Source organism: Erwinia sp. 1181_3, assembly GCF_052824965.1.
The window spans coordinates 173,015-224,072 of record NZ_VTDE01000006.1; the positions used below are offsets into that span (position 1 = coordinate 173,015).

A 51,058-nucleotide genomic window follows, 5' to 3' on the forward strand; every position below is an offset into this window, starting at 1 on the left:
GTACCCGGCAATCAGCACGACACTACCAGCGGGCTTCAATACCCTGACTGTTCCAACGACCTCACTGCAATACAGCCCACAGGACGTGGCAACACAGCGCAGCAACTGGATTAGTGCATGGCAACGCGCCGTCAGCCGCTAATTCCCGGCTGGTTAGTGCCCGGCGTGCTGGCTGCGATGCTGCTGGTCAGCGTGGCCTCGTTGGCGTTTTTTGCCCTTTGGCAGAATGCGCCCACCACCGACTGGCGCGGCCTCTGGCAGGATAGCTATCTGTGGCACGTGCTGCGCTTCTCCTTCTGGCAGGCACTGCTGTCCGCGCTGCTCTCGGTGTTGCCCGCCATTCCTCTGGCCCGGGCCCTTTACCGCCGCCGCTTCCCTGGCCGCAACACGCTGCTGCGGCTGTGTGCCATGACGCTGGTGTTACCGGTACTGGTGGCGGTATTTGGTATTCTCAGCGTATATGGTCGCAGCGGCTGGCTGGCGCAGCTGTGCGCCCTGCTTGGCGTTGACTACACCTTCTCGCCTTACGGCCTGCAAGGTATCCTGCTGGCCCACGTCTTTTTCAACCTGCCACTGGCCACCCGCCTGCTGCTGCAGGCACTGCAGCAGATCCCCGGCGAACAGCGGCAGATCGCTGCACAGCTAGGCCTGAGTGGCTGGGCACATTTTCGTATTGTCGAATGGCCATGGCTACGGCGCCAGATCCTGCCCGCCGCAGCGCTGATCTTTATGCTGTGCTTTGCCAGCTTTGCCACCGTACTGTCGCTGGGCGGCGGTCCGCAGGCGACCACCATTGAGCTGGCGATCTTCCAGGCATTGAGTTTCGACTACGATCCCGGGCGCGCAGCCCTGCTGGCGCTGTTACAGATGCTGTGCTGCCTGGGGCTGGTTATGCTCAGCCAGCGTCTGAGTAAAGCGATCCCAGCGGGCAGCGACAGCCTGGGCGGCTGGCGCAATCCGCAGGATAGCTGCCGTGCTCGCATACTGGATTTGTTGCTGATTGCCGCCGTATTACTGCTGATCCTGCCACCGCTGCTGGCCGTGGTGATCGACGGGTTGAATCAGGGGTTCAGCACGGTACTGCATCAGTCTGCGCTGTGGCAGGCAATGTTAACCTCTGTGCGCATTGCACTGGGAGCGGGAATACTCAGCGTGGTTCTGACGATGATGCTGCTTTGGAGCAGTCGTGAGCTGCGCCTGCGTCAGCGCCCGTTATGGGGACAAACGCTGGAAATGAGCGGTATGCTGATCCTCGCGATGCCTGGGATTGTGCTGGCAACCGGCTTTTTCCTGTTGCTCAACCAGACCATCGGGCTGCCCGAGTCAGCGGAAGGGATGGTGATCGCCACCAACGCACTGATGGCCGTTCCCTATGCGATGAAAGTGCTGGAAAACCCGCTGCGCGATATTGCCGGGCGCTATAGCCTGCTGTGTCTGTCGCTGGATATTCGCGGTTGGAACCGCCTGAGGCTGATTGAACTGCGCGCGCTGAAACGCCCACTGGCACAGGCGCTGGCCTTTGCCTGCGTGTTGTCGATTGGTGATTTTGGCGTGGTGGCGCTGTTCGGTAATGAAAACTTTCGCACACTGCCCTTTTACCTTTATCAGCAGATAGGCTCGTATCGCAGCAGCGACGGTGCGGTCACCGCCCTGTTACTGCTGTTGCTCTGCTTCCTGCTGTTTACCCTGATTGAAAAACTGCCGGGGCGCCATGTTAAACCTGACTAATCTGACTTATCTGTATCACCACCTGCCAATGCGCTTTACCTTCAGCGTGCAGGCGGGTGAACGCCTGGCGATCCTCGGCCCCAGCGGGGCGGGAAAAAGCACCTTACTGGGCCTGGTCGCCGGATTTTTACCGGTGAAAAGTGGTGAATTACAGCTGAACGGCAGCGAACATCGCGACAGCGCGCCAGCCCAACGCCCGGTATCGATGCTGTTTCAGGAGAATAACCTGTTCCCACACCTGACCGTGGCGCAAAACATTGGGCTGGGGCTGCACCCTGGCCTGAAGCTTAACCACCAGCAGAAGCATGAGTTACAGAATATCGCCCAGCGCGTCGGTCTGACGGACCACTTACAGCGTCTGCCCCATCAGCTTTCAGGCGGTCAGCGCCAGCGTGCGGCACTCGCCCGTTGTCTGGTGCGTCAGCAGCCGATCCTGCTGCTGGACGAACCCTTCTCAGCGCTGGATCCGGCGCTGCGTAAAGAGATGTTAGGCCTGGTGGATGACGTCTGTACCGAACGCAATATCACCCTGCTGATGGTGTCGCACAGTATTGAAGACGCCGCGCACATTGCGCCGCGTAGCCTGCTGATTGTTGATGGGCGGGTTTACTGGGATGGCAGCACCGCGCAGTTACAGCGCGGTGCAGTGCCAGAAGCGGCGATATTGGGCATCGCCTTAGAAGAACACATCCCACAATAAGTGACGGAAAATCGGCATCATTGGATGGAACTGGATCGCCGTAAAGCTCACCACCGCCAGCACTATCATCAGCGGCGCCAGCCAGCGCAGACGCGTCAGAGGCAGATACGACGTAGCCCAGTCGTTCTGCTTCCTGGAACGCAGCCAGCGCCAACCCAGCCAGCAGCCCAGCCATACCAGTATCGCAACGCCTAACAGCAGCCACTTAAAGAGGCCGCTGCTGGCATCCTTTGGCACATCAATCGCCACCCCGGCGAGGATCCCCGGCAATAAGTAAAGCGGCGGCCACAGAATGCAGCCGATGATATTCGGGGGAATAAACTTGCGGACTGGCAGTTCAAGCATTCCGGCGACCAGCGGGATGAGCGGGCGTGTTGGCCCCACAAAGCGGCCAACGATGATGGTAAACATGCTGTGCTCATGCAGCGCGTGCTCCGTTTTATCCATCAGCTTCTGGTGTTTTTTAATAAACGACCAGCGGTGCAGCGGCCCTTTGAACTGCCAGCCAATAAAATAGGAAATCCAGTCGCCCAGCAGACAACCCAATGTGCCAACGGCCCAGGCAGGATACAGCCCAATCTGCCCGCTGCCGATCAGTGCGCCAAATGACGCCATCAATACCGTACCCGGTAACAGCAACCCGACCAGCGCCAGCGATTCAAAAAAAGTCACCAGCCCAACGGCCAGCAGTGACCAGGCCAAAGATTGGGTGATTAAATGTTGCAGCCAGGCTTCCATAACATTCCAAAAAAATGAGCAGAACCCCGGATTGTCCAGAGGCGGCAGGAAAGCGTCAAGGTCTGTTTTGTATGGGAACGTAGCAACGGAGTAAAGGTCTGGATTCAGGAGATGAACACTGTATAAATAAACATGCTAATATTAACACTTCATCACCCCCGGGAGACAGTGTGAACGACGCACAGGCAGGCTTTCTACTCACACGCCACTGGCGGGATACACCCGCTGGCAGTGAAATCACACTCTGGCTGGCGACGGATGCTGGCCCGCAGATGGTGGTGCTGCCGCCGCAGGAGTCCGTGGCGTTTATTCCAGCTGAACAGCAGGCAGCAGCCACGCGGCTGTTAGCGGGTGAGCGCGACTGGCGTTTTGCCCCGCTTGAGTTGAAAGATTTTCGCCAGCGTCTGGTGGTTGGCCTGTATTGCCGACAGCAACGCCAGCTACAAAAGCTGGATAAGCTGCTGCGTGAGAATGGCATCACGCTGTATGAAACAGATGTACGCCCGCCAGAGCGCTTCCTGATGGAGCGGTTTATCACTGCCCCGGTCTGGTTCAGCGGTCAGCCCTCCGGGGACCGACTGATACAAACCCGTCTGAAACCACACCCGGATTATCGCCCGCCGCTGAAATGGGTATCGCTGGACATCGAAACAACGCGTCACGGCGAGCTGTACTGCATAGGCCTGGAAGGGTGCGGCCAGCGGGATGTCTACATGCTTGGCCCGGAGAACGGCGATGCCAGCCACCTCGATTTTAATCTGGAATATGTCGCCAGCCGCCCGCTGCTGCTGGAAAAACTCAACGCCTGGTTTGCCCGTCATGACCCCGATGTGCTGATCGGCTGGAACGTAGTGCAGTTCGACCTGCGTGTGCTGCAAAAACATGCCGAACGCTACGGCATTCCACTGAATCTGGGGCGGGGTTACAGCCCGGCGCTGGAGTGGCGCGAGCACGGGTTTAAGCCGGGTGTTTTCTTCGCCCAGGCCAGCGGACGGCTGATTATTGACGGCATTGAAGCCCTGAAATCTGCCTTCTGGAACTTTGAATCCTTCAGCCTTGAAGCGGTTTCACGCGAACTGCTGGGGGAAGGGAAAGCCATCAATAATCCCTGGCAGCGTATGGAAGAGATTGATCAACGCTTTGCGGAAGATAAGCCCGCCCTGGCCCACTACAACCTGAAAGACTGCGAACTGGTGACGCGTATTTTCCAGCACACTGAACTGATGCCGTTCCTGCTGGAACGCGCATCGGTAAATGGCCTGGCCGTCGATCGCCACGGCGGTTCGGTGGCCGCATTTGGTCACCTCTACCTGCCGCGTATGCATCGTGCCGGTTTTGTGGCCCCAAATCTGGGGGATGTCGCGCCAGAGGCCAGCCCTGGTGGCTATGTGATGGACTCACAGCCCGGCCTGTATGACTCAGTGCTGGTGCTTGATTACAAAAGCCTGTATCCGTCGATTATCCGCACCTTTTTAATTGACCCGGTCGGGTTGGTTGAAGGCATGGCACAGCCGGATGAGGCCCATTCTGTCGCAGGCTATCGCGGTGCACGTTTTTCCCGCACCAACCACTGCCTGCCCGCCATTGTGAATCAGATCTGGCAGGGACGGGAAGAAGCCAAAAAGCAGGGCAATAAGCCGCTGTCGCAGGCGCTGAAAATCATTATGAATGCCTTTTATGGCGTACTGGGCACCAGCGCCTGTCGTTTCTTCGATCCGCGTCTTGCCTCCTCCATCACCATGCGCGGTCACGATATTATGCGTCAGACCCGGGAACTGATTGAAGCCGAGGGTTTTGATGTGATTTACGGCGATACCGACTCCACCTTCGTCTGGCTAAAATCGGCTCACGACGAAGCGCGCGCAGGGGAGATTGGCCGCCGTCTGGTGGACACCGTCAATCAATGGTGGCAACAGCATCTGCGCGCAGAATTCAACGTAGAAAGCGCACTGGAGTTGGAGTATGAAACCCACTTCAGCCGTTTTCTGATGCCAACCATCCGGGGTGCCGAACAAGGCAGCAAGAAGCGCTATGCGGGGCTGATACGCAGCGGTGAGAAGCCGCGTATGGTCTTTAAAGGATTAGAAACGGTGCGTACCGACTGGACGCCGCTGGCACAAAAATTTCAACAGGAGCTCTATCTGCGCATTTTTACCGGGCAACCCTATCAGGACTATATCCGGGAAACCGTGCGCCAGCTGCTGGAGGGGGAACTGGACGATCAGCTCACTTACAGTAAAAGGCTGCGTCGCCCGCTGGGTGAATACCAACGAAATGTGCCCCCGCACGTGCGTGCCGCACGTATCGCTGATGAACAAAACCAGAAGCTTGGCCGGCCACTGCTCTACCAGAAAGGCGGGAAAATCCGCTATGTGATGGCCACCTCTGGCCCGGAACCGCTGGAAGCGAGGATCACGCCACTGGACTACGATCACTATCTGACGCGCCAGTTACAACCGGTGGCCGAGGGTATCCTGCCGTTTATGCAGGATGACTTTGCTACACTGGTAACAGGACAGCTGGGGCTTTTTTGACAGGTGACGAATGGGCGACCTTCCAGTACCATAGCGCTCCTCCTAAGTATCAATCGTTCTGAATTCACCGCCAGGTACTTTTTTACCGGGCAGCAGTGCTATTGCCTGAAACAAACTAGACGAGAATCGAGCCGAATATTTATGCCTTTTACACTTGGTCAACGCTGGATAAGCGATACGGAAAGCGAACTGGGATTGGGAACTGTGGTTGCCGTAGATACACGTATGGTCACCCTGCTCTTTCCTGCCACGGGCGAAAACCGTCTCTACGCCAGAAATGATTCTCCCATCACTCGTGTGGTGTTCAATCCTGGCGACACCATTACCAGCCATGAAGGTTGGCAAATGGTCGTTGACGAGGTAAAAACCGACAATGCCGTTGTCAGCTATGTCGGAACCCGGCTTGATACCGAAGAAGCAAACGTCGTCCTGCGTGAGGTGATGCTCGACAGCAAACTGGTGTTTGGTAAACCACAGGATCGCCTGTTTGCCGGACAACTGGATCGTATGGACCGTTTCGCGCTGCGTTTTCGCGCGCGTAAATATCAGAGTGAGCAGTACCGCCTGGCCACCAGCGGCCTGCGCGGTATGCGTACCAGCCTGATCCCCCACCAGTTGCATATCGCTCACGATGTCGGCCGCCGTCATGCGCCGCGCGTGCTGCTGGCCGATGAAGTGGGCTTAGGGAAAACCATCGAAGCAGGGATGATCATCCACCAGCAACTGCTGGCGGGCCGCGCCGAACGTATTCTGATTGTTGTGCCAGAAACGTTGCAGCATCAGTGGCTGGTTGAGATGCTGCGTCGCTTCAACCTGCGCTTTGCCCTGTTTGATGATGACCGCTACGCCGAAGCCCAGCACGACAGCGACAACCCGTTTGAAACCGAGCAGATGATTATCTGTTCGCTCGACTTTGTCCGCCGCAATAAGCAGCGTCTGGAAAAACTGGCCGATGCCGAGTGGGACCTGATGGTTGTGGATGAAGCCCATCACCTCGTCTGGTCTGAAGAAGCACCAAGCCGTGAGTATCAGGTGATTGAGCAACTGGCCGAGCAGATCCCGGGCATCCTGCTGCTGACCGCTACCCCGGAACAGCTGGGGATGGAAAGCCACTTTGCGCGTCTGCGTCTGCTGGATCCCAATCGTTTCCACGACTTCGCACAGTTTGTTGAAGAGCAGAAGCACTTCCGTCCGATTGCTGATGCCGTCGCGATGCTGCTGGCCGACAAAACCATCGGTAACGATGAGCTGAATCTGCTCAATGATCTGATGGGTGAACAGGATATTGAGCCGCTGCTGCAAACCGCCAACAGCGACCGTGAAGGCAAGCTGGAAGCTCGTCAGGAGCTGATCAGCATGTTGATGGACCGCCACGGCACCAGCCGCGTGCTGTTCCGTAACACCCGTAACGGTGTGAAAGGCTTCCCGAAACGCGAACTGCATCAGATCCGTCTGCCACTGCCGACGCAGTATCAGACGGCAATCAAAGTCTCCGGCATTATGAGCGCCCGTAAATCAGCGGATGAGCGCGCACGCGATATGCTCTACCCGGAGCAGATTTATCAGGAATTTGAAGGCGACAGCGGCACCTGGTGGAACTTCGACCCGCGTGTAGAGTGGCTGATGGGCTTCCTGACCAGCAACCGCGACAAAAAAGTGCTGGTGATTTGCGCCAAGGCAGCCACAGCCCTGCAACTGGAGCAGGTACTGCGTGAGCGCGAAGGTATTCGTGCCGCCGTGTTCCACGAAGGTTTGTCGATCATCGAACGTGACCGCGCAGCGGCATGGTTTGCCTCGGAAGAAGATGGCGCTCAGGTGCTGCTGTGTTCGGAAATCGGTTCAGAAGGCCGTAACTTCCAGTTCGCCAGCCAGATGGTGATGTTCGACCTGCCCTTTAACCCGGACCTGCTGGAGCAGCGTATCGGCCGTCTTGACCGTATTGGTCAGGCACACGATATCCAGATCCACGTCCCTTATCTGGAAAAAACCGCGCAGTCGGTGCTGGTACAGTGGTATCACGAAGGGCTGGATGCGTTTGAGCATACCTGCCCGACCGGCCGTACCGTTTACGACAGCGTTTATGCGCCCCTGATTGAGTTCCTGGCCGCGCCGGAAAATACCGAAGGGCTGGATGACTTTATCCATCAGTGCCGTAAACAGCATGATGCCCTGAAAATACAGCTGGAGCATGGCCGCGATCGCCTGCTGGAACTGAACTCCAACGGCGGCGAAAAAGCTCAGGCGCTGGCGAACCTGATCGCCGAGCAGGATAACGATATTGAGCTGGTGAACTTCGCACTCAACCTGTTCGATATCGTGGGCATTAATCAGGAAGATCGCAGCGATAACCTGATTATCCTGACCCCAGGCGATCATATGCTGGTGCCAGACTTCCCTGGCCTGCCAGAAGATGGCTGTACTATCACCTTCGACCGTAATCAGGCGCTGTCACGTGAAGATGCCCAGTATGTCAGTTGGGAGCACCCGATCATCCGTAACGGTCTGGATCTGATCCTCTCCGGTGATACCGGCAGCTGCGCGATTTCACTGCTGAAAAACAAAGCGCTGCCGGTTGGTACCCTGCTGCTGGAGCTGATCTACGTGGTGGAAGCTCAGGCGCCGAAGCATCTGCAACTGACGCGCTTCCTGCCGCCTACGCCGGTGCGCATGCTGGTTGACCGCAAGGGCACCAATCTGGCCGCGAAGGTGGAATTCGAAAGCTTCAACCGTCAGCTTAACGCGGTCAACCGCCACACCGGCAGCAAGCTGGTCAATGCCGTACAGCAGGATGTCCATGAGATCATCAAACTGTCGGAAGATGAGGCGGCCGTCGAAGCCCGCAAGCTGATCGATGCAGCACGCGCAGAAGCGAATGAGAAACTGAGTGCCGAACTGTCACGTCTGCAAGCATTAAGCGCCGTCAACCCAAACATCCGCCAGGATGAAATGGATGCGCTGGAAAACAACCGTGAGCAGGTGCTGGCGAATCTGGACGAAGCGGGCTGGCGCCTGGACGCGCTGCGCCTGATCGTTGTCACACATCAGTAACGAGACAGGGCCGGCGCACGCCGGCCCTTACGAGAGAGTTATGGAACCCTACAACCCACCACAAGAACCCTGGCTGCATATTCTCTATCAGGATGACCACATCATGGTGGTGAATAAGCCCAGTGGACTCCTTTCCGTTCCCGGTCGTCTGGAAGAGCACAAAGACAGCGTAATGACGCGCGTACAGCGTGATTATCCAGCTGCGGAATCGGTCCATCGCCTGGATATGGCCACCAGCGGTGTGATTGTGGTGGCACTGACAAAAGCCGCCGAGCGTGAGCTGAAGCGGCAGTTCCGCGAACGTGAACCGCAGAAAACCTATGTGGCGCGCGTCTGGGGACATCCGCAGCCAGAAAAAGGGTTGGTCGATCTACCGTTAATTTGTGACTGGCCGAACCGGCCGAAGCAGAAAGTTTGTTTTGAAACCGGTAAGTCTGCACAAACGGAATATCAGGTGCTGGATTACGCCAGTGATAACAGTTCCCGCGTACAGTTAAAACCGATTACCGGGCGCTCGCACCAGCTACGCGTGCATATGCTGGCGCTTGGCCATCCGATCCTCGGTGATAACTTCTATGCGCACGACGAGGCAAAAGCGATGGCTCCTCGCCTGCAGCTGCACGCCGAGAGCCTGAGCATTACCCATCCACAGTTCGGTACGCCGATGACGTTCAGGCAACCGGCGGATTTCTGATTTATTGCCATTCATCTGCACGGGGCGGGCATGCCCGCCCCCTACAATGTGTGTTTCGTAGTGGCCGGGCATGCCCGGCCAGCCAGCCTGATAACTATTTAAACCCTTTCTCGCGTTTGATGAGATCGTACGCGCCCTGAATCTCCTGCGCTTTCTGCTTCGCCATCTCCATCATCTCTGGCGGTAAGCCTTTCGCCACCAGCTTATCCGGGTGATGCTCCCCCATCAGCTTGCGATAAGCGCGTTTGATGGTGGTGCCATCGTCAGTGCTTTTCACCCCCAGCACGCTACAGGCATCTTCCAGCGTGGGTCCACGCTGCGCCCCCGTAAATCCGCCCTGAGACGATCCACTATAGTGCGAACCACCGCCAAACTGCTGACCGCTCTCCATCATCCGTAAGAACTGATCGAACTGCGCGCGCGAAATGCCCAGCTCCTCGGCAATCACATACAGCACCTGGCGCTCATTGGGATGCAGTGAACCGTCGGCAAACGCAGCCTGAATCTGAATTTCCAGGAACATACGGATCAGATCGAAACGGCCAAAACAGGCGCTACGCAACTCACGCAGCTTGTCCCGCAGAGGATAATCGCCCTCCTTGCCTTCGCGGAAAGCCTGCTGCGCGGCAATACGGCCGTTACTGTCCAACTGCATACGATCCATCAGCAGCGATGCCATCTGAATGTCGGCATCCGTCACCCGGCCTTTTGACTTTGTCAGATGCCCCATCACTTGGAAGGTGGTGCGGAAAAACAGCGCCTGACGCGTCTGTTGATTCGCAAAATAGCCCTGCCGTGCCGGCGAACGTGCTTTATCTATCAGATGCCCGGCCACAAGGCCAAAAAGCACACCCCAGAAGCCCGCACCCGATAAGAAACCCAGCACAAGACCCAATACTTTTCCCCAATAGCGCATATACTCCTCAATTCGCCATGCTGAAGGCTAAAAATTGCATTATCATACCTGTCATTTCTCTCACAGCCTATTGGTACGCGGCCAGACAACCAGAAGTATACCTGTCATAAAAGATGCAGGGTATGACTAGCGCAATGCAGTTGAGTACGTTAGTCTCTGACCGTTTGTCGGCATGATGCCAGTGATTACGGAATTCTCGATACCGCGTATGAATAAAAGACTACCTACGTTGCTGGCCACCTTGATTGGTTCAGCACTCTACAGCCATCAAGGGCTGGCTGATGACCTCGCATCCCAATGTATGCTCGGGGTGCCCAGTTACGACCGTCCGCTGGTACAGGGAAAGGCAACCAACCAATTACCCGTAACGATTGATGCCGATAGTGCCAAAGGCAATTATCCCGATGATGCAGTTTTTACCGGTAATGTGGATATTCGTCAGGGCAATAGCCGTCTGCAATCCGACGAAGTTCAGTTGCATCAAAAAATGCTCAGTGGGCAGACAACGCCAACGCGTACCGTCGATGCACTGGGTAATGTGCACTACGATGACAACCAGGTCATCCTGAAAGGTCCGAAAGCCTGGTCAAACCTGAATACCAAAGACACCAACGTGTGGAATGGTAACTACCAGATGGTAGGCCGCCAGGGGCGCGGTGATGCTGACCAGATGAAACTGCGTGATGATAACCGCTACACCATTCTGGAAAACGGCACGTTTACCTCCTGTCTGCCGGGTCAGAATAGCTGGAGCGTGGTCGGCTCTGAAATTATTCATGACCGCGATGAACAGCTGGCTGAAATCTGGAACGCCCGCTTCAAACTGGGCTCGGTGCCGATATTCTACAGCCCTTATTTACAGCTCCCGGTGGGCGATAAGCGCCGTTCCGGCTTCCTGATCCCGAATGCAAAATACGGCAGTAACAGCGGCTTCGAGTTTATGCTGCCGTACTACTGGAACATTGCACCGCAGGCCGATGCCACGCTGACACCGCACTATATCAGCCGCCGTGGCATGCAGTGGCAGAATGAATTCCGTTATCTGACTGGCGCAGGTACAGGTCTGGTGGAGTTCGACTATCTGAATTCAGACCGCGTCTATAACAGCGATCATCCGGATGATAAAGACGCCAATCGCTGGCTGTTCTACTGGCGTCATTCTGGCGTTTACGATCAGCACTGGCGGTTCAACGCCGATTACACCAAAGTCAGCGATCCTTACTATTTCACCGATCTCGACTCGGTGTATGGTTCAACCACTGATGGCTACGTTACGCAGAAGTTCAGCATTGGGTATGCGGAACAAAACTGGGATGCCACGCTGTCGACCAAACAGTTCCAAATTTTCTCCACCAACGCCAATAACGATGTGTATCGCGCCGAACCGCAGTTCGACTTCAATTATTACAGTAACGATATCGGACCGTTCGATACGCACGTCTATGCACAGGCAGTAAAATTCACTAACGTGAATGAGCGCTTGCCAGACGCCACGCGTCTGCATCTTGAACCGACCATTGACCTGCCGCTCTCCAACGGCTGGGGCAGCATCAATACCGAAGCCAAACTGCTGGCCACGCATTACGAGCAGAACGACGTTGATTATTACAACTCGCTCAGCACCAATAGCAATAATCAGCTGAAAGACTCGGTGAATCGCGTCATGCCGCAGTTTAAAGTCGACGGCAAGATGGTATTTGACCGGGATATGAACTGGTCACCGGGTTACACGCAGACGCTGGAACCGCGCGTGCAGTACCTCTACACGCCTTATCGTGATCAGAGCGATATCCGCGCTTACGACTCCACCCTGCTGCAAAGTGACTACACTGGCCTGTTCCGTGACCGTACCTACAGCGGCCTGGATCGCATCGCTTCAGCCAACCAGGTCACTACCGGTGTAACCTCGCGAATTTTTGATAACGATCTGGTTGAACGTTTTAATGCTTCCATTGGTCAAATCTACTCGTTCACCCCTGCTCGTACCGGGTTGAACAACACGGATGACGACGACCGCGGCAGCCTGGTGTGGGCTGGCGACACTTACTGGAAGGTGAGTGACAACTGGTCAGCGCGCGGTGGACTGCAATACGACACCCGCCTGAATAACGTTTCTCAGGGTAACGCCGTGCTGGAATGGCGTCGTGATGCTGACCGTATGGTGCAGTTGAACTACCGCTATACCAGCGAGGAGTATGTTCAGCAAACGCTGACCCAGTACAACAATGCGTTGTACCAGAAAGGGATTTCACAAGTGGGTGCAACAGCAAGCTGGCCTATCGCTGATGCATGGTCAGTGGTCGGTGCATGGTATTACGATACCAATGCAAACCAGGCGGCCGATCAACTGCTCGGTGTACAGTACAGCTCCTGTTGTTATGCACTCCGCCTGGGCTATGAACGTAAAATCACCAGTTGGGAAAACGACAGCAGTAAATATGACAATAAAATCTCGTTCAACATTGAACTGCGTGGCCTCAGCCCAAGCTATGGCTTAGGCACCGGTCAAATGCTGCGTCAGGGCATCCTGCCTTATCAACGCGCTTTCTGATGTTGTAATGTTTGGTATGCAAACCCGCAGTGCGGATAGAAGAATGGAAAAAGTATGAAGAACTGGAGAATGCTGATCCTCGGTGCAGCCCTGACAGCCAACACTGCGTTCGCAGCCCCGCAAGTTGTTGATAAAGTTGCCGCCATCGTGAATAACGGCGTAGTGTTAGAAAGTGACGTGGACGGCATGATGCAGTCCGTGAAAGGCCAGTCGCAGCAAGCCGGCCAGCAGTTACCGGATGATAAAACCCTGCGTCACCAGATCGTTGAACGTCTGGTGATGGATAATATCCTGCTACAGATGGCCAAACAGGCCGGAATTCAGGTGAGTGATGCGCAGCTGGATCAGGCGATTGGTAACATCGCCGCGCAGAACAAAATGAGTGTTGATCAGTTGCGTAGCCGTCTGGCGTACGATGGCATGAACTATGCCACCTACCGCGAGCAGATCCGCAAAGAGATGATCACCTCAGAAGTCCGTAACAACGAAGTGCGTCGTCGTGTCACGATCCTGCCTCAGGAAGTGGATCAGCTGGCAACGCAGATGGCATCGCAGAATGATGCTGGCACTGAGTTGAACCTCAGCCACATCCTGTTGCCACTGCCGGAAAACCCGACCCAGCAGCAGGTTGACGATCAGGAAAGCCTGGCAAAACAGCTGGCAGGTGAAGCCAAATCCGGTTCGGATTTCGGTAAACTGGCTATCACCTACTCTGCTGACCCACAGGCGCTGAAGGGCGGCAACATGGGGTGGGGCCGTATTCAGGAGCTGCCATCCCTGTTTGCTCAGGCGCTGGTGACAGCGAAAAAAGGCGATATCATTGGTCCGATCCGCTCCGGTGTGGGTTTCCATATTCTGAAAGTGAACGATATGCGCGGTGATAACCAGAGCATTTCAGTCACTGAAGTACATGCACGCCATATCTTGCTCAAACCATCCCCGATCATGACTGACGATCAGGCCCGTCAGAAGTTGCAAGAAGTGGCCGCTGAGATCAAAAGTGGCAAGCTGACCTTTGCCGACGCTGCTAAACAACTGTCGCAGGATCCGGGTTCAGCGAACCAGGGCGGCGATCTGGGTTGGAGCTCACCGGAAGTGTACGATCCTGCTTTCCGTGATGCCCTGCTGCGTCTGCAAAAAGGCCAGGTGAGCGGCCCGGTTCACTCTTCCTTCGGCTGGCATCTGATCCAGTTGCTGGATACCCGCAAGGTGGATAAAACTGATGCGGCGAAAAAAGAGCGTGCTTACCGCCTGCTGTTCAACCGTAAATTCTCGGAAGAAGCACAAACCTGGATGCAGGAACAACGTGCTGCTGCCTACGTGAAAATTCTGGATGCGAATGCTCAGTAATCAACGTGTGGTGATCACCCCCGGCGAACCCGCCGGGATTGGTCCCGATTTAATCGTTCAACTGGCACAGCTTGCCTGGCCGGTTGAACTGGTTGTCTGTGCTGACCCCGAGCTGCTGCGCACCCGCGCGGCAGCTTTGCATTTACCCCTGACCCTGCGCGAGTATCTACCGGGAAGCCCGGTGCAATCCCAGCAGGCAGGAACGCTCACCGTTCTGCCCGTGCCGCTGGCCCAGCCAGCGGTTGCAGGCGAGCTTTGCGTGGATAATGGTCACTATGTACTGGCAACCCTTGCACGCGCCTGTGACGGCTGTCTGAGCGGCGAATTCGCCGCCCTGATCACCGGACCGGTGCACAAGGGTGTCATCAACGATGCCGGCATCCCGTTTAGCGGGCATACCGAGTTCTTCGCCGAGCGCGCTGACTGTGAGCGCGTGGTGATGATGCTGGCAACGGAGGAGCTGCGTGTTGCGCTGGCGACCACCCATTTACCGCTGAAAGATGTGGCGGCCGCCATTACCCGCAACAGCCTGCATGAAGTGATCACCATCCTCCACGCCGACCTGCAAAGCAAGTTTGGTCTGGCTTCACCGCATATCTTTGTTTGCGGTCTGAACCCCCACGCAGGCGAAGGCGGCCATATGGGCCGTGAAGAGATCGATGTGATTATCCCGGCGCTGGATGAACTCCGCCAGCGCGGTATACAACTGACTGGACCTCTGCCAGCGGATACCCTGTTCCAGCCCAAATATCTGCAACATGCTGATGCGGTGCTGGCGATGTATCACGATCAGGGGCTTCCAGTGCTAAAATATCAGGGGTTTGGTCGGGCGGTGAATATCACCCTCGGTCTGCCATTTATCCGTACGTCTGTTGACCACGGCACAGCTCTCGAGCTGGCTGGAAGCGGCCAGGCTGATGCGGGCAGCTTTAAGACGGCGCTTAACCTCGCCATTACCATGATTAAGAGCAGTAATGAATAGTCGCGTTCACCAGGGCCACTTCGCCCGCAAACGTTTTGGACAGAACTTCCTTAACGATCCGTACATTATCGAAAGCATCGTCAATGCCATCCACCCACAAAAGGGCGAGGCGGTTGTCGAAATCGGCCCAGGCCTTGCTGCACTTACCGAGCCGGTAGGCGAGCGTCTGGACGCCATGACAGTGATTGAGATTGACCGCGATCTTGCCGCGCGTCTGCAAACTCATCCGTTCCTTGGCCCAAAACTGACCATTTTCCAGCAGGATGCGATGGCCTTTGACTTCGCCGCCTATGCGCAGGAAAAAGGTCAAAAGCTGCGTGTGTTCGGTAATCTGCCGTATAACATCTCCACTCCCCTGATGTTCCATCTGTTTAGCTATACCGGTGCCATTCAGGACATGCACTTTATGTTGCAAAAAGAAGTGGTTAACCGCCTGGTTGCCGGGCCTGGCAGCAAAGCCTACGGTCGTCTGACCGTCATGGCACAGTATTACTGCCAGGTGATCCCGGTGCTGGAAGTGCCACCCGAATCCTTTACCCCGGCACCGAAAGTCGACTCTGCCGTGGTGCGTCTGATGCCTTATGCACAGATCCCACACCCGGTTGACGACATTCGTGCCCTGAGCCGCATCACCACGGAAGCCTTCGGTAAACGCCGTAAAACCCTGCGCAACAGCCTCGGCCATCTTTTCTCTGCGGAAGCACTGGCAGAAATGGAGATTGACCCGACGTTGCGTGCAGAGAATATCAGCGTTGCACAATATTGCCGTATGGCGAACTGGTTGACTGCGCATCCTCAGCCGCAGGAGAACTGAGTATGAACGATACGCCCAAAGTCTGTGTTCAGGTACAAAGTGCCTATATTGCGTCACAGTCTGCACCTGAAGAAGAACGTTATGTGTTTGCTTACACCATCACGATACGTAATCTGGGGCGTATCCCGGCTCAGCTTATTGGCCGTTACTGGCTCATCACTAACGGTAACGGCCGTGAAACCGAAGTTCAGGGCGAAGGTGTGGTTGGCGAACAGCCGCACATCGAGCCTGGCGGCGAGTTTCAGTACACCAGCGGGGCCGTTCTCGAAACCCCGATGGGCACCATGCAGGGTCACTATCAGATGATCGATGCCAACGGCGAACCGTTCACCGTTGATATCCCGGTCTTCCGCCTGGCGATTGCCACCCATATTCACTAATCCGGCCTTTTTGCATGAGCACTTATTTAATCGGTGATGTCCACGGTTGCTACGAAGAATTGCGATCGCTTCTTAACCAGGTCGCCTTCGATCCTCAGGTTGATCAGCTCTGGCTGACCGGCGATCTGGTCGCGCGTGGGCCAGCTTCGCTTGAAGTTCTGCGTTATGTTCGTTACCTCGGGGACTGCGTAAAAATGGTGCTGGGCAATCATGACCTGCATCTGCTGGCGGTCTACGCCGGTATCAGTCGCAATAAACCTAAAGATCGCATTACACCGCTGCTGGAAGCCCCTGATGCTGACCTGCTGATCAACTGGCTACGCCGCCAGCCGCTGTTACAGGTTGATGAAGAAAAAAAGCTGGTGATGGCCCACGCCGGGATCACTCCGCAGTGGGATATCGAGACAGCGAAAAGCTGCGCGCGTGAAGTGGAATCGGTCCTCAGCAGCGATACGTATCCGCTGTTTCTGGATGCGATGTATGGCGATATGCCCAATAACTGGACACCGGAGCTCAGCGGTCTGGCGCGTTTACGCTTCAGTACCAATGCCCTGACGCGAATGCGTTACTGCTTTCCAAATGGTCAGCTGGATATGATCGCGAAAGAAGCCCCGGACAGCGCTCCCCCACCGCTAAAACCCTGGTTCACCATTCCCGGACCGGTATCGAATGATTACACCATTGCGTTTGGTCACTGGGCATCGCTGGAAGGAAAAGGAACGCCGGAAGGGATTCTCGCCCTGGATACCGGTTGTTGCTGGGGAGGAACATTGACAATGCTACGCTGGGAAGACAAGCGGGTGTTTGTGCAGGTATCGAACCGGAAAAGCGAAATATTGTAAAAGACACCGTTGTTCGGGTCGGGCATGCCCGACCCGTATTATTTTAACGACGGTCTAAAATCTCAAAGCAGAAACTGTGCGAGTTTTTCTCATCAGCATCATGGAACTCGCTGAAGGTTGACTGCCACTCATCCGGCTCGTAGTCCGGGAAATGCGTATCCCCTTCCACTTCGGCATCAATATGCGTCAGATACAAACGGTCAGCACGTGCCAGCATCTGCTCATAAATGCGCCCGCCGCCAATCACCATCAGCTCTTCCACATCACCTGCGGTTTTTAACGCCTCATCAATAGAAGTCACCCAGGTCACACCGTCGGCATCCCCTTTACGGCTGCTGATCACAATATTCAGGCGACCTGGCAACGGGCGTCCAATGGACTCCCAGGTACGGCGGCCCATGATCACGGGTTTATTCAGAGTATGCTTCTTAAACCATGCAAGGTCGGCCGGCAGATGCCATGGCATGGCATTTTCCATCCCAATCACACGGTCGGCCGCAAGGGCCGCAATCAGGCTAATCATCATATAAAACTCAGCAGGGGGTAAAATTGGCGCCATCATACGGAAAGGCGAAACTTTCGTCGATAGCTAACCGGAGGATATTCAGTAAAGGTTTACAGGGTATCGGTTGCGTCACCTTCTGCCTGTTTTTCCCCCACATTAACCCCAGAGGCATGATAGAATTCTCGGCTCGTTCAGCTACAGACCTTCGTTATGTTAGAAACCAGTTTATTTGTCGCCACCATTGCGGCGCTCGGGATGCTTTCTCCCGGCCCTGATTTTTTCCTGATTATCAAAAATGCTGCCCGCTACCGCCGCAGCGCGGCCATGATGACCGCGATGGGCGTGAACTGCGCCGTTGCCACGCATATGGCTTACTGCGTTGCCGGGCTGGCCGTGGTGATCACCACCACGCCGTGGCTGTTTATGCTGCTGAAATATGCCGGTGCCGGTTACCTGATTTATATCGGTATCCAGGCACTGCGTTCCCGTGGCAGCAGTAAAATGGATCTCAGTAACGTGGCCCCTGAGCACACCTCGCTGAAGAAAGCCTTTATGCAGGGTTATCTGTGCAACCTGCTGAACCCCAAAGCCACGCTGTTTTTCCTGTCGATCTTTACCCAGGTATTGAGCGTTGGCTCCAGTGTGCATGAAAAGCTGCTGTATGCGGGTATTATCCTCGGCCTGTCGACGCTGTGGTGGCCGCTATTAGTGGTACTGATCCAGAGCGCCCCGGTACGTCGTGGCCTGGCCAAAGCCCAACGCATCGTTGACAAACTACTGGGTGGCGTACTGATTGCGCTGGGAATTAAAGTCGCACTGTCGTAGGGGTCAGGGACGCCTGACCCGGTGCGGGCTATATATAGCCATAGCCCGCCCCTACAGCCGCACCTGACTGTCCGCATCAAACAGCAGCACGCGATCCACATCGATCTTCATGCCCACCGTCTCCCCCGCCCGGCAATCCGAACGCAACGTGCTGTAGATCATCACCGGCTCACCGTACAGGGTTCCGTGGATCAGCTCGGATAGCCCTGTCGGTTCGATCAGCGACACCTGCAACGGCAACGCCCCTTCATCCGCCAGATCGCATAACGTGATATTTTCCGGGCGGATGCCGTACGTCACCGCCTTCCCCTGTGGCAGCAAGCCGCGATCGCTCAAGGGCAGCACCAGCGGTGCGCTAACCTCGACGCAAGGACCGCGATCCCCGGCACGCACGGTACCGCTGATAAAGTTCATCGGCGGTGAACCGATAAAGCTGGCGACGAATTTATTCGCCGGTGTGTCATACAGCTCCAGCGGACTGCCTACCTGCTGGATCACACCGTGATTGAGCACCACAATGCGATCCGCCAGCGTCATGGCCTCGACCTGATCGTGGGTCACATAAACAATGGTATTATTCATCTGCTGATGCAGCTTTTTGATCTCTACGCGCATCTGACCGCGCAGCTGGGCATCAAGGTTCGACAGCGGCTCATCGAACAAAAAGACCTGCGGCTGCCGCACAATCGCCCGCCCCATCGCCACGCGCTGGCGCTGGCCACCGGATAACTCTTTTGGCCGCCGGTCGAGTAAATGCGTCAGGCTGAGGATCTCCGCCGCACGCTGCACCGCGGCCTCAATTTCTGCTTTGGGCCGCTTTTGCACTTCCAGGCTGAAGCCCATATTGCGCGCCACGGTCAGGTGCGGATAGAGCGCATAGCTCTGAAACACCATGGAAATATCACGATCTTTCGGTGCCACCTCATTCATCAGCCGCGTGCCAATACGGATGTCACCGCTGCTCGCCAGTTCCAGTCCGGCGATGGTACGCAGCAGCGTCGACTTCCCGCAGCCCGAAGGCCCCACCAGCACCACAAACTCACCATCGGCGATGGTCAGGTTAATATCACGCAGCACTTCAACATTGCCGTACTGCTTCTGGATTTGTCGCAGAGAAATTTGAGCCATCAGGATTATCCTTTTACTGCGCCAGCCGTCAGCCCCTGGATCAGGTAGCGCTGAATGAAGGCGAAAAACAGACACGCGGGGATCAGTGCCAGCACGGCGGCAGCCATCATATCTCCCCAAGAAACGGCGAATTTCGACACGAAGCTCAGCAATCCTACCGGGAAGGTCATCACATCGTTTTGGTTGATCAGCATCAGTGAGAACAGCAGCTCACTCCACGCGGCAGTGAACACAAATCCCAGCGTGGCGGCCATGCCCGGCAGTGTCAGTGGCACCAGTACGCGGTACAGCGCCTGAAAACGTGTGCAGCCTTCCAGCATGGCGGACTCTTCCAGATCTTTCGGGATTGCATCGAAAAATGACTGCATCAAAAAAGTGGCAAACGGCACGTTAAATGCGCTGTAGACCAGGATCAGGCCCAGCAGGCTGTTGGTCAGCCCGAGCGGTGCCATCACTTTGTAGATTGGGGCCAGGATCATCACCAGCGGGAACATCTGCGTAAACAGCAGCAGCGCCGCCATCACCGTTTTTCCACGGAAACCAAAGCGTGAAAACGCGTAGCCCGCAGCCGCTGCCACCACCGTCGACAAACCGGCGGTGCCAAACGACACAATCAGACTGTTGGTAAAAAAGGTCGGGAAATCGCTCTCCACCAGCACGCGTTTAAAATGGTCAAGAGTCAGCGCAGCCGGCCACATTGTCACCCCTTCGCTGAACAACAACGCGTCGGGCGTAAAGGCAATTTTAATCACCCAGTAGAGCGGGAACAGCGCAAACAGCAGGTAGAACAGGATACCGGCGCGGTGCCCAATCAAACGTAACAGTGCGTTCATCGACCTCTCCTTATTTCAACAACTGATGGCGAATACGCAGTAACACCAATGCATAACAGGTCATCAGTACCAGCAGGAACACCGCCATCGCTGAGGCGTAACCAAAGTCGAGCTTGCGGTAGGCAGTGGTAAAGATGTAGCTGGAGAGAATCGAGGTGGATCCCGCAGGGCCACCGTCGGTCATCACCACGATCAGGTCGGCAAAGTTGGCAATCCAGATGGTGCGCAGCATGACGGTAATCGCAATCATCGGTGCAAGAAATGGCAGCGTGACGCGCTTAAACTGTTGCCAGCCGCTGGCACCGTCCATGGATGCCGCCTCGTAGAGATCTTTTGGAATGGATTGCAACGCTGCCAGCAGGGTGATGGCAAAAAACGGAATACCAAACCAGACGTTAGCAATCACGGGGCCGTATAACGCGAGGGTGGGATCGGACAGGATGTTGTACGGTTCGCTGATCAGATGCAGCTCCACCATCCAGTGCGGCAGAATACCGATCACCGGATTCAGCAACCATGACCACGTCAGACCGGAGAGAAACGCAGGCACCGCCCACGGCAGGAATACCAGTGCCTGTGCCCAGCGCCGTAACGGGAATTCGCGGTTTAGCAGCAGCGCCAACCCCAGACCAAGGAAGAATTGCAACGTCAGCGAGGTCAGCGTCCAGTTCACCGTATGGCCCAGCGCCTTAAAGAAACGTCGGTCATCGAACATAGTGCGGAAATTATCCAGACCGACCCAGCCACTGTCCATCGGGTTCAGCAGTTGGATATTCTGGAAGGCATACGAGATGCCAATCATCATTGGTACAAAAATAAACAGCCCTATCAACACCAGCGTTGGGGTGAGGTAAAGCCAGGGTTCCGCCAGCATACGCAGGCGCAAAAAGCGTGGCGCTCGATCGGCGGGTTCGGTGGTGGCGTCAAGCATCATAGGGCGTCTCCGGTATGAGGTTGGCGGGGGGCCGATCGTCTGTTCCGATCGGCCCGATCACCAGGTTATTGCGCAGCCAGCCAGGCTTTCTGCTCTTTTGTCAGATACTTCGCCCAGTCCTGAACCATCGATTCGGTATCGTTCTGGTCGAGTAATGTTTCCTGGCTGCTCTCTTTGACGATCACCGAGTTAAAGTAGCCCCAGCCTTTCAGATGGGTCGGCATGGTCAGCGGCACATATTTCGGGTCATTCAGTTCGGCGAACCAGCCTGCGAACTGCGGTGAATGGTAGTAAGGGTCGCTTTCTGCGCCTTTATAGATGGGCAGCGTACCGACGAACTTCGACCAGGTGAGGTTGTTCTCTTTGTTACTGAGGAACTGGATCAACTGCCAGGATTGATCCTTCTGTTTCGCCTGCTTAAACACCGACCAGCCGGTATAACCTATCGTCGGGAAGGCTTTACCCGATGGCCCTACCGGCATCGGTGCTACCGCGAAATCGTCCGCTGGCATGCTGTTTTTAATTGCGATCAGCGCATCCGGATCCTGGTCAAGCATCGCGCATTTACCCGAGTAGAACCCGGATACGATCTCGTTAAAGCCCCAGTTCACACTGTCTTTCGGTGCGCCGCCGCTTTTGTACAAATCCACCAGCAGCTGTGCGCCCTTCAGTGCACCAGGCTGGGTGAGCGTACTGTTACCCTGCTTATCGAAGAAGTCTGGAGAGCCGTTCATCGCTGCCATAAACATCATCCAGGCATTGGTGCCTCCAACGCCACCACGCATGCAGTAGCCGCTGATGCCATTACCCAGTGCGGTAATTTTCTTCGCGTCCGCGACGAACTCATCCATGGTTTTCGGTGCTTCGCTCAGCCCGGCCTGCTGGAACAGCTTCTTGTTCCAGAACATGGCGCGCAGATAGAAACCGTACGGCACCATCGTGGCTTTACCGTTGGCGGCACGCGCCATCGTCAGCGCTTTATCCGTCAGCTCTGGCGTGCTTTGCCAGCTTTTCAGGCGTGGCTCAAGATCCTCCAGCATATTGTTACTGGCATACAATCCCTGCCAGGTATCCGGCATCTCCACCACATCCGGCACCTGCCCGCTTTGCAGCATGGTGCCCAGTTTTTCAAACGCCTGGCCCCACGGCAGCGAGATCACTTCAATTTCCGTATCCGGATGCTGTTTTTTATACTCCGTCAGCATGGTTTGCAGCACGGCTGTCCGCGCCGGGCTGGTGATCACTTCCACCAGCGTCAGCTTAGTGGCGGCGATACTGCCGAAGGCGGTGGTCATTCCCAGGGTCAATACCACGCTTTTGAATAATGCAGAGCGCAAAGGATGTTGCATCATACTGTCCTCTTGTCGGGTGAAGTTAGCGGGCAGCAGCGATCGCCTGCTGCAAGTCGAGCCACAGGTCATCGGTCTCTTCCAGGCCGATAGAAATACGGACAACGCGCGGAGACACGCCAAAATCGCGCGCTGAGTTAAACTCTCCGGCCTGATTCAGCACCGAAATAGCCGGCATCACCAGGCTCTCGAAGCCGCCCCAACTGACGCCCATATGGAAAAGATTCAGGGCATTACAGAAACGCGGGATATCCACCGAGTCATCGAGTTCGAAGGAGAACAGGCCGCTGTAACCACTCAGTGTTGAGAAGGGCTGCGGGTCCAGCCCTGGGTGATAAACCCGGATGACCTGTGGATGATCCCGCAGTTGCTGCGCAATCGTCAGGGCGCTGTGATGGTGCTGGCGCATACGCAGTGGCAACGTGCGCAGGCCGCGGATCAGCAGCCAGGCTTCGTTGGCAGAGAGCTTACCGCCGAGGAAAGGGCTGACGCCGCGGGTAATGGCCATGATGTGCTCACGGCTGGCAATCACCAGCCCGGCCACCACATCGCTGTGGCCACTGATATATTTCGAGGCAGAATGCACCACAATATCCACGCCCAGGGTCAGCGGTTTTTGGAACAGCGGCGATGCCCAACTGTTATCAATCATCGTGGTCACGCCATAACGTTTGGCCAGAGCGACCAGCGCACGCAGATCCTGCTCACCCATCACCCAGCTGCTCGGGCTTTCAAGATAGAGCAGCGTTGCCCCCGGCAGCGCGGCTTCTACCGCCGCGAGAGAATCACCGTCTACAAACTCGCTGTTGATGTTAAAACGCTGGCAGAAGCCACGTAGAAAGCGGTAGGTATCCGGATAAACGTGGTTGATACACACCACTTTATCGCCCGGTGACACCACGCTGAGAATGGCGTTGCTGATGGCCGCCATCCCGCTACTGAAGGCCAGACAGGCTTCCCCCTGTTCCAGCAAGGCCACTTTGTCCTGCAACGCTTTGACCGTTGGGTTGTCCACGCGTGAATAGAGCGGCTGGTCACTGTCACCGCGAAAACGGGCGATCATGCTGTCGTAGTCGCTGAAGCTGAACAACGACGACTGGTAAATCGGTGGCGATACCGCGCCTTTATCATGGCGGACATCGTGCGTTAGCTGGGTCTGGTCTTTATATTTTTCTGGCTGCATGGATCACGTCCTTCATGTCACGTTCGGTGATATCGAGAATTAAATGGCTGACGCGCGTCGCCTCAATGGCATCACGGCGTGCAATGGCTTCGAACAGCGTGCGGTGCAGCGGAAAGGAGTCGCTGAACAGTGCCTGTTCGGGGGGAGATTCGAAGAACGCGTGCAGGGTGTCGTATAAACCGACCACCATATGTAGCAGTAACGGGTTATGGGCGGCCTGATAGATGCTGGCGTGAAACGCCCAGTCTTCGGCCCCGGCAGAACCTATGGACAGATGTACCCGCTCCATCTCCACCAGCCGCTGTTCTATCAGCAGCAGGTCTTCACGGCTGGCGCGGATCGCCGCCAGGCCACAGGATTCGGCCTCGATGATGCGTCGCACCTCCAGCGCATGCAGCATGTTCTGTGAGTCGTTCTTAAAGCGCAGGGAGAGGAAACTGTCATTGCTGGTGACTTCGGCATGCAGGAAGGTGCCGCTGCCTTTGCGGCGCACAATAATGCCCAGTGCCTCCCAGCGTTTCAGCGCTTCACGTACCGTGTTACGGCTCACCCCCAGTTGCTCTGCCAGTACACGCTCTGGCGGCAAACGTTCACCAATCTGAGTCCCGGACTGCGCCACATAGCGCGTCAACGCGTCCAGCACCAACACATCGCTGTGCTGTACCGCAATCGGCGACAAACTGGCGTTTAATGATGACATCCTGCCCCCTGATAAATTGGCCCAACAACTCAACCTCTTTCAGGTAACGCAATTTTGATGCCAAAAAACCAAGCTATTGATTCAAATGATTTTAACTGAGAAATAAGCAAATCTTCTGAGCGTTAACAGTGCAGATTTGCGAGGCGTTGCGCAGGGAATGAGCAAGTCATGGGACATATCAGCAGGAAGGAGGCAAAATCATCAGGTTCAAAAAACCAACAAAATTCACTTGAACTAACTCATTATTGGGGATAGTTTAAGCCCATCAGGAGATACAGCAGTGGATGCTATCTTTATTGAACTTCCGCCTTTCGCACGTCACCGTGTCGATTATTTTTCTGACGATGCATTTCGCAGTTTGCAGAATCTGTTAATGCTCTGTCCCACCTGCGGTGATGTTATCCAGCACACCGGAGGGCTGCGTAAACTCAGAGTAGGCGATGCCCATCGCCATAAGGGAAAACGCGGAGGTTCACGGGTGATTTATTACTGGTGGCAGGAACAGGCACACTTTCTGCTGTTCACTGTTTACAGCAAAGGAGAGGCAAGCGATCTCTCCCCGGCACAGCGCGACAGCTTACGTTCGCTGCTGGCAAACCTGACTAAAGGAGGGTGATTTTATGGAAAAACGCGATCTTTACCATGAACTGGTCGAGGGGTTTACCGCGCTGGCTGAACATCACCAGGGCAAGAAAACGCTGAAGACGCATCGCCTGGCGGCAAAAGCTGAGGTGGTACTTGCCCCGGAGGAATTGCGCACTATCCGTGAAAACTTACAGCTTTCTCAGGCGGTCTTCGCACAGTACTTACAGACCGGATTAACCACCTATCAGAACTGGGAGCAGGGGCGGGCAAAGCCGAATAAACAGGCCATTTTGCTGATCCGCTTAATTGAAAATGAGTCTACTACGCTGGAAATACTGGCAAAACTGGCTTAAGAAAAGTGTAACTGGAAAAGAATCTCTCAAAGGGCGACCGTAAAAAAGGTCGCCCACTACGGGGGGCTATTCGTTTAAAGCGCGCTGCCTTTCAGACGCTTGAATTCATCTTTGGCTTTTTGCAGCTGGCTGACAAAGGTCGGTTCAGCGTGCAGACGTGCCACAATCGCCGAGGCCACCACGCGAGCCGCGGTGACGTCACTCTGCCAGTGATAACCGCAAATCACCCGGCTCTGGCCCATCTCATAGCCACGTTGCAGAATTTGCCCCTGGCGGTCGGTATTGATCTCAGCCAGCACCAGCGCAGTGGCCCAGCCAATGGTGGTGTGGCCTGAAGGATAGGAGCCATTGGTTGAGAGCTTGCCTTCGTCATCGGAACGGCAGGTGGCTTCATGATAGAAAGCAAAAGGACGGATGCGCATGTAGTGTTGCTTGGCGCTGCGTGTGGCCAGGTCGCCCGCATCTTCGCGCATTTTCTTCACCAGTCGATACTGTTCCGGCGTTTTCTCCAGCGTAATTTCCATGCCGTAAGCCTCGGAGAATGCCTCTGCTACGCCATCGCCCTCAACGTTAGCATCTTTCCAGGCCTGCTTGCCTCTTGGCGTGTCACGCAGCATTTTACCCACGTCATACTGGGTTTTATCATTCAAAAACTCGATGCTGTCCATCGCCGGAGGGGGTGGCAGCAACGCCAGGCTGTCGATGGACTGTGATTCTTTCAGAAAGTAAACGTCAGGTTGCGTGGTGACATCTTTGGCCGCATACGCAGATTGAGCCATTACCGCTCCAACCAGCATCGCCAGAACAATTCTTTTCATGGTTAATTTCCCTATAATCATTGGTGTAAAAAGTGGCTGTTTTTCAATACATAATGTAAAACCCAGCGCCAGTCATCCTAACGAACCCTGACAATGCTGCAACCTGTGCGATCACAAAACCGATAATCAGAAACGACTTTTGCCGAATCGCGCCCCAAAAAAAACCCCGCCGAGGCGGGGTTTGTTGCTGTCACGATGACCGGCGTTAAGCGTTGATCTGCGCGTGCATTTCCTGCACGGAGATCACCTGCTCAGTGGCGCTGGCATTCAGTGACGTGGTGGTGGCGAAAGCACCATTCAGTGTGGTGTCGTAGTGCACCTTGTACTGCAACGCACTGCGGCGGATGAGTTTGGAATCCTCAATCGCCTGGCGGCCTGCGGTGGTGTTAACGATATAGGCGTACTCGCCGTTTTTCACCCGATCCTGAATATGCGGACGACCTTCATGCACCTTATTCACCTGGCGCACCTCAATCCCGGCAGTTTTCAACACCTCAGCAGTACCCGCAGTAGCATCCAGTTCAAAACCAGAATCCTGCAGGCGACGAGCCAGCTCAACGATGCGTTTCTTATCGCCTTCGCGCACTGACAGCAGCGCACGACCGCTCTTCTTCATGTTGCTCTGTGCGCCCAGCATCGCTTTGCAGAAAGCTTCTGCGAAGGTACGGCCCACACCCATCACTTCCCCGGTGGAGCGCATTTCCGGGCCAAGGATAGGGTCAACGCCCTGGAACTTGTTAAACGGCAGCACGACTTCTTTCACGGAGTAATACGGTGGGATGATCTCTTTCGTCACACCCTGAGCAGCCAGCGTTTTGCCCGCCATCACGCGTGCGGCAACCTTCGCCAGCGGCATCCCGGTCGCTTTAGAAACAAACGGTACGGTACGTGCAGCACGTGGGTTCACCTCAATCAGGTAAACCTCGTTGTCTTTCACTGCAAACTGCACGTTCATCAGACCGCGTACGCCCAGTTCAAAGGCCAACTTTTTCACCTGGTCGCGCATCACATCCTGGATTTCCTGGCTCAGCGTATACGCTGGCAGTGAACAGGCTGAGTCACCGGAGTGAACGCCCGCCTGCTCAATGTGTTCCATAATGCCGCCAATCAGCACCTGCTCACCGTCACAGATGGCATCTACGTCAACTTCGACGGCGTCATCCAGGAAACGGTCCAGCAGAACCGGCGCATCATTAGAGACGGAAACCGCCGTGTTGAAGTAACGCTTCAGGTCGATTTCGTCGTATACGATTTCCATCGCACGGCCGCCCAGCACGTAAGACGGACGCACCACCAGTGGGTAGCCAATCAGTGCTGCTTTTTCGACGGCCATTTCAATGGCGGTCACGGTGGCGTTAGCCGGCTGTTTCAGGCCGAGGCGATCAACTGCCTGCTGGAAACGCTCACGATCTTCTGCACGGTCAATGGCATCCGGGCTGGTACCGATAACCGGCACGCCTGCGGCTTCCAGCGCACGCGCCAGTTTCAGTGGCGTCTGGCCACCGTACTGTACGATCACACCCTTAGGCTTCTCGATGCGCACGATTTCCAGCACATCTTCCAGGGTCACCGGTTCGAAGTACAGACGGTCGGAGGTGTCGTAATCGGTAGAGACGGTTTCCGGGTTACAGTTGACCATAATGGTTTCGAACCCGTCTTCGCGCAGCGCCAGTGAGGCGTGTACGCAGCAGTAGTCGAACTCAATGCCCTGGCCGATACGGTTTGGACCACCGCCCAGCACCATGATTTTGTCACGGTCCTGGTTAGGGTTCGCTTCGCACTCCTCTTCATAAGTGGAGTACATGTAGGCGGTATTGGTGGAGAACTCTGCCGCACAGGTATCAACACGTTTGTAGACCGGGTGCAGGTTATGCTGCTCACGCAGCGCACGGATTTCGGCTTCAGAGACACCGGCCACATCGGCCAGGCGTGCATCGGCAAAACCTTTACGCTTCAGGGCACGCAGGAAGTCATAGTTCAGGCCGTTAATGCCCTGGTCTGCTACCTGCTGTTCCAGCTTCACCAGCTCTTCAATCTGCACCAGGAACCAGCGGTCAACGTTGGTGAGCGCGAAGACATCTTCCACGCTCATCGCAGCACGGAAGGCATCAGCGATGTACCAGATGCGGTCGCAGCCAGCATCTTTCAACTCGCGACGAATGGTCGTCAGCGCTTCCGGGTCGTCAAGGCCCACTTTCGGGTCAAAACCATGGGCGCCCACTTCCAGACCGCGCAGGGCTTTCTGCATCGATTCCTGGAAGGTGCGACCAATTGCCATCACTTCACCCACAGATTTCATCTGTGTGGTCAGACGATCATTGGCACCGGCAAATTTCTCGAAGTTAAAGCGAGGGATCTTCGTCACAACGTAGTCGATGGACGGCTCGAAGGAGGCCGGAGTCAGGCCACCGGTGATGTCGTTGGTCAGCTCATCCAGCGTAAAACCGACGGCCAGCTTGGCGGCGATTTTCGCAATCGGGAAACCGGTCGCTTTGGATGCCAGCGCTGAAGAACGTGATACGCGCGGGTTCATCTCAATGACAATCAGGCGACCATTTTCCGGATTTACCGAGAATTGTACGTTTGAACCGCCGGTTTCCACACCGATCTCACGCAGTACCGCCAGCGAGGCGTTACGCATAATCTGGTACTCTTTGTCGGTTAGCGTCTGTGCTGGCGCAACGGTGATGGAGTCACCGGTGTGAATACCCATGGCATCGAAGTTTTCAATCGAACAGACGATGATGCAGTTGTCGTTTTTATCACGCACCACTTCCATCTCGTACTCTTTCCAGCCAATCAGTGACTCATCAATCAGCAGCTCATTGGTCGGCGACAGGTCGAGGCCGCGCTCGCAAATCTCTTCAAACTCTTCGCGGTTGTAAGCGATACCGCCACCTGTGCCACCCATGGTGAATGACGGACGGATAATGCACGGGAAGCCCACGTCAGCGGCAACCGCCAGCGCTTCTTCCATCGTGTGTGCGATACCGGAACGTGCGGTATCGAGGCCGATTTTCTTCATCGCAACGTCGAAACGACGACGGTCTTCCGCTTTATCGATCGCATCAGCGGTGGCGCCGATCATCGTGACACCAAATTCAGCCAGCACGCCCTGACGTTCCAGCTCCAGCGCACAGTTCAGCGCAGTCTGGCCGCCCATGGTTGGCAGCACGGCATCCGGGCGCTCTTTCTCAATGATTTTGCGCACCACTTCCCAGTGGATAGGTTCGATATAGGTCGCATCGGCCATATCCGGGTCGGTCATGATGGTGGCCGGGTTGGAGTTCACCAGGATAACGCGGTAACCCTCTTCACGCAGCGCTTTACACGCCTGCGCACCCGAGTAGTCAAATTCGCAGGCCTGGCCGATAACAATCGGGCCAGCACCGAGGATCAGGATACTTTTTATGTCTGTACGTTTTGGCATTGTCTTTCTCTCCCGACCTTAAATAGCTTTTTTAATCAGTTCGATAAAATGATCGAACAAGGGCGCAGCATCGTGCGGGCCTGGGCTGGCTTCCGGGTGCCCCTGGAAGCTGAAAGCGGCTTTATCGGTGCGGTGAATACCCTGTACCGTATGGTCAAACAGTGAAGTATGGGTCACACGCAGATTAGAAGGCAGCTGGCTGTCGTCAACGGCAAAACCGTGGTTCTGGGCGGTAATCATCACGGTATTGTTATCGTGATCTTTCACCGGGTGGTTACCACCGTGGTGGCCCAGTTTCATCTTCACGGTCTTGGCACCGCTGGCCAGCGCCAGTAACTGGTGGCCGAGGCAGATACCGAACACCGGAATGTCGGTTTCCAGTAGGCGTTTGATCGCCGTAATCGCGTAGTCACACGGCTCCGGGTCGCCAGGACCGTTAGAGAGGAACACCCCGTCCGGATTCAGCTTCAGCACGTCTTCCGCGGAAGTCTGCGCCGGAACAACGGTCAGACGGCAGCCGCGATCCACCAGCATACGCAAGATGTTACGCTTCACGCCGTAATCATACGCGACAACATGGAACGGCAGGTCTGCATCAGTCTTCGGCGCAGGCAGCTCACCTTCCAGCGTCCAGCTCCCCTGCAGCCACTGATACGCATCCTTAGTGGTCACTTCTTTCGCCAGGTCCATGCCTTTCAGGCCCGGGAACGCTTTGGCTTTTTCCAGTGCTACAGCGGCATCCAGCGCATCGCCCGCGATGATACAGCCATTCTGTGCCCCTTTTTCGCGAAGCAGACGGGTCAGCTTACGCGTATCGATATCGGCAATAGCGACAATGTTGTGGCGAGTCAGGTAATCAGACAGGCCTTCTTCATTACGGTAGTTGCTGGCAATCAGCGGTAAATCACGGATAACCAGGCCCGATGCATGTACCTGAGAAGATTCTGCGTCAGCGGAGTTGGTGCCGACATTGCCGATATGGGGATAAGTAAGAGTGACGATCTGGCGGGAATAGGAAGGATCAGTGAGGATTTCTTGATAACCGGTCATTGACGTGTTGAAAACAACTTCTCCCACTGCCGACCCGGTTGCCCCGATGGCCCGACCGTGGAATTGGGTTCCGTCTTCCAGAACCAATAGCGCTGACTTAATCAAAACATCCTCCAGGGAATAAACAGTCACAATATATGCATATTAATTCAGGAATGACCCCAAAATCAATGCAAAAACTGCCTGACTGCTCAGTTTTTGGCAAATTGGGCGCATTCTAATGATCGCCCTCTCTATTGTCTACCCTGCGAGGATGTTTTTCTGCGTTTTTTAACTAACTGAGCGTAAATCCGGAAGATTTACCCTGAAAGCATGACACATCCTGGTCATAAAATCGGTTGCCTGAGCGCTTGTGCATAATTTCAGGGGGTGGGGAGTAAAAAAGTGGACCAAATGGTCAAAAATAGCGCTTACGGAGGGTGAAAAACAGAGATAAGATCAACTTATAAGTGGAACCTATAAAAAAATAACTTAAATGGCTATTTATACAAAATAAAAAGGGCAATAAAATTATTGCCCATCCAATCAAAAAGTTATGATTGAAATAACCACATCACGATGGTACACAACACTTATAAATCATCAAGATTCAGGACACTGCGCATATCATGAAGCCCTGTTTTATGCGCTTTCAACCATATTGCTGCACGAACTGCGCCATTAGCGAAGGTCATACGGCTTGAAGCCTTGTGGGTTATCTCTACCCGCTCGCCAACATCTGCAAACATCGCTGTATGCTCACCGACGATATCTCCGGCACGTACAGTGGCAAAACCGATGGTCTGTGCTTCACGCTCACCGGTGTAACCTTCACGGCTATAGACCGCATGCTCATTCAGGTTCCAGTTCATCGCATCAGCAATCGCTTCCCCCATCGCCAGCGCGGTACCCGATGGTGCATCAACTTTATGACGGTGATGCGCTTCGATGATCTCGATATCCGCGTAGTCACCCATCACTTTGGCGGCTTTCTCCAGCAGTTTCAGCACCAGGTTAACGCCCACACTAAAGTTGGCGGCAAACACGATGCCGATATCAGCAGAAGCGGCTTTGATGGCGGCTTTACCGTCCTCATCGAATCCGGTGGTACCAATAACCATCGCTTTTTTATGCTGACGACAAAATTCCAGATAATGCAGCGTGCCTTCCGGGCGGGTGAAATCGATCAACACATCGAAATCATTCACCACCGCATCAAGGTTATCCGTCACTTTAATGCCCAGTGCGCCACAACCAGCCAGCTCTCCGGCATCTGCGCCCGTCAGCGACGAACCTGAACGCACCAGCGCGGCGCCCAAACGCGCACCTTCAGACTGAACCGTTGCCTGAATTAGCTGACGCCCCATACGCCCTGCGGCTCCCACAATGGCGATACGGATTTCTGTATTACTCATATTTATTCATTCCTGACAGATTTCTATTCATTCAAGCCGCATACAGATTAACCAGCGGTTAACGTCTGCGCCACAATTAAAACCAGATAATAAGAATTTTACGCCAGCGCGTGAGGATTATCAGTAAAACAGATTTTGTAAGGATTGGGGAAGGGAAATGGGATGGCCGTTGAGTGGATAAACTACGAAAATTGGCAGGCATCCTTGCTCAAGCAGAACTGGCTATATAACCTACAAAAGCTGATTGTTAATCAAACCAAGGATGAACCATGCTGTATATCGATGCCAATGGCTATATCGATGCGGTCAGGATTACCAAAAAGATTTTTCACTCCCTTCATCACGGTAACATGGGCCATGTTAACGGCATTGTCGTTCATCAGACCGGGGCCGCAACGTTACAAAGTACCTTTAACAGCTACCAGCACGCCAATGCCAACGGGGCCCATTTTATCATTGATAAAGATGGCACCATTTATCAGACGGCCTCGCTGTTCAAAATGACTTACCATGTTGGCAGGATGAAATCGCGCTGCCTGATCACGCAAAAATGTGAACCCGCTGAACTCAAAAAAGCCACTCAACTGGAAAACGCCTGGCGCACCAAAGAAATATCAGACAGGGAGAGGCAAAAACCCTGGCCCGACCGCTTTCCGGCAAACACGGATGCAATTGGTATTGAGATTGTTGGAGAGGCTTTCAAGACAGAGGATTTAAAGGAATATCCTGATGGTAGAATTTTTGAGGCCGTAAATCAGCACCAGTCAGAATCACTTGAGTGGCTAGTCAGAGAATTAAAAAGCACGTTGAAGATTAGTACGAGTGAAATCTTCAGGCATCCTGAAATTGCCAGAAAAAATATCACTGAAGCGAGTTCAGCCAAATGGTAATCAAACCCTTTTGCTTAAATACTGGCATCTTGCTGGTCTCATTGTTTCTTATCGGCTCCAGCTACGCCAATCCGGTCACATCCGTCAGCATCGTCAGTAGTGGGCAGACGCTGAAAGCAGTCACCAATCCCAGTGAAATTAAGGCCTGTAAAAAGTTCACACCAACCACAGAGCAGGTGATCAACTTCTTTAATCACGCCTATCCGGTTGATAATCATTTCGCTATAGATACCCGCTACTCATCCTGCTACGCACAAGGCGACATCAAATATGGCGACCAGCTACCTGGAAAATGGATGTTATATTCAAGTGGGATTGCGACTTTGGTTCTGAACGATGAAAACTCAGTTAACCTCTTTTATGAACACAACACATGGTACGATCCGAATGAGGGCGGATATGATGATAAATAATTGAAATAACTGAAATTGCACAACTTAAGGGAATAAGGCGACCGGAAAAAAGGTCGCCCAAGACAGGAGAAAATGCGCCCTACTCGACCTGACGAACTTCCACGCGCAGCTCTTTCGGTACTTCAAACACAATGTTCTCTTCGCGACCAATCAGCTCGATGGCATCGACGCCACCCAGTGAGTTCAGCCGTTCGATCACCTGTTGCACCAGGATATCCGGTGCCGAAGCACCTGCGGTGACGCCAACACATCCCACACCTCTGACCCACTCTTCCTGAATATCATCAGCGGAGTCGATCAGACGTGCCAGCTTGCCGGCACGCTGTGCAAGCTCTGCCAGACGGTTTGAGTTCGAAGAGTTTTTCGAACCGACCACCAGCACTACATCAGCGTCACGGGCCAGCGTACGCACCGCTTCCTGCCGGTTAGTGGTGGCGTAACAGATGTCGTCTTTACGCGGACCAACAATTTTGGGGAAACGGGCACGCAGCGCATCGATCACTTCATAGGTGTCATCGACGGACAGCGTGGTTTGCGTCATAAAGCACAGATTGTCTTCATCTTTAACCTGAAGTTTCCACACATCTGCTGGCGCTTCCACCAGATACATCCCCCCTTTCGGGTTGTTGTACTGGCCCATTGTCCCTTCCACTTCCGGGTGGCCCGCATGACCAATCAGGATCGCTTCCGTTCCTTTTCGACTGGCACGCGCCACTTCCATATGCACCTTGGTGACCAGCGGACAGGTGGCATCAAACAGCATGGTCAGCTCGCGCGCTTTGGCTTCAGCACGAACGGCCTGAGACACGCCATGTGCAGAGAAGATCAGGATAGAACCATCCGGCACTTCAGCAATCTCTTCAATAAAGATCGCCCCGCGCTCGCGCAGGCTGTTGACCACATAACGGTTATGCACCACTTCATGCCGCACGTAGATAGGTGCGCCATACATCTCCAGCGCACGCTCCACAATGCTGATAGCGCGATCAACGCCTGCGCAGAAACCGCGCGGGTTAGCCAACAGGATCTGCATTGCTCGTCTCCCGTACCGGATCAATCTCCAGCACTTCTACGTCAAAGTGAATGGTCTGCCCGGCCAGTGGGTGATTGAAATCAACGGTGATCGAATCACCAGAGATTTCACGGATCACACCAGGCATCTCGTTACCATCCATGCCGCTGAACAGCATGATGGCACCAATTTCCGGTTCTCCTGCCTGCACAAAGTCACGGCGCGAAAAATACTGGATCAGGTCCGGGCTGATACCGCCGAACGCATCGTCTGCGTCCAGCGAAAAAGCACACGCTTCACCCGTTTTTAGTCCGAGAAGATGACTTTCCAGCCCTTCTGACAGGCTACCATCGCCGAGGCAAAACAACGCCGGTTTACCGTGACTGCGCGTGGATTCCGCTGTGGAACCATCCGCCAGTTTTAAGGTGAAATGCACCAGCACTTCGCTGTCACGCTGTACAGAATCGGTCATGCCTTACCCTTTATTCTTAGCCTGTTTGCCGTTCGGGCTCAGGAACCCTTCCAGCACGATCAGCGCGGCACCAATACAGATACCGCAGTCGGCAATATTAAACGTGGCAAAGTGCCAGTCACCGACATAGAAATCGATGAAGTCCACCACAAAGCCATGATATGACCGGTCAAACAGGTTGCCCACTGCGCCACCCACAATCAGCGCATAGGCGATGTTATTCAGTTTATTGCTCGCGCTGGTGCGGTACATCATCACCAGCAGCACCACGACAATGGCAATGGCAATACCGGCAAAGAACCAGCGCTGCCAGCCACCTTTATCGGCGAGGAAGCTGAACGCCGCGCCGTAGTTGTGAGCATAAAAGAAGTTAAAGTACGGCATCACTGGCATCGATTCGTGCAGCATCAGATTATTCATAATCCACTGCTTGCTGCCGAAATCAATGACAATCACCACCAGCACCAGCCACAGCCAGCGCAATCCGGTTGAGAGAACAGGTCTGCTCATCATGCAAACTTACGCTGTTCGCCGCTGCCCGCGACGTTAGAGACACAACGACCGCAGACATCAGCGTGTTCGGCGTTCTGGCCGATATCGCTAGTGTAATGCCAGCAGCGTGGGCATTTCTCACCTTCTGCTTTCTGCAGAGCAATTTTCAGACCTTTCACCACATCACTCTGCTGCGCATCGTCGGTTGCCTGTGCATAGTCAGCGACCTTAGCCCCAGAGGTCAGCAGCACAAAGCGCAGTTCCTCACCCAGGCTGGTCAGCTTGGTTGCCAGGTCAGCATCAGCGTACAGCGTTACGCTGGCTTCCAGAGAACCACCGATACGCTTATCAGCACGCGCCTGCTCGATCACCTTATTGACTTCACCGCGTACTTTCAGCAGTTCAGCCCAGTAGCTGTCATTCATTGGCTGGTTGTCTTCCAGGCTGAACAACCCGTCGAACCACTCCTCGGTAAACACGTACTGGCTGCGTTTGCCCGGCAGATAGCCCCAGATTTCATCGGCGGTAAAGGACATGATTGGTGCCATCCAACGCACCAGCGCTTCCACGATGTACCACAGCGCGGTCTGGCAGCTACGACGCGCCAGGCCATCTGACTTCGCGGTGTACTGACGATCTTTGATGATATCCAGATAGAATGAACCCATCTCAACCGAGCAGAACTGCATCAGACGCTGTACCACTTCATGGAAATCGTAGGCTTCGTAAGAAGCGACGATATCATTCTGTGCGGCCAGTGCGCGGCCCACAGCCCAACGGTCAACGATGACCATCTCTTCCGGTTTCACCAGATCGGTTTCCGGGTTGAAACCGGCGAGGTTCGCCAGCAGGAAACGCGCGGTGTTACGGATGCGACGATAGCTGTCGGCAGAACGCTTAAGGATTTCGTCAGAGACAGCAATTTCACCGGAGTAATCGGTCGATGCCACCCACAGACGCAGGATATCGGCACCCAACTTGTTCATCACGTCCTGTGGGCTGACGGTGTTGCCCAAGGATTTGGACATCTTGCGGCCCTGACCATCGACGGTGAAGCCGTGCGTCAGTACCTGGCGGTATGGCGCTTTGCCTTTCATCGCAGTGGAGATCATCAGCGAGGACATAAACCAGCCACGGTGCTGATCCGAACCTTCCAGATATAAATCAGGTTCGTTACCGCCAAACTCAGGGCGCGCATCAACCACCGAGTAACTGGTCGATCCTGAATCGAACCATACGTCCAGGGTATCCGGCACTTTAACGTAGTTGTCAGCATCAGCACCCATCAGATCGTGGGCATCGAGATCCCACCATGCCTGGATACCGTCCTGCTCAACCCGCTTCGCTACCTTCTCCATCAGTTCCAGAGAATCCGGGTGCAGCTGCTCAGTGTCTTTGTGGACGAACAGCGCCATCGGCACGCCCCAGGTACGCTGACGGGAGATACACCAGTCAGGGCGGTTAGCCACCATCGACTCAATACGCGCCTGGCCCCAGTCCGGGATCCACTGCACGCCTTTGATCTCTTTTAGCGACTGCGCACGAAGGCCTTTCTGATCCATGCTGATAAACCACTGCGGAGTTGCACGGAAGATGATCGGCGTTTTGTGACGCCAGCAGTGTGGGTAGCTGTGATGCAGTTTCTCAACATGCAGCAGAGCGCCCTTCTCGCGCAGCAACTCAACGATCATATCGTTGGCTTTAAATACGTTAACGCCGTCCAGCGTCGGGTATGTGCCTGGCAGGAAGCTGCCGTCCGGGCCGACCGGGTTAGCGACTTCAATACCGTACTTCTGGCCAATCACATAGTCGTCCGGGCCGTGGCCAGGCGCAGTGTGAACGGCACCGGTACCGGCTTCCAGCGTCACGTGCTCACCCAGCACCACCGGAGAGGTGTGGCTGAGGAAAGGATGCTGGAAGCCCATCAGTTCGAGGTCAGCGCCTTTCGCTTCACCCAGCACGGTCCATGCAGCCATGCCAACACGCTTCATCACACTCTCGACCATGTCTTTAGCGAGGATCAGGGCACGGCCCTCAATCTGCACTAGCTGGTAGTCAAATTCAGGATGCAGAGAGATGGCGCGGTTAGCCGGCATCGTCCACGGCGTGGTAGTCCAGATCACCAGGGCAATCGGGCCATCAACGTGGCCTGCGCCAAATTTCGCCTGCACCGCGTCTTTATCGACGGCATTGAACATCACATCGATAGACGGGGAGGTTTTGTCGTAATACTCCACTTCCGCTTCAGCCAGCGCAGAGCGGCAGTCCAGGCACCAGTGCACCGGCTTTGCGCCCTTGTGCAGGTGACCGTTGCCGATGATCTTACCCAGGGCACGGATGATGTTGGCTTCGGTTTGGAAGTTCATCGTCAGATACGGACGATCCCAGTCACCCAGCACTCCGAGGCGGATAAAGTCGGCTTTCTGCCCTTCCACCTGCTCGGCGGCATATTTACGGCAGGCAGCACGGAATTCGGATGCGCTGACTTTCTCGCCCGGCTTACCGATCATCTGCTCAACTTTATGCTCGATAGGCAGACCGTGACAGTCCCAGCCTGGAACGTACGGCGAATCATAGCCCGCCATGCCTTTCGACTTAACGATAATGTCTTTCAGAATCTTGTTAACGGAGTGACCAATATGAATGCTGCCGTTCGCGTAGGGAGGGCCATCATGCAGAATAAAGGTTTTTTTCCCTTTCTTGGCTTCGCGAATGATGCCGTACAGCTTGTCATCATACCAACGTTGCAGCATGCCCGGTTCGCGTTTGGCCAGATCGCCACGCATCGGGAACCCCGTTTCCGGCAAATTCAGGGTAGATTTATAGTCACTCATCAGATTCTCGGTTCCGTATGTCGGTTCTATGTAAACTTAAACCGATGTCTTCAGCCCAAAAAAAGTTCGGGCAGTCACCACATCGTTTGCAATTTGTTCTTTCAGTGCGTCGAGCGAGGCAAAGCGCTGCTCGTTACGTATTTTATCACGCAGTACCACTTCAATATGGCGCCCGTAAAGGTCGATAGAGACATCCAGCAGATGTACTTCCAGCTGCTGACGCAGCCCTGCAACGGTAGGTCGGGTGCCGATATTTGCCACACCGGCTAACGGATGTGAACCCAGCCCCAAAACCTCCACGGCATACACCCCTTTGACCGGGGAGACGGTGCGCCGCAGCGGCAGGTTAGCCGTAGGGAAACCAATGGTGCGGCCCAGCGCATCGCCATGCACTACACGGCCAGAAATGCTGAAAGGACGCCCCAGCAGGGCATTGGCCATCGACAGGTTATCTTCTGCCAGCGCCTGGCGAATCGCCGTGCTGCTGATGCGTTTTCCGTCATCGCAGAATGTCTGGGTACTGATGACATCAAAGCCATATTCGACACCCGCATTCTGTAATAACAGGAAATCGCCCTGGCGACCAGCGCCAAAGCGGAAATCATCCCCAACAGCCAGGAACTCAACGCCCAGCTTATCAACCAGAAGATCGGCGACAAAACTCTGTGCCGTCCTGGCCGCAAAACGGCGATCAAAACGCACGCACAGCACGGCATCGACGCCGGCCTGTTCGAGGTAACGCACTTTCTCCCGCAGGCGTGTCAGCCGCGCAGGGGCTTTTTCCGCCGCAAACAGTTCCAGCGGCTGAGGTTCAAACAGCATGACCATCACTGGCAAATTGCGCTGACGCCCTTCTTTGCACAGTTGCGCCAGCAGCGCCTGATGACCGCGATGTACGCCATCGAAATTCCCGATAGTCAGTACGCAGCCGCGATGCTGCTCTCTAAGGTTATGTATGCCGCGGATAAACTTCATGGCTGGCTCAAATTTGTGGAAATCGGCGGATTATACCTTGTACAGCCGTGAAGGTTAACCCACGAATTCGGGCTTTCATGCTTTCTTCTCCCCATTTCGCTCTGTAGGGTGCTGATCCAGCGTGGTATGATATTTTTCTTGTGAATAAGCTGTATTCGCCTGGATGAAGCTGGTAGAATCTTGCGCCATCGAAACGTAATCAAGTGCCACTGTTTGACCGGCGCTTATTTGCACAAATCCATTGACAACCGAAGGCGAAAAGGGCATATTCCTCGGCCTTTGAATTGTCCTCATAGAACTATTTGGGAGTTGGACCTTGGCTAATATCAAATCAGCTAAGAAACGCGCCGTAACATCTGAGAACCGTCGCAAGCACAACGCTAGCCGTCGCTCAATGTTGCGTACTTTCATCAAGAAAGTTTACGCGGCTATCGCTACTGGCGATAAAGCAGCTGCGCAGAATGCATTTAATGACATGCAACCAATTGTGGACCGTCAGGCAGCTAAAGGCCTGATCCACAAAAACAAAGCTGCACGTCATAAAGCAAATCTGGCTGCACAGATCAGCAAACTGGCTTAATGTCAGCGTGTTAATCGAGCTTTGATAAAGAAACCGCTCCGGCGGTTTTTTTATGTCTTTTTTTTGAGGGTACACCCCGCAAGCAGGTGCGACCTGAAAAAGGCCGCCCCTACCTTTCCATCAATCACTACGTCATTAATGCGATGATTGTGCAGGCAATTTAACCCGCAGAAGACTATATCCCACCACAGCAGACAGTACAGATCCGGTGAGAATCCCCAGCTTGGCCAGCGTGACCATCTCCTCATGCGCGGCGTCAAATGCCAGTGAAGCGATAAAGATAGACATGGTAAAGCCGATGCCACACAGCACACCCACAGCGGCAATATCCACCATCTTGGTGTTTTCCGGCAACACGGCAATCTTCAGCTTCACCGACAGCCAGCAAATCAGCGTGATCCCCAACGGTTTACCCACCAGCAGACCCAGAATAATCCCCAGCGGTACCATCGAGAACAATCCTTCAACTGAGACACCCGTCAGGGAAACACCGGCATTGGCAAAGGCAAACAGCGGCAGGATAAGCCAGCTCACCCAGGGGTGCAGACCATGCGCCAGTTCAATCGACGGCGAGTGTCCATCCTGTTTTTTCAGCGGAATAAACAGACCGACAATCACCCCCGCCAACGTGGCATGCACGCCCGACTTCAGCACTGCCACCCACAGCACCATTCCGACCAGCAGATAGACTGAGGTTTTACGCACACCACACAGGTTCAACAGGGCCAGAGCAACGATAGACGCTGCAGCAACCCCCAGTGAGACCAATGACAGATCGCTGGTGTAGAAGAAAGCGATAATGACAATGGCACCCAAATCATCGATGACGGCCAATGCCATCAGGAACATTTTCAACGCCGGTGGCACGCGGCTACCCAGTAGCGCCAGAATACCCAGCGCAAAAGCAATATCGGTGGCAGCAGGTATCGCCCAGCCGTGGATCGCCAGCGCGTCATTATGATTCAGAGCCGCATAGATCAGTCCCGGGGCCAACATACCGCCTAAGGCGGCAATCAACGGGAACATCGCGCGCTCCCGGCCCTTCAGCGACCCCATCATCAGTTCGCGTTTCACTTCCAGGCCAATCATCAGGAAAAACAGTGCCATTAATGCATCATTGATCCATAACAGCAGATCTTTATTGATATCCAGGGCACCGAAACGGAACTGCACCGGCATTGCCAGAACGGCCTGATAAGCCTGCTGAGTACTGGCATTATTGGCGAGGAACATAGCGACGGCAGCGGCGATAATCAGCACCACACCGCCCGTGGCATCGTTTTTTAAGAGTTTTTTGAAAAAGAGGTTCATGACAGACTCCGCTGTTAATCTCAGTGAATAAGCTTCAGATGACCGATAGCATACGTGTTTAAACCGCTGGAAAAAAACAGTTTATGCCCTCCCGACACCTCGATATTGAAGAATTATTGAGATGAAATGAAAAATAAGGAGCAGGAAAATGCGAATATCAGGCAGGCTAAGGACGTAAAAAAAGCCGCACGAAGCGGCTTTCTTGGCACATTGATAACAACTTACAGTGCGCAGTAAACGCGTGCTTCACGTGGGGTATAAATACCGAAAGTCACTACAGCCAGCAGGCCGTTGACGAAAGTCTGCTGAACTTCAACGCGATCGACTTTATCCTCACCGCCACAAATTGCCGCAGCATCCAGCGTTTTTTTCTGACCGATACCCGACACGAAGAAGTGGTGAGTGGTCACCTGCTTAGGCGCAGCAACCTGATTATGTTTCAGTTGGAAAGTTTGTTGAGCACAACCAGAAAGCAGAACAGCGAAGGCGGCAATTGCCAGAATCTTTTTCATGAACCCAATTCCATTAGATAAATTGAAGCGACATCTAATAACAATCAGATACTCAATGCAATATTAAGAAACAACATTGATACTTTCAAAGAGATTCCACCAAAAATTTTCCTGAAAGAGAGATAAAAGAGCTGAAAAGTGGAAAAATACAGGGGATTTATTGATGTTTCGGCTCCCTGAATGACCAGGGAGCCGTTGCGATTAACGGGTCAGATCGTCAAAGAACTTCTTCACGCCATCGAAGAAGCTTTTAGAACGCGGGCTGTTCTTCTCACCGGATGGGCCGCCGAAGCTCTCTTCCAGTTCGCGTAACAGCGATTTCTGCTTCTCACTCAGGCTGACTGGCGTTTCCACCACCACGCGGCATAACAGGTCACCCTGCGCACCACCACGTACTGATTTCACACCCTTACCGCGCATACGGAACAGTTTGCCCGTCTGCGTTTCCGCAGGGACTTTCAACTTCACGCGGCCGTCCAGCGTCGGTACTTCAATCTCTCCACCCAGCGCAGCCATCACAAAGTTGATCGGGACTTCGCAGTACAGATTGTTCTCTTCACGCTCAAAGATATTGTGCTTACGCACCTGAACCTGAACATACAAATCGCCTGATGGCGCGCCGTGCTCACCCGCCTCCCCTTCGCCGGTCAGACGAATGCGGTCACCGGTATCCACACCCGCCGGAATTTTCACCGACAGGGTTTTCGAACGCTCAACCCGGCCATGACCGCGGCAGGCGTTACACGGATCTTTAATCACCGAGCCACGACCATGACAGGTCGGACAAGCTTGCTGTACGGTGAAGAAGCCCTGACGCATCTGTACCTGGCCAGCACCGTGACAGGTTGAACAGGTTTGCGGTTTGGTACCGACTTTCGCGCCACTACCGTGGCAAACATCACACTCTTCCAGCGTTGGAATGCGGATCTCTTTGGTCACGCCGCGTACCGCTTCTTCCAGCGACAGCTCCATGTTGTAGCGTAAATCTGCGCCGCGTGCAGCACGCTGTTGACGGCGGCCTCCGCCAAAGATATCGCCGAATACGTCGCCAAAGATATCACTGAAGTCAGCACCGCCACCGCCGCCGAAGCCGCCATGACCGCCACCGCCCATACCGCCCTGTTCAAAGGCTGCATGGCCGTACTGATCGTAAGCCGCACGTTTCTGCGCATCGGTCAGAATTTCGTAGGCTTCTTTGACCTCTTTAAATTGTTCTTCGGCACCTTCACCCTGGTTACGATCGGGGTGAAACTTCATTGCCAGGCGTTTATAAGCCTTTTTGATTTCACGCTCTTCCGCTGATTTGGAAACGCCTAAAACCTCGTAATAGTCTCTCTTCGCCATTGTTATTGATCCTGCCCTTAACATGCATGCACGGGCGTAGGATTTCTCCGACGCCCGTGCTGGTAATCAATGGCGCATGACGCGCCACCTTGCCCGCTCAAGGGCGATTATTTTTTGTTGTCTTTCACTTCTTCAAATTCAGCGTCGACAACATCATCGTCTTTCTTCGCACCATCGGTCGCATCTGCTGCGCCGCCAGCGGCCTGCTGCTGTTGAGCGAACTCCATCAGCTTGCTGGACACTTCCATCAGAGCCTGGATCTTGGCTTCGATATCCGCTTTATCTTCGCCTTTCAGCGCCGCGTTCAGTTCGGTCAATGCGGCTTCGATAGGCGCTTTGTCATCCGCTGGCAGTTTGTCGCCCGCTTCGTCCAGCTGCTTACGTGTGCTGTGTGACAGCTGATCGCCCTGGTTGCGTACCTGAACCAGTTCTTCGAACTTACGGTCAGATTCAGCATTTGCTTCCGCATCACGCACCATTTTTTCGATCTCTTCGTCGTTCAGACCGGAAGAGGCCTTGATGGTGATTTTCTGCTCTTTACCGCTGTTCTTGTCTTTCGCTGACACATGCAGGATACCATCGGCATCGATGTCGAAAGTCACTTCGATCTGAGGCATACCACGTGGTGCGCTCTGGATACCGTCCAGGTTGAACTGACCCAGAGATTTGTTATCCGCTGCACGTTTACGCTCACCCTGCACAACATGGATGGTCACGGCAGACTGGTTGTCTTCAGCTGTTGAGAACACCTGGCTGTGCTTGGTTGGGATAGTGGTGTTCTTAGTGATCAGCGACGTCATCACACCGCCCATGGTTTCGATACCCAGCGACAGCGGGGTAACGTCCAGCAGCAGAACGTCTTTTACTTCACCCGCCAATACGCCACCCTGAACCGCTGCACCAACAGCAACAGCTTCGTCCGGGTTCACGTCTTTACGTGGCTCTTTACCGAAGAACTCGGTCACTTTCGCCTGAACCATTGGCATACGTGTCTGGCCACCAACGAGGATCACATCGTTGATCTCAGAGACGGACAGACCTGCATCTTGCAGAGCCACTTTCAACGGCTCGATAGAACGAGCAACCAGATCTTCTACCAGTGATTCCAGCTTCGCACGGGTCACTTTGATGTTCAGGTGTTTAGGACCTGTCGCATCAGCAGTGATGTACGGCAGGTTTACGTCAGTTTGCTGGGCAGAAGACAGCTCGATCTTCGCTTTTTCTGCCGCTTCTTTCAGACGCTGCATCGCCAGTGGATCGTTGTGCAGATCGATGCCCTGATCTTTCTTAAACTCAGCCACCAGGTAGTTGATCATACGGCTGTCGAAGTCTTCACCACCCAGGTGGGTATCACCGTTGGTTGCCAGAACTTCGAAGGTTTTTTCGCCATCAACTTCATCGATTTCGATGATAGAGATATCGAAAGTACCACCACCCAGGTCATATACCGCGATAGTGCGGTTACCCTGACCTTTATCCAGACCGTAGGCCAGAGCCGCTGCGGTTGGTTCGTTGATGATACGTTTTACTTCCAGACCAGCGATACGACCGGCATCTTTAGTTGCCTGACGCTGTGCATCGTTGAAGTATGCCGGTACAGTGATAACCGCTTCAGTCACTGGTTCACCCAGATAGTCTTCAGCCGTTTTCTTCATTTTTTTCAGCACTTCTGCTGAGATCTGTGGCGGAGCCACGCGCTGGCCTTTCACGTCCAGCCATGCATCACCGTTTTCAGAACCCACGATTTTGAATGGCATGATTTTCAGGTCACGCTGCACTTCTTCATCCTGGAAGCGACGGCCAATCAGGCGCTTAATCGCAAACAGAGTATTCTGCGGGTTAGTCACGGCCTGACGTTTAGCAGGCTGACCTACCAGCGTTTCACCATCCTGGGTGTAAGCAATAATCGAAGGTGTTGTACGATCGCCTTCTGCATTCTCCAGTACACGCGCTTTGCCGCCATCCATGATAGCTACACAAGAGTTCGTTGTGCCCAGGTCAATACCAATAATCTTACCCATTTAAACATCTCCCACTTAAATTCAATTCAAATCAGCTTATGAACCATTAATGCGGGCATTTTTTACAGTTTCAACTGCTCGCCCTACGCTTTTTTTTCCAGGTCCGTAGCTTCGGATGCCAACTAAGATGGGGCCGGGCAACGCGGCATCAAGGGGGAGAGAGAAAAAAATTTTCACTTTGCCCTAAAAAGACAACGGGCCAGCCTGAGCTGACCCGTAAAACGCTATGATTGCGCGTTATTGTGCGCTGATCTGCTTTAATAGCGCCTGTTGCCCGGCTTCACCTCGCAGCCAGCAGCCGACCAGAACGCCTATCCCCGCCAGTGCCAGCACATAGTAAGCAGGTGACATTGGTGACAGCTTCAGCATCAGCGTCAGCGCCATCGGCGTCAGTCCGCCGAAAAAGGCGTAGGCGAAATTATAAGAAAAGGAGATACCGGTAAAACGCACTTTTGCCGGGAACGCACTCACCATCACGAACGGCACCACGCCCACCACACCGACACACAACCCGGCGACCGCATAGGCAATAAAGAGATATTCCGGCGACTGCGCAGCCACATGGAAAAACGCCCAACTGGAAGCGGCCATTAACAGGCTTCCCACTATCAGGGTAGTGGCAGCACCGATACGGTCCACCAAGGCCCCGGCAATAATACAGCCAAAAATCAGCATCACCGTTGCCAGGCTGTTCGCCTGAAGCGTCAACGCGGCGGGCAGGCCATGTAACTTTTGCAGTAATGCGGGTGCCATCAGCAAGACCACGACAATACAGGCCGACAATAGCCAGGTCAGCAGCATCGACACCACCACGCCATGGCTATGACGGAATAACACCGTGATCAACGGCAGCTCGGCTGAAAGCGTTTTACGCTGCTTCATCTGGAGAAAGACCGGCGTTTCATGCAGCCAGCGGCGCAGGTACATCGCCAGCAGGCCAAAGCCGCCGCCCAGCAGGAAGGGAATACGCCAGCCGGTTTCAGCGACGGCCTGCGCACTCATGGTGGTGGTAATCAATGTTGCCACCAGCGACCCCAACAGAATACCGAAGGTCAGGCCGGCGGTCAGCGTTCCGCAGGCAAAACCAATCCGTTTCTCCGGCACGTGTTCGGCGACAAACACCCAGGCACCCGGTACTTCACCGCCAATGGCAGCCCCCTGCAACACACGCAGCAGTAGCAGGAGTATCGGCGCAGCAATACCGATGGAGGCGTAGGTGGGCAGCAACCCCATCGCCAGCGTGGGCAATGCCATCATCAAGATGCTCAGGCTGAACATTTTCTTGCGTCCCTGGCTATCCCCGAAGTGCGCCATAATCAGGCCGCCCAGCGGGCGGGCAAGATAACCGGCAGCAAAAATCGCATAGGCCTGAAACTGACGCAACCAGTCAGGGAGACCTAAAGGGAAAAACAGGTCGCCGATCACGCTGGCGAAAAAAATGAAGATAATAAAGTCGTAAAATTCGAGTGCGCCACCCAGCGCAGCCAGAGTTAACGTCTTGTAGTCGTGCCGGTTGAGGTGACGCGCATGATCATGGGACATAATTATTCACGAAAATCCAGAGTCAGAAGAAAGCCGTATAGTTAACGTTTGTAAAGCTGAGATGACTATACCGTCAATTTTCTGCCACAGCAGTGGACGCTGGATCTTATGCCTGAAAAAACGATTTTTTAGTTGTTTGTTTCGCGCCGTGCGCTTTTAGGACGAAATGCTGCTACGACCTTCGGATCAGTCTCCATGTAGGGCCCCTCCAGCAGCTGAATACAGTACGGGACACTGGCAAAGATGCCATGTACCTGCGTATTACCCTCGCTGTCTTTCAGACCTTCCAGCGTCTCCTGAATCGACTTAGGTTGTCCCGGCAGGTTGATCACCAGCGACTGTTTACGGATTACTGCCGTCTGGCGTGAAAGGATCGCGGTGGGTACAAAGTTAAGGCTAATCTGTCGCATCTGTTCACCAAACCCCGGCATTTCCCGGTCAGCAATCGCCAGCGTCGCATCCGGTGTGACATCGCGCCGGGCCGGGCCGGTTCCCCCGGTGGTAAGCACCAAATGGCAGAACAACTCATCGACCAGTTCACAGATCGCCTGCTCAATCATCGGCTGCTCATCAGGCACCAGACGTTTTTCAATTTCAAATGGCGTAGTTAACGCCTCAGACAGCCACGCCTCAAGGGCCGGTAATCCCTGATCCTGATAGATGCCATTTGCGGCGCGATCCGAAACGGAAATCAAACCTATGCGTAATGTATTCATCATGTTCTCGCCATTCATACCCGGCAACATCAGTACGGCCGGTGGGGGTAAGCGTGTTTTCACAAGAATACACTGAATTCAGGAATATTGGCAAAGAGGCAAACAGACATTTTGCTAATGATGACAACGGAAATAGAATGAAAAATAAAACAGAACAATCACACACTATAGATTAAAAATCACAGGCTCATCATATTTAAGAAAAAACAGGACTCATTTTATTTCGCTTTTTTTGTGAATTTATAACTAGTAAAAACCACTAGAATTCGCGAAATCTCATCAGGCACAAGGAAGTAATTATCGTTAAACATCTGCTATAAACGCCCCCTGCATTAACTATCGCCAACCGACAGCCACGAGAAAAATCGAGGATGGACGGCCTGTGCAATTAAAAAACCCGATTATTTATCAATAGAAAACTTACAGAGGAAAAAATGAAAAAGGTCATTATTGGCACTGTACTACCCACGTTAATATTCAGTTCAATGTGCTATTCCGAAACCAGCGTTTCAGGCGGAACCATTAATTTTACAGGTGCAGTGACAGATGCAACCTGTACTATCAATGGTAATAATTCTGCCGACCTTTCCGTCGTGCTCAATCCGATAAGTACCGAACAGGCAGGAACGTCAGAAGGGTTAATTGATGTTGGTAAGAAAGCATTTTCACTGGACTTCTCCAACTGTTCATCAGCAAATATAGTGAATACGGGCAATGGGGAAACACCAACGACGCCCAATCTTCAAATGCAGTTCTCATCACCTAACACCATATCTAATGATGGGAAATACCTGATCAACCAGGAAAATGATCCTCAGGGTAATCCTCGAAATGTGGGTGTCGCTATTGTTTTACAAAATACGGAAACGCAGCCTATCCCACTTAATCAGATACTGGATACCAAACTGGGAGGCACATCATCATCACCAGAAACGCTGAACTTCTATGCTAAATATTACAAAGTAGGAACTCAGCCTGCGGAGGCCGGCACGGTCAGAACGATGGTAACGTATAGCGTCACTTATCTTTAATTTTCAATAAGTCCTATTATTGAGCGATTGTTTCATGAGAATAATTTTACTGTTAACTGCATTATTACCTTTTTTGTGTCACGCGAATGTCATTATCAGTGCGACGCGTGAGATCTACCCTTCCGACAGGAAAGAGATCTCAGTTCAATTGCTCAATAACGGTTCTGACCCCTCACTGGTACAGGCATGGATTGATAATGGCGATCCTGACTCAACCCCTGAGACAGCAAAAGTACCGTTTCTGTTAATGCCACCGGTGGTAAAGGTGTCCGCGCATAGCGGGCAACAGCTAAAGGTGCGCTATATGGGTGGGAATTTGCCAGTCGATCGCGAGTCGGTTTTTTATCTTAATATACTGGATATTCCCCCCGTCCCTGAGAACCTTAAGGGAAAAAGCGTAATGCAACTGGCAATACGGTCCCGTATTAAGCTTTTTTTCCGGCCCACCGGACTGAAAGTAAAGCCTAAAAACATAATAGATAAACTGACATTTACTCATGAGAAGGATAGCATCACGCTTCATAATGCCAGCCCCTATTACTTAACATTATCAGGCGTACGAGTTAACCAGGGAGGAAATATATTAAAAAAAGGTCTGATGATGGAACCCTTTTCTCAGAAATCACTGAAAGCAAACGCACCTATTTCCAGCGAAAACTCCGTCTCCATCGTCTATATCAATGATTATGGCGCCAGCATTGAATCGCGGAAAAAAATTCAGTAAAAATGCCTAAATTTAAAATAAACCGGGTCACATTACACTTGATGTTAATGTGCTCCCTCCTGTTAAAGCAACACATCTCTTATGCACTCACGTTTAACACTGATTTTTTGGCAGGGAAATCCAGCCATGCTGATTTGTCACGATTTTATACAAACAGTGATTTACCGTCAGGCAACTATGACATTGACATTTACGTCAATGGCGACTGGAAGGGGAAGTATGATGCAAAAGTAGTTAGCAGCCTAACAGACATCCGTATAAACGTTAAGGAATTCACTCGAATGGGATTAAGAAAAGTTATTGATAACCCGAAAAATGTAAAGAATGAATTCCTTAACGTTTATGCTCTTTCAACGGGAATAAAAAGCAGTTTTGATGCCAGTCAGATGAGACTGGATTTGAGTGTTCCACAGCAGGAGATGGACACAAAATGGCAGGGGTATATCGATCCTAAATTCTGGAGTGAAGGCATCCCAGGCCTGACACTCTCCTATCAGGCAAACTACTATCATTCGGCCTCTAACAATCATCAGAATGAAGATAATGGTTATATTTCATTAAATACCGGACTGAATCTGCTCAACTGGCAGCTGCGTGATAACAGCTCCTATAACTATTCACGAACGGGTAAGTCTGACTGGCAAAATAACACCCGCTATTTGCAACGAAATATCAGCACCATCAACTCCCAGTTACGTATCGGCGACAGCTATACCCCTTCTGACCTCTTTGACTCTTATCGCTTTCGTGGCGTGAGCATGGGGACAGATATCCGGATGTTTCCTGACGCGATGCAGGGATTCGCCCCCATCGTACACGGCGTGGCGCAGACCAACGCCCTGGTTAAAATCATTCAGAATGGCGTGACGATTTATCAGCAAAACGTCTCCCCGGGACCCTTTGCGATTAATGATATTTTACCAACCGGCTCCGGGGGCGATCTTAACGTTGAAGTTGACGAGGCCGATGGGCGCATTCAACGCTTTACCGTACCTTATTCCTCCGTTCCCGGCATGCTAAAACCTGGCGTTAACGTCTATAACCTGGCGATGGGCCAGGTGCGGATACCTCAGATCAGCGTTCACCCCGACTTTATACAGGGGACCTGGCGCAGGGGGATGACAAATCTCTTTACTGCCTATGCAGGAGGGATCTGGAGCAGCCACTACGGTTCAGTACTGGTAGGGACCGGGCTGAACCTGCCTGTAGGGGCACTGTCCTTTGATGTTACTCAGGCACGTCAGGCTTCATACAGACACGTGGATAGCAGCAGCGGGCAGAGTTATCGGCTTGCTTATAGCAAATTTTTCACCGATACCGGAACCAACTTTGCGCTGGCAGCTTACCGTTACTCAACCAGCGGCTTTTTGACTATGGAAGATTCGGCGCAGAGGGAAAGTAACGGCGGGAAAAACACGATTGCCAATAGCGGTACCATTAATCAGAAAAACAGCTTTAACTTCAATGTGAATCAGAACCTCGGTGGCTCGGCAGGATCGCTGTTCCTATCTGGTACATTAAGGAACTATTGGGGAGAGGCAAACAGCAACAAGGAGTATCAAGTAGGCTATTCGAATACCCTCTCTAACGTCACCTTCAACGTTTCTGCCAGCCGTACCCGAAATAATGATAACCGTGAAGAGATGCGTTACTACCTTGGTTTCTCCGTCCCCTTCAGCGTATTCGACTCCCCTATCTATCTGTCGACTAACTCATCCTTCACACAGAATCACTATAGCAACAGTGATATCGGGTTGAGTGGAACCGCAGGCAAGGCCAACCAGTGGAACTATAACGTTGACGTGGCTAACAGTCGGGGCGGCAA

Annotated in this window: 45 protein-coding genes (1 of these 45 only partly in view); 21 read left to right on the top strand and 24 right to left on the bottom strand. The window is 53.8% G+C overall.

The window, feature by feature from the left end:
• The 3 genes in view from thiB to thiQ are tightly spaced (each overlapping or abutting the next) and all read left to right on the top strand, a layout consistent with a single transcriptional unit that may run on beyond the window.
• Window positions 1–142, top strand: partial view of a thiamine ABC transporter substrate binding subunit gene (thiB, locus tag FY046_RS16485; protein ID WP_133842320.1) — the 3' end only. Its footprint begins 845 nt before the window's first position; 142 of the gene's 987 nt are visible here — the last part of the coding sequence; the start codon falls outside the window, past its left edge; the stop codon is at window positions 140–142.
• Window positions 118–1,728, top strand: a complete 1,611-nt coding sequence (gene thiP, locus FY046_RS16490; RefSeq protein ID WP_446186291.1) for a thiamine/thiamine pyrophosphate ABC transporter permease ThiP — start codon at window positions 118–120, stop codon at window positions 1,726–1,728. Before thiB ends, thiP begins: the two co-directional genes overlap by 25 nt.
• Window positions 1,712–2,428: a thiamine ABC transporter ATP-binding protein ThiQ gene (gene thiQ, locus FY046_RS16495; RefSeq protein ID WP_446186292.1), complete on the top strand. Its 717-nt coding sequence runs from the start codon at window positions 1,712–1,714 to the stop codon at window positions 2,426–2,428. The genes thiP and thiQ overlap by 17 nt, the downstream gene beginning before the upstream one ends.
• Here thiQ and FY046_RS16500 read toward each other — a convergent pair.
• On the bottom strand, window positions 2,405–3,166 hold the full coding sequence (locus FY046_RS16500) for a DedA family protein (RefSeq protein WP_133842323.1): 762 nt from the start codon (window positions 3,164–3,166) through the stop codon (window positions 2,405–2,407). The two genes, thiQ and FY046_RS16500, sit on opposite strands and share 24 nt — an antisense overlap.
• Window positions 3,167–3,336: 170 nt before the next feature.
• Between FY046_RS16500 and polB the strand changes: the two genes are divergently transcribed.
• The 3 genes from polB to rluA all read left to right on the top strand — a co-directional run bounded on the left by polB (window position 3,337) and on the right by rluA (window position 9,442).
• Window positions 3,337–5,700, top strand: a complete 2,364-nt coding sequence (gene polB, locus FY046_RS16505) for a DNA polymerase II (protein WP_446186293.1) — start codon at window positions 3,337–3,339, stop codon at window positions 5,698–5,700.
• A 141-nt stretch (window positions 5,701–5,841) separates the two neighbouring features.
• Window positions 5,842–8,748: an RNA polymerase-associated protein RapA gene (gene rapA / locus FY046_RS16510; RefSeq protein ID WP_446186294.1), complete on the top strand. Its 2,907-nt coding sequence runs from the start codon at window positions 5,842–5,844 to the stop codon at window positions 8,746–8,748.
• 40 nt (window positions 8,749–8,788) lie between these two features.
• Entirely contained in the window at window positions 8,789–9,442 is a 654-nt protein-coding gene (gene rluA / locus FY046_RS16515) for a bifunctional tRNA pseudouridine(32) synthase/23S rRNA pseudouridine(746) synthase RluA (protein WP_159336881.1), read from the top strand.
• 94 nt (window positions 9,443–9,536) lie between these two features.
• On the opposite strand, the gene djlA is transcribed toward rluA, so the two are convergent.
• Window positions 9,537–10,358, bottom strand: coding sequence for a co-chaperone DjlA (gene djlA, locus FY046_RS16520; protein ID WP_133842327.1), 822 nt, complete (start codon window positions 10,356–10,358; stop codon window positions 9,537–9,539).
• Between the two features lie 172 nt (window positions 10,359–10,530).
• On the opposite strand from djlA, the gene lptD reads away from it, so the two are divergent.
• From lptD to apaH, 6 genes are read left to right on the top strand one after another with little or no spacing between them, the layout of a single operon-like run.
• Window positions 10,531–12,909, top strand: a complete 2,379-nt coding sequence (gene lptD / locus FY046_RS16525; protein ID WP_446186295.1) for an LPS assembly protein LptD — start codon at window positions 10,531–10,533, stop codon at window positions 12,907–12,909.
• Window positions 12,910–12,963: 54 nt separating this feature from the next.
• Entirely contained in the window at window positions 12,964–14,259 is a 1,296-nt protein-coding gene (gene surA, locus FY046_RS16530; RefSeq protein ID WP_133842329.1) for a peptidylprolyl isomerase SurA, read from the top strand.
• A complete protein-coding gene (gene pdxA, locus FY046_RS16535; protein WP_167863358.1) occupies window positions 14,249–15,241 on the top strand; it encodes a 4-hydroxythreonine-4-phosphate dehydrogenase PdxA in 993 nt (330 codons plus the stop codon). The genes surA and pdxA overlap by 11 nt, the downstream gene beginning before the upstream one ends.
• Entirely contained in the window at window positions 15,234–16,055 is an 822-nt protein-coding gene (gene rsmA / locus FY046_RS16540; RefSeq protein WP_133842331.1) for a 16S rRNA (adenine(1518)-N(6)/adenine(1519)-N(6))-dimethyltransferase RsmA, read from the top strand. Before pdxA ends, rsmA begins: the two co-directional genes overlap by 8 nt.
• 2 nt (window positions 16,056–16,057) lie before the next feature.
• On the top strand, window positions 16,058–16,435 hold the full coding sequence (gene apaG / locus FY046_RS16545) for a Co2+/Mg2+ efflux protein ApaG (protein ID WP_133842332.1): 378 nt from the start codon (window positions 16,058–16,060) through the stop codon (window positions 16,433–16,435).
• A gap of 14 nt (window positions 16,436–16,449) precedes the next feature.
• Window positions 16,450–17,277, top strand: a complete 828-nt coding sequence (gene apaH / locus FY046_RS16550) for a bis(5'-nucleosyl)-tetraphosphatase (symmetrical) ApaH (protein WP_133842333.1) — start codon at window positions 16,450–16,452, stop codon at window positions 17,275–17,277.
• A gap of 43 nt (window positions 17,278–17,320) precedes the next feature.
• On the opposite strand, the gene folA is transcribed toward apaH, so the two are convergent.
• Window positions 17,321–17,803, bottom strand: coding sequence for a type 3 dihydrofolate reductase (gene folA / locus FY046_RS16555; RefSeq protein ID WP_171149235.1), 483 nt, complete (start codon window positions 17,801–17,803; stop codon window positions 17,321–17,323).
• 189 nt (window positions 17,804–17,992) lie between these two features.
• Between folA and FY046_RS16560 the strand changes: the two genes are divergently transcribed.
• Window positions 17,993–18,607, top strand: coding sequence for a LysE family translocator (locus tag FY046_RS16560; RefSeq protein ID WP_159336879.1), 615 nt, complete (start codon window positions 17,993–17,995; stop codon window positions 18,605–18,607).
• Window positions 18,608–18,658: 51 nt separating this feature from the next.
• Here FY046_RS16560 and FY046_RS16565 read toward each other — a convergent pair whose 3' ends face one another.
• From FY046_RS16565 to FY046_RS16590, 6 genes are all read right to left on the bottom strand, one after another.
• Window positions 18,659–19,735: an ABC transporter ATP-binding protein gene (locus FY046_RS16565; RefSeq protein WP_133842335.1), complete on the bottom strand. Its 1,077-nt coding sequence runs from the start codon at window positions 19,733–19,735 to the stop codon at window positions 18,659–18,661.
• Window positions 19,736–19,740: 5 nt separating this feature from the next.
• Complete coding sequence (locus tag FY046_RS16570; protein ID WP_133842336.1) at window positions 19,741–20,568, bottom strand: carbohydrate ABC transporter permease; 828 nt, start codon at window positions 20,566–20,568, stop codon at window positions 19,741–19,743.
• Window positions 20,569–20,578: 10 nt separating this feature from the next.
• Window positions 20,579–21,502: a carbohydrate ABC transporter permease gene (locus tag FY046_RS16575; protein WP_159336878.1), complete on the bottom strand. Its 924-nt coding sequence runs from the start codon at window positions 21,500–21,502 to the stop codon at window positions 20,579–20,581.
• Window positions 21,503–21,567: 65 nt separating this feature from the next.
• A complete protein-coding gene (locus FY046_RS16580; RefSeq protein ID WP_244290449.1) occupies window positions 21,568–22,854 on the bottom strand; it encodes an ABC transporter substrate-binding protein in 1,287 nt (428 codons plus the stop codon).
• Between the two features lie 22 nt (window positions 22,855–22,876).
• Entirely contained in the window at window positions 22,877–24,034 is a 1,158-nt protein-coding gene (locus FY046_RS16585) for a PLP-dependent transferase (protein WP_159336877.1), read from the bottom strand.
• Window positions 24,015–24,734: a FadR/GntR family transcriptional regulator gene (locus FY046_RS16590; protein WP_133842339.1), complete on the bottom strand. Its 720-nt coding sequence runs from the start codon at window positions 24,732–24,734 to the stop codon at window positions 24,015–24,017. Before FY046_RS16590 ends, FY046_RS16585 begins: the two co-directional genes overlap by 20 nt.
• Before the next feature lie 280 nt (window positions 24,735–25,014).
• Between FY046_RS16590 and FY046_RS16595 the strand changes: the two genes are divergently transcribed.
• Both FY046_RS16595 and FY046_RS16600 read left to right on the top strand, forming a co-directional pair.
• Window positions 25,015–25,350 carry a toxin gene (locus FY046_RS16595; protein ID WP_133842340.1) on the top strand — a complete coding sequence of 112 codons (336 nt, stop codon included), beginning with the start codon at window positions 25,015–25,017 and terminating at the stop codon, window positions 25,348–25,350.
• Between the two features lie 4 nt (window positions 25,351–25,354).
• Entirely contained in the window at window positions 25,355–25,672 is a 318-nt protein-coding gene (locus tag FY046_RS16600; RefSeq protein WP_159336876.1) for a helix-turn-helix domain-containing protein, read from the top strand.
• Between the two features lie 74 nt (window positions 25,673–25,746).
• On the opposite strand, the gene FY046_RS16605 is transcribed toward FY046_RS16600, so the two are convergent.
• The 4 genes from FY046_RS16605 to dapB all read right to left on the bottom strand — a co-directional run bounded on the left by FY046_RS16605 (window position 25,747) and on the right by dapB (window position 32,364).
• The gene (locus tag FY046_RS16605) at window positions 25,747–26,490 is read right to left on the bottom strand and encodes an acid phosphatase (protein WP_133842342.1); all 744 of its coding nucleotides are present in this window, start codon (window positions 26,488–26,490) and stop codon (window positions 25,747–25,749) included.
• 205 nt (window positions 26,491–26,695) lie between these two features.
• Window positions 26,696–29,920 carry a carbamoyl-phosphate synthase large subunit gene (gene carB / locus FY046_RS16610; RefSeq protein ID WP_167863355.1) on the bottom strand — a complete coding sequence of 1,075 codons (3,225 nt, stop codon included), beginning with the start codon at window positions 29,918–29,920 and terminating at the stop codon, window positions 26,696–26,698.
• Window positions 29,921–29,938: 18 nt separating this feature from the next.
• Window positions 29,939–31,075 (bottom strand): glutamine-hydrolyzing carbamoyl-phosphate synthase small subunit, encoded by a 1,137-nt coding sequence (carA, locus tag FY046_RS16615; RefSeq protein WP_133842344.1) that lies wholly within the window; start codon window positions 31,073–31,075, stop codon window positions 29,939–29,941.
• A gap of 467 nt (window positions 31,076–31,542) precedes the next feature.
• Window positions 31,543–32,364: a 4-hydroxy-tetrahydrodipicolinate reductase gene (gene dapB, locus FY046_RS16620; RefSeq protein WP_133842345.1), complete on the bottom strand. Its 822-nt coding sequence runs from the start codon at window positions 32,362–32,364 to the stop codon at window positions 31,543–31,545.
• Window positions 32,365–32,633: 269 nt separating this feature from the next.
• Between dapB and FY046_RS16625 the strand changes: the two genes are divergently transcribed.
• Window positions 32,634–33,254 (top strand): peptidoglycan recognition protein family protein, encoded by a 621-nt coding sequence (locus tag FY046_RS16625; RefSeq protein WP_167863354.1) that lies wholly within the window; start codon window positions 32,634–32,636, stop codon window positions 33,252–33,254.
• Window positions 33,248–33,667 carry a hypothetical protein gene (locus FY046_RS16630; RefSeq protein WP_133842346.1) on the top strand — a complete coding sequence of 140 codons (420 nt, stop codon included), beginning with the start codon at window positions 33,248–33,250 and terminating at the stop codon, window positions 33,665–33,667. Before FY046_RS16625 ends, FY046_RS16630 begins: the two co-directional genes overlap by 7 nt.
• Window positions 33,668–33,746: 79 nt before the next feature.
• On the opposite strand, the gene ispH is transcribed toward FY046_RS16630, so the two are convergent.
• The 5 genes from ispH to ribF are packed head-to-tail and all read right to left on the bottom strand — an operon-like array spanning window position 33,747 to window position 39,452.
• Complete coding sequence (ispH, locus tag FY046_RS16635; RefSeq protein ID WP_133842347.1) at window positions 33,747–34,700, bottom strand: 4-hydroxy-3-methylbut-2-enyl diphosphate reductase; 954 nt, start codon at window positions 34,698–34,700, stop codon at window positions 33,747–33,749.
• Window positions 34,681–35,151 carry an FKBP-type peptidyl-prolyl cis-trans isomerase gene (gene fkpB, locus FY046_RS16640; protein WP_159336875.1) on the bottom strand — a complete coding sequence of 157 codons (471 nt, stop codon included), beginning with the start codon at window positions 35,149–35,151 and terminating at the stop codon, window positions 34,681–34,683. The genes ispH and fkpB overlap by 20 nt, the downstream gene beginning before the upstream one ends.
• 3 nt (window positions 35,152–35,154) lie before the next feature.
• Window positions 35,155–35,661, bottom strand: a complete 507-nt coding sequence (gene lspA / locus FY046_RS16645; protein ID WP_171149331.1) for a signal peptidase II — start codon at window positions 35,659–35,661, stop codon at window positions 35,155–35,157.
• Window positions 35,661–38,477: an isoleucine--tRNA ligase gene (ileS, locus tag FY046_RS16650; protein WP_167863353.1), complete on the bottom strand. Its 2,817-nt coding sequence runs from the start codon at window positions 38,475–38,477 to the stop codon at window positions 35,661–35,663. Before ileS ends, lspA begins: the two co-directional genes overlap by 1 nt.
• Before the next feature lie 36 nt (window positions 38,478–38,513).
• Window positions 38,514–39,452 (bottom strand): bifunctional riboflavin kinase/FAD synthetase, encoded by a 939-nt coding sequence (gene ribF / locus FY046_RS16655; protein ID WP_133842351.1) that lies wholly within the window; start codon window positions 39,450–39,452, stop codon window positions 38,514–38,516.
• A 316-nt stretch (window positions 39,453–39,768) separates the two neighbouring features.
• Between ribF and rpsT the strand changes: the two genes are divergently transcribed.
• The gene (gene rpsT / locus FY046_RS16660; RefSeq protein WP_133842352.1) at window positions 39,769–40,032 is read left to right on the top strand and encodes a 30S ribosomal protein S20; all 264 of its coding nucleotides are present in this window, start codon (window positions 39,769–39,771) and stop codon (window positions 40,030–40,032) included.
• A gap of 135 nt (window positions 40,033–40,167) precedes the next feature.
• Here rpsT and nhaA read toward each other — a convergent pair whose 3' ends face one another.
• The 6 genes from nhaA to mog all read right to left on the bottom strand — a co-directional run bounded on the left by nhaA (window position 40,168) and on the right by mog (window position 47,478).
• Window positions 40,168–41,343 carry a Na+/H+ antiporter NhaA gene (gene nhaA, locus FY046_RS16665; RefSeq protein ID WP_159336873.1) on the bottom strand — a complete coding sequence of 392 codons (1,176 nt, stop codon included), beginning with the start codon at window positions 41,341–41,343 and terminating at the stop codon, window positions 40,168–40,170.
• A gap of 221 nt (window positions 41,344–41,564) precedes the next feature.
• Complete coding sequence (locus FY046_RS16670) at window positions 41,565–41,855, bottom strand: Bor family protein (protein WP_133842354.1); 291 nt, start codon at window positions 41,853–41,855, stop codon at window positions 41,565–41,567.
• Between the two features lie 201 nt (window positions 41,856–42,056).
• Window positions 42,057–43,199, bottom strand: coding sequence for a molecular chaperone DnaJ (dnaJ, locus tag FY046_RS16675; protein WP_133842355.1), 1,143 nt, complete (start codon window positions 43,197–43,199; stop codon window positions 42,057–42,059).
• 107 nt (window positions 43,200–43,306) lie between these two features.
• Complete coding sequence (gene dnaK, locus FY046_RS16680; RefSeq protein ID WP_133842356.1) at window positions 43,307–45,220, bottom strand: molecular chaperone DnaK; 1,914 nt, start codon at window positions 45,218–45,220, stop codon at window positions 43,307–43,309.
• A gap of 237 nt (window positions 45,221–45,457) precedes the next feature.
• Window positions 45,458–46,762 carry an MFS transporter gene (locus FY046_RS16685; RefSeq protein WP_133842357.1) on the bottom strand — a complete coding sequence of 435 codons (1,305 nt, stop codon included), beginning with the start codon at window positions 46,760–46,762 and terminating at the stop codon, window positions 45,458–45,460.
• 128 nt (window positions 46,763–46,890) lie between these two features.
• Window positions 46,891–47,478 carry a molybdopterin adenylyltransferase gene (mog, locus tag FY046_RS16690; protein ID WP_133842723.1) on the bottom strand — a complete coding sequence of 196 codons (588 nt, stop codon included), beginning with the start codon at window positions 47,476–47,478 and terminating at the stop codon, window positions 46,891–46,893.
• A gap of 434 nt (window positions 47,479–47,912) precedes the next feature.
• On the opposite strand from mog, the gene FY046_RS16695 reads away from it, so the two are divergent.
• The 3 genes from FY046_RS16695 to FY046_RS16705 all read left to right on the top strand — a co-directional run.
• A complete protein-coding gene (locus FY046_RS16695; RefSeq protein ID WP_133842358.1) occupies window positions 47,913–48,509 on the top strand; it encodes a fimbrial protein in 597 nt (198 codons plus the stop codon).
• Between the two features lie 34 nt (window positions 48,510–48,543).
• On the top strand, window positions 48,544–49,233 hold the full coding sequence (locus FY046_RS16700) for a fimbrial biogenesis chaperone (RefSeq protein ID WP_133842359.1): 690 nt from the start codon (window positions 48,544–48,546) through the stop codon (window positions 49,231–49,233).
• A 47-nt stretch (window positions 49,234–49,280) separates the two neighbouring features.
• A partial coding sequence (locus FY046_RS16705; RefSeq protein WP_446186298.1) for a fimbria/pilus outer membrane usher protein occupies window positions 49,281–51,058 on the top strand: 1,778 nt, incomplete at its 3' end.

Coding starts and splice junctions, on each gene's coding strand:
- FY046_RS16685 (WP_133842357.1), bottom strand. CDS start 46,762: ATGTCCCATGATCATGCGCGTCACCTCAACCGGCACGACTACAAGACG.
- FY046_RS16605 (WP_133842342.1), bottom strand. CDS start 26,490: ATGAAAAGAATTGTTCTGGCGATGCTGGTTGGAGCGGTAATGGCTCAA.
- lptD (WP_446186295.1), top strand. CDS start 10,531: ATGATGCCAGTGATTACGGAATTCTCGATACCGCGTATGAATAAAAGA.
- fkpB (WP_159336875.1), bottom strand. CDS start 35,151: ATGACCGATTCTGTACAGCGTGACAGCGAAGTGCTGGTGCATTTCACC.
- FY046_RS16600 (WP_159336876.1), top strand. CDS start 25,355: ATGGAAAAACGCGATCTTTACCATGAACTGGTCGAGGGGTTTACCGCG.
- FY046_RS16560 (WP_159336879.1), top strand. CDS start 17,993: ATGTTAGAAACCAGTTTATTTGTCGCCACCATTGCGGCGCTCGGGATG.
- FY046_RS16695 (WP_133842358.1), top strand. CDS start 47,913: ATGAAAAAGGTCATTATTGGCACTGTACTACCCACGTTAATATTCAGT.
- lspA (WP_171149331.1), bottom strand. CDS start 35,661: ATGAGCAGACCTGTTCTCTCAACCGGATTGCGCTGGCTGTGGCTGGTG.
- rapA (WP_446186294.1), top strand. CDS start 5,842: ATGCCTTTTACACTTGGTCAACGCTGGATAAGCGATACGGAAAGCGAA.
- dnaJ (WP_133842355.1), bottom strand. CDS start 43,199: ATGGCGAAGAGAGACTATTACGAGGTTTTAGGCGTTTCCAAATCAGCG.
- ispH (WP_133842347.1), bottom strand. CDS start 34,700: ATGCAGATCCTGTTGGCTAACCCGCGCGGTTTCTGCGCAGGCGTTGAT.
- carB (WP_167863355.1), bottom strand. CDS start 29,920: ATGCCAAAACGTACAGACATAAAAAGTATCCTGATCCTCGGTGCTGGC.
- surA (WP_133842329.1), top strand. CDS start 12,964: ATGAAGAACTGGAGAATGCTGATCCTCGGTGCAGCCCTGACAGCCAAC.
- thiP (WP_446186291.1), top strand. CDS start 118: ATGGCAACGCGCCGTCAGCCGCTAATTCCCGGCTGGTTAGTGCCCGGC.
- rluA (WP_159336881.1), top strand. CDS start 8,789: ATGGAACCCTACAACCCACCACAAGAACCCTGGCTGCATATTCTCTAT.
- FY046_RS16625 (WP_167863354.1), top strand. CDS start 32,634: ATGCTGTATATCGATGCCAATGGCTATATCGATGCGGTCAGGATTACC.
- ileS (WP_167863353.1), bottom strand. CDS start 38,477: ATGAGTGACTATAAATCTACCCTGAATTTGCCGGAAACGGGGTTCCCG.
- nhaA (WP_159336873.1), bottom strand. CDS start 41,343: ATGAACCTCTTTTTCAAAAAACTCTTAAAAAACGATGCCACGGGCGGT.
- djlA (WP_133842327.1), bottom strand. CDS start 10,358: ATGCGCTATTGGGGAAAAGTATTGGGTCTTGTGCTGGGTTTCTTATCG.
- mog (WP_133842723.1), bottom strand. CDS start 47,478: ATGAATACATTACGCATAGGTTTGATTTCCGTTTCGGATCGCGCCGCA.
- FY046_RS16590 (WP_133842339.1), bottom strand. CDS start 24,734: ATGTCATCATTAAACGCCAGTTTGTCGCCGATTGCGGTACAGCACAGC.
- dapB (WP_133842345.1), bottom strand. CDS start 32,364: ATGAGTAATACAGAAATCCGTATCGCCATTGTGGGAGCCGCAGGGCGT.
- thiQ (WP_446186292.1), top strand. CDS start 1,712: ATGTTAAACCTGACTAATCTGACTTATCTGTATCACCACCTGCCAATG.
- ribF (WP_133842351.1), bottom strand. CDS start 39,452: ATGAAGTTTATCCGCGGCATACATAACCTTAGAGAGCAGCATCGCGGC.
- rsmA (WP_133842331.1), top strand. CDS start 15,234: ATGAATAGTCGCGTTCACCAGGGCCACTTCGCCCGCAAACGTTTTGGA.
- FY046_RS16500 (WP_133842323.1), bottom strand. CDS start 3,166: ATGGAAGCCTGGCTGCAACATTTAATCACCCAATCTTTGGCCTGGTCA.
- FY046_RS16565 (WP_133842335.1), bottom strand. CDS start 19,735: ATGGCTCAAATTTCTCTGCGACAAATCCAGAAGCAGTACGGCAATGTT.
- FY046_RS16580 (WP_244290449.1), bottom strand. CDS start 22,854: ATGATGCAACATCCTTTGCGCTCTGCATTATTCAAAAGCGTGGTATTG.
- FY046_RS16570 (WP_133842336.1), bottom strand. CDS start 20,568: ATGAACGCACTGTTACGTTTGATTGGGCACCGCGCCGGTATCCTGTTC.
- FY046_RS16575 (WP_159336878.1), bottom strand. CDS start 21,502: ATGATGCTTGACGCCACCACCGAACCCGCCGATCGAGCGCCACGCTTT.
- FY046_RS16585 (WP_159336877.1), bottom strand. CDS start 24,034: ATGCAGCCAGAAAAATATAAAGACCAGACCCAGCTAACGCACGATGTC.
- FY046_RS16670 (WP_133842354.1), bottom strand. CDS start 41,855: ATGAAAAAGATTCTGGCAATTGCCGCCTTCGCTGTTCTGCTTTCTGGT.
- apaG (WP_133842332.1), top strand. CDS start 16,058: ATGAACGATACGCCCAAAGTCTGTGTTCAGGTACAAAGTGCCTATATT.
- folA (WP_171149235.1), bottom strand. CDS start 17,803: ATGATGATTAGCCTGATTGCGGCCCTTGCGGCCGACCGTGTGATTGGG.
- FY046_RS16700 (WP_133842359.1), top strand. CDS start 48,544: ATGAGAATAATTTTACTGTTAACTGCATTATTACCTTTTTTGTGTCAC.
- apaH (WP_133842333.1), top strand. CDS start 16,450: ATGAGCACTTATTTAATCGGTGATGTCCACGGTTGCTACGAAGAATTG.
- pdxA (WP_167863358.1), top strand. CDS start 14,249: ATGCTCAGTAATCAACGTGTGGTGATCACCCCCGGCGAACCCGCCGGG.
- FY046_RS16630 (WP_133842346.1), top strand. CDS start 33,248: ATGGTAATCAAACCCTTTTGCTTAAATACTGGCATCTTGCTGGTCTCA.
- dnaK (WP_133842356.1), bottom strand. CDS start 45,220: ATGGGTAAGATTATTGGTATTGACCTGGGCACAACGAACTCTTGTGTA.